Source organism: Pseudomonas sp. SWRI111 (genome assembly GCF_014268555.1).
GTDB lineage: Bacteria > Pseudomonadota > Gammaproteobacteria > Pseudomonadales > Pseudomonadaceae > Aquipseudomonas > Aquipseudomonas hamedanensis.
Map to the genome: position 1 here is coordinate 53,585 of NZ_JABWQQ010000020.1, position 54,779 is coordinate 108,363.

Sequence of the window (54,779 nt, forward strand, 5' to 3'; positions counted from 1 at the left end):
ACCACGTTTTTCCGAGGGGCGTCGCCGGGTCAGCCTGCAAGTCAACGGCAGCCCGCGTGGCAGTGTTGACGCGCAGTTCGATGCCGAAGGCTCGTTGTGTTTCGATCGGTCGTTGCTCGACCAGGCCAACCTGCGGGTTCCAGAACAAGCGTTTCGGTTGAGCACGGGGCAAACCCCGACGGACAACGACTGCTATGACTTCATTGGCGCCTATCCCCAGACCGAAGTGCAATTGCGGCCGAACCGCGAAGAGGTTTCCCTGCTGGTCAGCAGCGACGCACAGCGTCCGGTCGGTGAAGACCTGGGCATCTATCAGGGCGGTGGCACCGCGGGGCTGTTCAACTACGAAGTGCTCGGGCAGAACAACCAGTTTTCTGGCGGAACGAGCAACTACTACGGGGCCAATACCGAACTCGGTTTCAACGCCGGAGACTGGATCGTGCGCAGTCGCCAGGCGTACTCGATGCAGAACGAGGTGAGCAACTTCCAGTCGCTCTATACCTACGCGCAAAAGACCATCGTGCCGTTGAAGTCGACGGTGCAGGCAGGGCAGATCAACATCAGCAACTCGGTATTCCAGGGCGCGGCGATTACCGGTGCGCAGATCATTCCCGAAGCGGCGTTGCAAGGTCGCGGGCTTGGCGGTGCGACCGTAGAGGGCATTGCCCAGAGCGCGGCCCGGGTGGAGGTGCGCCAGGCCGGCGCGCTGATTCACACCAGCCTCGTGCCTGCCGGGCCTTTCAGCCTGCAGAACGTGCAACTGTTGAACGGCCGTACCGACCTGGATGTTCGGGTCATTGAAGCCGACGGCTCGCAGCGCAGCTTTACCATTCCCGCAGCTTCCCTGGCCCAGGTTTCGCTCAGCGAGCCGGGGTACTCGGTGGCTGCCGGTAAGGTGCGAACCTTCGACACCCGCGACATGCAGTCGCCGATGGTGGTGACCGGTACGGGCGGCTGGTTGTTGAACCCGAGCAATAAACTGTCAACGGGGCTCATGCTCAGCGACAACGATTATCGCGGCGCAGCCTGGACGCTGGATTCGAGCCTGACCCCGAGCACCTGGATGAGCGTGCAGAACACCTTTTCCAATGCCGGCGAGGAAGGCAAGAGTGGCACCCAGGCAAGCATCTCGTTGAACACCAGCCTGACCCCGAAAATCAGCGCGGGGGTCAACGCCACCCGGCAAACCGCCGGTTACCGCGAGCTGCTCGACACCACACGTGAACAAACACCGGGGTATGTAGATGGGCTGACGCGGCAGCAGTATGGCGTGTCCCTGGGCTGGAACGATGATGTGCTGGGGGGCTTGGTCGGTAGTTATTCGACCGGGACTACCTTCGATGGGCGCAATACCCGTCATCTGAATGCGTCCTGGGTGAAAACCTTCAAGCACGCGACGGTCAGCTTCAACGTCGAACGTTCCTTGGGCGGCAATCGCGACGACGATGAATTCGGTCGTGGACGACGTCGCTCCTCCAGCGACGACGGCAACGCCATGTATCTGACGGTCAGCGTGCCACTGGGCGGCAAGCGCAATGTGCGGGCCTACGCCAACAAGCGCAACGGTAGCACCCGCTTCGGTACCACCTACGATGACAACAGCAATGATTTTGCCACCTATCGCTTGAGCGCCGAGCGCAACACCGAGCGCAAGGAACAGGACTTCGCCGGCAATGTCAACCTGATGCCGCGGTATGCCCAGGTCAACCTCGGTTACGCGCGTAACGGTGCCGACAGCACCAGCTACAGCGGCCAGTTGCGTGGCGGGGTGGCTGTGCATGAGAGCGGTGTGACCTTGTCGCCCTATGCACTGAGCGACACCTTCGGCGTGGCCAAGGTCGGCGACGTCGGTGGCGTCAAGCTGACCACGCCGAGCGGTCCGGTGTGGACCGACCCGTGGGGCAATGCGGTGATCCCGCAGCTCAATGCCTACCAGAACACGCGGGTGGAAATCGAGACCAAGAGCCTGCCGCGCAACGTCGATATCCAGAATGGTTTCAAGGCAGTTTCGGCCGGCCGTGGCTCGGTGCAGAAACTCGATTTTTCGGTGATCAAATCGCGTCGCGCCTTGTTGCGGGTGACTGATGCCGGTGGAAAACCGATGAGCAAGGGCTTGGCGGTGTTCGATGCCAAGGACAACTTCGTCACCACCGTAGTGGATGACGGCAAGGTGTTCCTGACCAATGGACAGCTGAGCGAGGCGCTGATTATTCACACCTCCGAGAGCAATACCTGCGCGATCCATTTCAGCCTCCCGCAAGAGCAGGATCTGAACGTCTATTTCGAAACAGCCAACGCCACTTGTGCGGCCGGCTGAAGGTCGACCCCTATTGGGGCGAGGAACGTTTATGAACACTTCCATGACCAGCCTGAAGGCATTCGCCCTCGGCGCTCTGTTGATCAGCACCGTTTCAGCCGCCGGCCAAGCGTTGGCAGAGGATTGCCAGATCAGCCTTAGCCAAACGCAGATCGACTACGGGCAAGTCATACCGCCTAATTCTAATGTCGCCCTGAATGCCGGCAACATGCACGACCTGGGCAATCGGCTCATCAGCCTCAACGCTAGTTGCGCGCAACCTGCGAAATTGCTGCTGATGCTGCGCGGCGAGCAACTCGGGGCGGACTTCAAGTTTGCCGGGCACGGGCAAACCCGCGTGGCTTTGAGCAACGCCTTGCTTGACGGGCGCCGCGTCGACCTGGCCCAGATCCAGTCTCCCGGTGCCGCACCCGGCGCCTCCAGCTCAGCGATCAACGTGGTGCCGGGGGACATGATCATTCCGGTCAGCGGTGGCGTGCCGGCGACCGGTTCGGTGCTATCGCTGCAGGTGGAGATCCAGCCTGTAGTACCGGTCAGCGAACTGCGTACCCGCGATGCCAAGACGCTGGAAGCCAATCTTTCATTTCAGGTCAGAAGCTACTGAACCGAGTACAGCCCGCATCTTTCCCTGGCCAGTGAAGGCGAGGGACTGACTCGGTGGTTACAAGCGTAAGGGACAGTCCTGGCGGCTGATCCTTGTTCAAGAAAGGCAAGCATCTGAATGCGCTTTGCAATCTGCCGATTGCGATGTGGGTTCGTGCGTGTTGAAGAAAATAAGGGATGTATTTATGCCTGCTAAAGCGAAGTATGGTCTGGTCAGTATGGTGGGGGGCGTGGCGCTTGAAGTCATGACCATGGGGAGCGCCCATGCTGTTAGCGTGCCGGATCTGGTACTGGATGGCGTGACCGTTGATGTCACCGGGAACAACTTCCCTGGTGTGCGGGACGCGGGGAGCGCATTTGCGATCAGCATCCGCGACAGCGTCATTACTGCCAATGGCCAGTTCAGCCATGGCGTGCTGCTATCGGGTGGCGACAGCTCGGTGCAAGCCAGTGATTCAACGGTGTCGACCCTTGGCGAGGCGAGCCATGGTTTCAACTTCGCCGGTGCGAGCCAGAGTGGGGAACTCAGCCGTGTTGCGGTCAGCACGGCGGGCGACAACGCTTTTGCCTTGAACCTGGGGCAGGGCGCTCAGGTGCGGGCGACCGATGTAAGCCTGACGACCGTGGGGCGCTTTTCCTCGGCGGCCGATCTGTCGGGCGGCAGCGCGCTCAGCGCTCGGGGTGGTCGTTTCAACACCTCTGGCGACAACGCCCATGGTCTCTTCCTGCTCGGCACCGATACCCTTCAGCGCGCATTGGCCAGCCTGACCGACAGCGAGATCCGGACTGCCGGCGACAATGCCATTGCGCTCAACGTTAACCGCAACGCTACGGCGACCCTGGCAGACAGCAGGATCACTACCCTCGGCGCCAATGCTTATGGTGTCTGGGTGCCGAATGCCGATAGTCAGTTGCTGGCAAATAACCTCAGCATCGATACTCAGGGCGATAACGCCATCGGGGTCTTCACCCAGTTGGGCGGCAAGGCCAGCCTCGACGGTGGTAACGTGCACACCCAAGGCAGTCGGGCCTATGCCCTGTATGCCGGTAACGTTTCGTCTATCGAAGCACGCAACCTGTCGCTGCAGGTCGGGGCCGACAGTGTCGGAGCCTTTGCCTCCGACCGTTCGCAGATCTCTCTGGCGCAAATCGACCTGCGTAGCGACCAGACCACCATCGGCCTGGCGTCTTATTCCGGCTCGACCATCGAAGCCGTTGATTCGTCCGTCTCCCTGAGCGGTACCGGGGCACGGGCGGTCCAGGCCAATAACGGCGCCACCGTGCGCCTGGACAATCTTGGCATTCAGGCCGTCGGCACCGACAGTATCGGTCTCCAGTCGTTGGCCAGCGCCGGTGTGAGCAACACTTTCGAGGTGAAGAACAGCCAGCTCGAGGTTGCCAATGGCCGTGCCATCAGCGTCCAGGGCGGCAGCGCGCGGATCGATCTGGTCGGCTCGCGGCTGAGCGCGGACACCCTGTTGGCGGTGGATCAACGCACCCTCGCCGATGGCCGCGTGATCGACAGTGAAGACGTGCTGGTCAAGGCCCGCGAGTCGAACCTGAGCGGCGCGATCCAGGCCAACGCGCGCAACTCGCAACTGTTGCTCAAAGCAAGCTCGAACCTGTCCGGCACGGCCCGGGGCCTGAATGTGCTGACACTCGATCAAAGCAACTGGGACATGACCGGCCATTCGCAGATCGGGCAATTGAACCTCGATCAAGGGCAGGTGCGTTTCAGCGCACCTTCGCACAGTGTCCTGGCGATTGACGGCGACCTCACCGGCAACGGTACCTTCATGATGAACACTGACCTGGCCAGCGAGCAGGGCGATCTGATCACGGTCGGCGGCTCGATCGAGGGCGCCCATACCCTGGTGGTTAAGGACTCCGGCCAGGAGCCGGCGGCGGCCAACGGCAAGTTGATGCTGGTGGACGGTAACGGTGGCGCGGGGCGCTTCAGCCTGTATGGCGGTCATGTGGATGCCGGCGCCTTCCGCTACACGCTGGAGCAGCGGGCGGATGACTGGTACCTGGTGAACGCCGCAGGCATCGCGCCAGTCAATCCGGTTGCTCCGGCCCCGGCGCAACTGTCGGCGGGCGCCAACGCCGCCATCGCCTCGCAGACGGCCGCCGCCACCTTGTGGAGTGCGCAAATGAATACCCTGGTCAAGCGCCTGGGTGAATTGCGCCTGGGCAAGGATGAGGGCGGTGTCTGGACCCGGGCCATCGGCAGTCGCTACAACATCGCCGAGCATTCCAGCCGGGCATTCAGCCAGAACAACACCGGGATCGAGATCGGTGCGGACAAGGCGATTGGCCTGGCCGGTGGCAAGGTTTATGTCGGCGGCATGCTCGGTACCGCGAAGTCCGAGCTGAATTTTGGCGAGGGCGCCTCCGGGGAGATCGAGAGCCGGATGTTGGGCGGCTACGCCACTTACCTCAATGACAACGGTGTGTACGTCGACAGCGTCATCAAGTACAGCCGTTTCGACAATGACCTCAAGCTGCCGACCAACGTGGGCAAAATGGTCAAGGGCTCCTATAGCGCCAATGGCTACGGTGTCGATGTGGAGGTGGGCAAGCACATCAAACTCAAGGACGACTGGTTCGTCGAGCCGCAGGTCGAACTGATGGCGACTCGTACGACGGGCGCGAACTACACCGCCAGCAATGGGCTGCGGGTCAACGCCGGGGCCATGAATTCATTGCAAAGCCGCGTAGGTTCGTTGTTCGGCCGCAGCCTGGAACTGGCCAATGGCATGCAGGCTCAGCCTTATGCCAAGGCGTCCTACATTGCCGAGCATGGCGGTGACAGCCATGTCCGGGTCAACGGCCACAAGCTCAAGTCAGAATTGCCGGGCAACCGCGTCGAGCTTGGTTTTGGCGCAATCCTGCAAGTCAGCGAGCGAAGCAAGGTGTCCCTCGATGCCGAGTTCGCCAAAGGCAACGATATCGAGCAACCGTGGGGTGTGACGCTCGGTTATCGCTATCTCTGGTAGCCCCTCTGTTTCCCTGCTTTGCCCGGCTTTTGCCGGGCTTTTTTTTGTCCGTTTGAGCCAGACCTTTTCTCCTGCTGCAACCCTTGGGAAATTTCATACAAGAACTGAGGCCGTTGCCTCGGTTGTTTGCCCGGTCGCTGACGCAAGATGAGGTACAGCACTTCTCAAGAGTGAGTCCAAATGCCTGTTTCGTCTTTGCGTGTCATCGTCCTTGAAGACCATTCATTCCAGCGCGCCATTGCCGTCAGCATGTTGCAGCAACTGGGCTGTACGGACGTGTTCCAGGCCGCGGATGGCGCAGAGGCGCTGGCGGTGCTGAACGAGGTCGGCCCGGTAGACATCGCCCTGTGTGACCTGCGCATGGACGGCATGGATGGCCTGGAGTTCTTGCAAGCGGTCGGTCATTCGGGACTGGTGGGTTCGGTGATCATCAGCAGCTCGCTGTCGGCGGACCTGCGACGCACCGTGCGGCAGATCATTTCCCTGTTGGACCTGGAGCTGTTGGGCGACATCGGCAAGCCGCTGCACTACGAAACCCTGGAGCGCTTGCTAAAAAAGCACTGCAGTGTGCCGCGTACTGGTGCACCGCCAGAGCCATTGGAGACAGTTCCCGATGAGGCCCAGGTAAGGCAGGCCCTGGCGGCCCACGAGCTGTGCGCGTTCTTTCAGCCGAAATTCATCCTGGAAACCGGAGAGACCACCGGCGTCGAAGTGCTGGCGCGCTGGCGGCATGGATCCGGCAAGGTGTTGTCTCCCGCTTGTTTCCTGCCGGTCCTGGAGCGTCATGGCTTGCTCGATGACTTGCTGTGCCAGCAACTGCACCAAGGGCTCGCACTGCAACAGCAACTGCGGACGCAGGGATATGAACTCAATTTCGCGTTCAATCTGCACGCTGCACAGTTGTCCAGCGGCACCCTCGCTTCCCAGGTCCGCGGGCTGCTTGGCGAGTACGGCGCGCGTGGCGCGAGCCTGACCTTCGAATTGACCGAGGCTGGCATGCTGCAAGCACCGGAAACCAGCCTGGAGTGCCTGTTCCGCCTGCGGATGATGGGTTGCCGGCTGTCGATCGACGATTTCGGCACGGGCTTCTCCTCACTCCAGCGCTTGTTCCAACTGCCCTTCAACGAAATCAAGCTGGATGCCGGGTTCGTCCAGGCGCTGGCGCAGGAGCCGCGCTGCCGTGCGGTGGTCAGCAGTACGCTGGCGCTGGGCGAAACCCTGGGGATGACGGTGGTGGTGGAGGGCATCGAGACCGATGAGCAACGCCAACACTTGCTGAACCTGGGCTGCACCCAGGGGCAGGGATACTGGTGTGCCAAGCCCATGAGCAGCGGCGACTTGCTGCGCTGGCTCGAAGGCCAACAACAGCGGAGCCAGCGCGCATGACCAACAAAGCCAGTACTGTCGCGCCCGTCCGAACATCCGCCATGCAGTGTTCTACAACAGCCCGGTGCCGTTGTTCGAGGTGATGTGGGGCAGCTTGCAGCAACCGGCCTGGTTCTGCCTGGCCGACACGCCGGGCGCTGACTCGTTGAGCACGCTCATGAGCAGCATCGATCCGCCGTCCCAGTGGGCCAGCCTGAAAGCACAGCCAGGGTTGCGCATGATCGCACGAGGCTGGCCTGTCCAGTAGGAGACTTTTCTGATGAATCAGTAGTAATCGCCGCGCATTCCTTTTAGGCAATGCGTTTGTGAATTTCCATTACCTCTCACTTGGGTGAAGAGGGCTTCAAGCACTACATCTGGAGAATTTTATGAGTACTAAACATACACGTCGGCGAGCCATTTTCTGGTTTTCCGTGCTCACCGGAACGGTATTGATCAGTGCCTGTGCCAGCGCACCGGCGCCGGATGAACAGGTCTCCCTGGCCAGGAATGCCCTGAGCCGCGCGGTATCGGCGGGGGCGACGCAGTACGCGCCGGTGCAGATGAAGACCGCACAGGACAAGACGATGCTGATGGATCAAGCGCTCGGCGAGAAGAACTATGGGCAGGCCAAGGGGCTGGCGGAGCAGATCGCGGCGGACTCGGCGCTGGCCGAGCGCATGGCGCGCACCGCGAAGTTGCAGAAAGAGCTGAAAGATGCCCAGACCGGTATCCAGGTCCTCAAGCAGGAAATGCTGCAGGCCCCTGACTCCGGTTTGAAGCCAGCCACCACGCCTTCCAACTGAGGATTTTTCCATGCGTATTTTTGTTCCTGCCGTTTGCGTATTCGCCCTGGTATTGACTGGCTGTGCTGCGACCCCTGAAAACCCGCAACTGGTCGAGGCCCGCAAGCTCTTCTCGGATCTCCAGAGCAAGCCTGAATCGAGCACCCTGGCTGCCCTGGAAACCCAAGATGCCTTTACCACCCTGGGCAAGGCAGACCAGAAATCGATCCAGGACCGTCGCGCTCCTGAGATTGACCAGCTCGCTTACCTGGCCAAACAGAAGATCGCCCTGGCCGAGCAGACCATTCTCGGGCGCAAGGCCGAGGCCAGCCTGGGCACCATCGACGTGCAGCGCACCCAGGTCCAATTGGATGTGCGTACTCAGCAGCTCAAGGCTCTGCAAGCAATGAACGCCAAGCAGACGCCGCGAGGCGAGGTGGTCACCTTTGGCGATGTGCTGTTCGATACCGGCAAGGCCGGTCTCAAGCCAGGCAACCAGCGCAACGTCCAGCAATTGGCTGACTTCCTGATCAACAACCCCGAGCGCAAGGTGCGCATCGAGGGCTTCACCGACAGCGTGGGCAGCGATGCTTTCAACCAGAAGCTGTCCGAGCGTCGCGCTGAAAGCGTGGCTTTCGCCCTGGAACGCCTGGGTATCGACATGAGCCGCATCATGACCCAAGGCTACGGCAAGGAATACCCGGTCGCCGATAACGCGACGGCACAATCACGCCAATTGAACCGTCGGGTCGAAGTGATCATTTCCAACGGTGCGGCGGCTGTCGATAGCCGTAGCTGACAGTACGGCAGACAGAGGACGACCCATCATATGCGAAACCGGGACGTTGTTCGGCCTGATGAGTCAGCAGCAACGCGCCCCGTTGATTGGCACATCGTCGGTGCGATGGCAGGCATCTTCGTCGAGGTCGTCCAGCGCCAGTCGCAGCTTTTTTCAAAGCCGATCCGGCCTATGGACATGGGACTGAACAGGCTTTGGGTATGCCACATCATTAAACCCATTGCCTTCCATTCATATCGCAAGAGAAAGAACAGCATGCACATGTTGAAGACCACCGCGGCGTTGCTGCTTGCAACCTCCGCCGTCCACTCATCACTGGCGACTGCCGCTCCAGTCGAGCAAGAGGGCTACTACGGGGCAGCCCGGGTGATCAGCGCCGATCGAAAAGCCCGCAATATGGACTCCAGTGCCCGTCCCGGCATTGGCTCATTCGTGTCCGGTGACGACAATCAGAAGGACATCACGGGATCTCTCGGGGTCGGTTACCGATTCGGCAATGGTTGGCGCTTGGAGGGGGAGTGGACGCTCCCGCAAAAAGATACCTTTACCAGCGGATCGACCGCCTTTCCCACCAGCCTCAACGAACACCATATCGAATCCACGCGGGTGATGCTCAACGCCTATCGGGATGTGCGCGTTGCCGAGAAAATCTCTGTTTATGGTTCGGCGGGGCTGGGGCTCGCCCGTCTCGAGTCGAAGGGGTGGCAGGGCAACGAGTCGCGCCAATACGGCTCCGCGACCCAGACCAACCTGGCCTGGTCGGTTGGCGCGGGTGTCATCTACGACGTAACGGATCGCCTGGCCCTGGATCTTGGCTATCGCTACATTGACATGGGCGATACAGAAAGTGGCTGGAACAACTTCCCGAATGCGCGAGGCCTGCAGGACGAGAAAATGAAAGCCAACCTGGTATCCCGCGAACTCTCGTTGGGCGCGCACTGGGCCTTCTAACAGGCGAAAGCAAATGAACTTCACCTACTTTTAGCTTCATGGAAACGTCGGCTCTTGATGGACGACGTTTCTGGACTCTCCTGGAGTAGAAAACCGCTGTCGTGCTGATGTTCTGGGTACTCGTCGTGCTGGTCGTCCTTTTGTTCACACTCTCCATCGCCACCCAACCGGTAGTGGTGCACTGACCCAACTCATTCTTCCCTGAGTGGTATGAAGGGGCGATGAGGTTGCTGGACGGCGGTCAGTCAGTGTCTGGTCTCATTATTTCGGATCGTTGATCTTCCCTTCTTGCACTGGATCCTGCGTCGAGCCATTTCTCAAAGTTTCACCGGGGAGTGCTGCTAGCCCTCAGCCATTAGCACATCCGACCTAATTGCCCCTGTCCCGGCTCGCCCTTAAAGTCCTTCCGCCTGGCAGCTTATTGCCAAAATCTCTCCAGCATGAAAATCAAAAAGGGTCGATCTGTAATGAACTCATCAAGGACTATCCCGGTTCTCGTTTTATTCGCAACATTGGCGCTCGCGGTCTCTGGATGCCAGACCGTCAAGCCGGGAGAGAGTGATCTCAAGAATCGAGCGCAGGCCACGATTGGCAAGCCCGTGATAAAAGTTTCAAACATCCGCAATGACTTCAATACAACTTTCTACACGGCTCAAACCGAAGGTGGCGAATACTCGTGCGAACTGCCGAGCGGCCCGATGGTTGCTTTGGGTTCCATGGGAATGGGACTGGGCGCTCAGTGCAACAAGCAATGACCAACTAGCCCCTTCGAAGCTGAAACAGAAAGGCCAATGTCGGTGACATTGGCCTTTTTCATTTATTGAATACCCAGGGTTCCGCCCATGCGCGTGGCAGGCGCCGCAAGAAAGCTTGGCTCAGCATGACAGGCGAAACGATCCAGATGACCGCCAGCGCAATGTAGAGAGCGACATTGTCGACGTGGCTGCGCGATCAGGAGGCAAACTACTGGCCCCCGCCGTTTCGCTTCCTCGGCAAAATCGCCTTTTTTCAGAAGGTTAGGTTGGCTATATGCGGACGATTGTCATCACCGTTGCGACGCTTTCCCTGGCTATTCTTGCCTCGGGAGTGCAGGCAAGAGAATTGAGCAAGAGTCATCGATTTGCCTGCACATGGGGTTCGGATATCGCCGCCGGTGCGCAGCGATCGAAGCTGTCCGGAGTCTCGCTGTACGGTGCGCGCAAGCAGTTGCAGGTGCGCAAGTTTCAGCAACCCTGGATGCGCATGACGGCGATGGGCATCACTGAACAGACGTACAACAGCAGCTCGAAACTCAAACCGGCAGCGGTGAAGCAGACCTATTACGAGCAATGCGTACGCCATGAGTTGGCCCAGCGTTAACGCGGGTTGGCACATTCAGTCTCTTCCTGAACCAGAAGCGGGGTGCGAGTACGCCGATGCCCGGTCACGACTCGTTTGAGCTTTTCAGCCTCGCAGGCCCTGCGATGCGAGCTGCCGGCTGGCTCTGCATCAGGGCGTCAAGCGCCTTGCGGTAATTCTGCCCGCCGAGCGCCATGCTGTTGTTGTGCGTGGCGCCCGGCACCAACAACAGGCGTTTGGGGTGTTGCGCGGCGTTGAACAATTGTTCGCTGAAGCGCGAAGGCACAAACGCATCGGCCATGCCATGCACCACCAGCAATGGCATATGAATGTCGGCGATCTTGTCGATGGAATCGAATTTCTGCGACAGCAGCCAGCGCACGGGAAGTGAGGTGTTGGCGACGGCGGCGGCGACATCGGCCAGGGAAGTGAAGGTCGACTCGATGACCAATCCGCGCACCGGCAAAGGCGTATGGCTGCGGACGGCGTTCTGCCCCAACTCTGCCGCCAGATCGATCGCCACCGCGCCGCCCAGGGAATGGCCGTAAATCAGGCGTTTGTTCGGGTCCGGCTGCAGCAGTTTGAAGCGTTCCCAGGCCACGCGAGCATCTTCGTAGACGCTGCTTTCCGACGGCAGATCGCCTTTGCTCTGGCCGAAGCCGCGATAGTCGATGGCCAGTACCGAATAGCCTGCCGCACGCAGTTGTTCGATACGGAACAATTGCCCGGTGAGGTTCCAGCGTACGCCGTGCAGATAGAGGATCGCCGGGGCGTTCGCCCGTTCTGCCGGCCACCACCAGGCATGAATGTTCTGGCCGGCCTTGAAACTCTTGGGTTGCAGATCGAGTTCCTGAACGCTGCCGGGCAAGCCGCGGTACCAGCCGGCGGTGCCTGGCTCAATGCGAAACAGCAGCTTGCGTTCGGTATGTTCCAGCACGGCACAACTCGTCGGCACGCCAATCACCAGCGCGGCCATGAAGGCGAACGTCAGGCGGCGACGTCTCAAATGAGTCATGAAGGACAGGAACATTAAACGTTTCACCACGGCGCAGACAAAGAACGCTTTTTACCAGATGCCTTGGTCTGCGCGTGATTATTTTCGACCACCGTACACGCGCAACGATTACAAGATGCTGCAATCAATCATGCCACTTGCAGCACGATCTTGCCGATATGGTCGCCGGCCTCCATGCGCGCATGGGCTTGAGCCGCGTCAACGAGAGGGTAAACCTTATCGATGATCGGCAGGCAGCGCCCGGCGGCCAGCACCGGCCAGACCTGCTCGCGCAGTTGATCGGCGATCGCGGCTTTTTCCGCTGCGGTGCGGGCGCGCAGCAGCGAACCGGTGACCACGGCGCGTTTGCCAAGGATCGCCAGCAAATCAATGTCCTTGGCCCGAGCGCCGCCGAGGAACCCGAGCATCACCAGGCGTCCGTCCATCGCCAGCGCGCTGACGTTGCCGTTGAGGTAGGAGCCACCCATGATGTCGAGAATCACATGCACACCTTGATCCGCCGTTTTTGCAGCGATCACGGCGGCAAAATCTTCTTCGCGATAATTGATCGGCTGCCCTCCGAGCTGGCTGATCGCTGCACATTTGTCAGGGCTGCCGGCAGTGGCGAAGGCCTCAATGCCGAACTCGCGGCAGAGCATCAGTGCGGTCGTGCCGATGCCGCTGGTGCCGCCATGAATCAGCGCGCGCTGGCCACGGCTGGCACCGCCGAGGCCGAACAGATTGGCCCAGACGGTAAAGAAGGTTTCCGGAATGGCCGCCGCCTGTACCCAGTCCATCCCATCGGGGATCGCTAAGGTCTGGCCCGCCGGCACCGCGCAATATTCGGCATAGCCACCGCCATTGGTCAGTGCGCAAACCCGGTCACCGACGGCAAAACCACTGACATCGGCACCCAGCGCAACCACCTCGCCAGCCACCTCCAGGCCAGGAATCGGGTCCATGCCAGGCTTCATCGGGTAGAGGCCGGCGCGCTGCAAGGCATCCGGACGGTTGATGCCGGCGGCGTGTACGCGAATCAGTAGCTGCCCTTGAGCAGCGTCAGGCAGCGCTACGCGCCTGGCTTGCAGAACTTCGGGACCGCCGGGTTGGGTAATTTCGATACGGGTCATTTCATTGGGCAGGGACATGTCGATTCCTCTGATAAAGGTCGTGTAGATGGGAGCGCAAGCAACACGCAATGATTCCGTTCAGTTCGCACCGCAGCGCGTTTCGATGGAAGAGGGCAGCCAGCGCAGGGCTTGCTCCAGCAGCAGGGCGACGACGATGGCGCCGCCGGCGATCACGAACAGCAACGCGTGATGGCCGCCGGTGGCATTGAACAGCGCCGAATAGGCGAACCCGGCGAGCGCCTGGAATGTCGCGAACGATACCGTGGCGCGACTCCAGGCAATCTGCTGGCGGTGGTGGGTCGGCACCAGCTCGTGCACTCGGGCCAGCGCCAGGGGCACGATTCCCGGCGGGAACGAACCGAGGATCACGGCGAGCAACGCCAGCGCCAGAAAGGAATCGGCGATCGACAACAGACCGAGGGTAATTGCCTGCACCACCAGCACCACGCGGATACCGATGCGTGCGCCAAGCTGGTCGGCGAGAAAACCGTAACTCACCGGCCCGACGATGGCGCCCAGACCGTACATCACCCAGACCATGGCGCCGACATGAGCACCCGCACCCAACCCACGGGCGACATAATCGACGAGGAACACCATGGCGGGCACCAGACCGGCGGCCATGAACGCGTATTGGGCAAACAGCAGATAAACCCCTGGCGGTGTCGGCTCAGTGGTCGAGTCGGCGTTCGCAGCCATCGGGTGCGCGCTGTCGGCAGGCCATCCGAACCAGCTCAATGCGGTCAGTAGCAGCGCCAAAGCACCCAGGCCCAGCCAGGTCGCCTGCAAACCCAGGCTCAGCAGCGGCGGCACGATGGTTCCCGAACCGGCAATACCCAGGCCGATGCCGAGAAATATCGCACCACTGGCCAGACCTTTGCGTGACGCCGGCACATGGGGCAGCACGGTCGCGGCAACCAGCACCATGATTGCGCCGCCGGCAACGCCCGAGAGCAAGCGCCAGCCGAAAAACCAGCTCACCGACAACGGCCAGGCACAGGCGAAAAACGCTGCCGTAACGGCCAGCATCATCAGGCGCAGGGCATTGCGGTTCCCCCAGCGCTGGGCCAGCGGCCGGCCGAGCAGGGCGCCAATCAAATAGCCGACCAGATTCGCCGCACCGAGATACACGACGTCGCCGGCAGAAAACCACTGCGCTTGAATCAGCGCAGGAATCAAGGGCGTATAGGCGAAGCGCGCCAGACCGATACTGACGAGGCTGGCACAAAGTCCGGCAAAGATCGGCAACCAGATGCCGGAGGTTGATGATGTACGCATGCTAGCGATCTCGTGGAAGGTTTATGGCGTCCAGCATATCGGCTATCGTTGCTGCGATTGCGCAGCGATTAAGCGGCGTACAGATGCAAAATTGCATCATCTGGAGGCGCTATGAATTGGGATGACGCGCGGGTGTTTCTCGCGGTTTGTCGAGAGTCGACGTTGCGCGGAGCGGCGCGGGTTCTGGGCGTGGATCAGGCGACAGTGGGCCGGCGTATCACCGCGCTGGAGAAGTCCCTGAGCGCGACGTTGTTTCTGCGCACGTCGGACGGCTACGCATTGACCGCCCTGGGTGAGGCGGCGCTCAAAAGCGTGCAGAAAATGGAGCATTCGGCGCTTGAACTGGAACGCCAGATCCACGGCCTGGACGACCGCCTGACCGGTAACGTGCGGGTGAGTAGCACCGACTCGCTGGCGATTGACTTCCTGATCCCGGCGATCGCCCGTCTGCACGAGCTGCACCCGGATGTGCAGGTGCAGTTGGATGCCTCCACGCAGATTCTCAGCCTGGCCAAGCGCGAAGCGGACATTGCCGTGCGCAACACGCGACCGGATAACCCGGATCTTATCGCCCGACGGATTGCGCGCTGGCCTGTAGGACTTTTCGCTGCGCAGGCCTATGTCGACCGCCACGGCGAACCGCAACCGGGCACGGCGTTCGAGGGCCATGATCTGGTGGTCTATCAACCGTATCTGCAGAGCAAAAAAGACTTCACGCTGGTGTCCGAACCCTTTAACCGTGGGCGTATCGTCGCCAGTCTCAGTTCCAGTCTGCTGGTTCGCCGCTCGATTGCAGCCGGTTTGGGGATCGGTGAAATTCCGCTGTACATGGGCGAGCGCGACGGTCTGGTCAGGCTCTGGCCGGAGCGTACCCGACCGTTGCCGTATGAAGTGTGGCTGGTCACCCATGCGGATCTGCGCCATACGGCACGGGTTCGCGCGGTGATCGAACAGATCGTCGAGGCGTTTGCGCTGGAAAACCAATAGTCGATTCAGCGTTTTTTCGGGGCTACAACGTCTGACGAAACGGCCTACGTATGAGGCAGAATGTGCCGGCTTGTCGGCCGTGACGTTGGATTCTATTGTGACTGCAGTTCGGTGAGGGCCTCGAACCCGCACTGAAATGATGAGCCAGGAAGGTCTCGGTAGCCGCGAAAGGTGTCGAATTGGAAATCAGGGAAGTCAATCAATATGCAGTCAGGGGCATGTCGGGCACAGGTCGGGATAAGCAAACCATGGGCGCTATAAGTCGTGAAGAATTCGATGCGAAGATAGAAACCATCGAGACGAGGATGGATGGTCGTGTGGCAGAAATGCGCGCCGATATTCGCGGATTCCTGGCTGCTCAGGCGGAGCGGGATAAAACCCAGGAGGAACGAGACAAGCGCTACGACTTGATATGGATGGATGTTCAGAAAAGTACCGATGAATCGCGCGCAGCGATCCGGCAGGCATCGACCGTAAAGGCGAACTATTGGGCAGCCACCACCGTTCACTTTCTCGGCGTGGCCTCCTTGCTGGTTGGCGCGCATTTCGCTAACCAGGCGGCCGTTTTGACGACCATACAGACAACGCTGGCAGCGATTCAGATTGGCAAAGAGGTCGCGACACCCAAACCAGTCGAGCGGCCGTCGGCGGTGCAACCGCAATAAAAAACGGCCTTCAAAGGAAAGCCGTTTTTGCTGGCGACAGAGCGTTGCCTCATGGCATTTCCGGCAACTCCTGAGGGCGCAGGTCAAACACCAGCACTTCGGCATCGACACCGTTGCTCAAAGTGAGCAATTGTTCCTCACGAACCCGCACACCGTCGCCTTCCTGCAATAACTGGCCATTCAACTCTACGCTCCCGCGCGCCACATGGACGTAGGCGTAACGGTTGGCTGGCAGCTCCAGCGTGGCACTTTCCTTGCCGTCGAATAACCCGGCATAGACCCGCGCATCCTGACGAACTTTCAAGGAACCTTGGCTGCCGTCCGGTGAAATGATCAACTGCAGGCGACCGCGTTTTTTCTGCGCGCTGAAATGCTCCTGCTGGTAGCGCGGTTTGGCGCCGGCGACCTCCGGCACGATCCAGATTTGCAGAAAGTGCACCGGCTTGGTGGCCGAGTGGTTGAACTCGCTGTGCGCCACGCCGCTGCCGGCGCTCATCAACTGCACATCGCCGGGGCGGATCACCGAGCCGGTGCCGAGGGTGTCCTTGTGTTCCAGTGCGCCTTCCAGCACGTAGGAAAAAATTTCCATGTCACGGTGCGGGTGTTGCCCAAAACCTTTGCCGGCGGCGACGCGGTCATCATTGATCACCAGCAGGTCGGAGAAACCCTGCTCACGCGGGTTGCGATAACTGGCGAAGGAAAAGGTATGAAACGATTTCAACCAGCCATGATTGGCGAGACCACGGTCGGAGGCTTTGCGAAGAGTCAGCATGATGAAATCTCCTGGCGGGACGTGAATTCGTCCGAGTGAGGAGAAGGTTACTGTTTATCGAAATGCGCAATAAGTAGGTGAAAATTGAAAGACTGTCCTGATCAGGTTGACAGTTTTACGCTATGGTTCACGCATTTTTTTGCGCTGATCACGCCACTGTTGGCCATAATGGCGCGTTTGCAGCCTGCGTATTGACCTTCGAATGTGATGCCTCCCATGAAAACTGTGGCAATGGTGCTGTTCCCTGATTTCCTCATGCTCGACATGGCCGGGCCGCTGGAAGTGTTTTCGGTTGCCAATCGTTACCTCAAGCCAGAATGGCATTATCAACTGACCACCCTCGGCACCGAGCGCGGGCCGTTACGAGCGTCCAACGGGGTGCAGGTGCAAGCGGACCTGCACATTGACGACGCCGAGGCACGTTATGACCTGCTGCTCGTTCCGGGCGGGCCCGGTGCCTACAACGAAAGATTTCCGCCGTTGTTCGCCTGGCTGAAAGGCGCCGTGCCGCGCGCCGAACGGTTTGGTTCAATCTGTACCGGTGCCTTTATCCTCGGTCATGCCGGCTTGATCGACGGTTATCGGGTGACTACCCACTGGAATTACACCGAGCGATTGATCAAGGCTTTTCCGCGGGCCACGGTGGCCACCGATCAGATCTATGTCGAGGACCGCAACCTGATTACCTCGGGCGGCGTCACTGCCGGGATTGATCTGGCGCTGGCCGTGGTCGCCCGCGATCATGGCAAGAAAATCGCCCAGGACGTGGCCAAAGTCTTGTTGGTGGTGATGAAACGCCAAGGCGGGCAGGCACAGTTCAGCCCCTTGATGGCCGCCGTTTCACCGCAGGAAACCGCGATCACGCGAGTGCAGAACTACGTCCTGGAGCATCTGGACGAAGCCTTCACGGTCGAGCGCATGGCAGGGCTGGCGAACATGAGTGCACGGCACTTTGCCCGCCTGTTTATCCGCGACATCAACATGACACCGATGGCGTTTCTGCAGAACGCGCGGGTCGACTGCGCGCGCAACCTGCTGGAAACCAGTGACCTGCCGCTGAAAACCGTGGCCTATAAAAGTGGTTTCGGCAGTGTTCGACACATGCGCTCACTGTTTGCCGAAAAGCTGGGTCTGACCCCGGCACAGTACCGGGAACAGTTCAGCTAGAGCGGTTGTGTCCGTCTGGCGCAGTGGGATGTCCGTGCTGCGCCCGGCGTGGTGGTTGTAGCGTCATCGGAGCATGCCAAGATGACTGCCATGAATACTCACAACGATTTGACCCCGGCGCCGGTGCTGCGTTTTGGCCCGTATGCCTTTCATGTGCGCCAGCGCCTGATTCTTCAGGGCGACCGGCCATTGCGCATGGGCGGGCGTGCGCTGGATATTTTGCAGGTGCTGGTCGAGCGTGCGGGGCAGGTGGTCAGCAAAGAGCAATTGATCGCGCGGGTGTGGCCAACCTCCGTGGTCGAGGAGATCAACCTGCGGGTGCACATCGCAGCGCTGCGGCGTGCACTGGGCGACGGCGGTAATGGTCAGCGTTACATCGCCAACGTCCCGCAACGCGGTTACAGCTTTATCGCCCCGGTGACGTCGGACGAAGGTGAAGCGCCGCTGGCACCTGTCGCCGCGCCAACGCATCAACACAATCTACCGGCACGACTGACGCCAGTCAGCGGGCGCGATGCACTGATCGGTAGTCTGGTTCGTCAAATGCCTGTTTGCCGGTTGATGACGATTACCGGTGCGCCGGGTGTCGGAAAAACTGCCGTGGCATTGCGCGTAGCGGAATTGCTGCTGCAGTACTTTCGCGATGGCGTCTGGTGGGTCGACCTTGCCAACCTCGAGGGGAACGCGCCGCTGCTCGACCACCTGCTGCACAGTCTCGCGACTGACCTTTGCACTCTGAACGGTCGCCACGCCTTGCTGGTGCTGGATAACTGCGACCACGTTCGCGGTGGCTGTGCGGCGCTGGTCGAAACCCTCCTGCAAGCTGCGCCTCGTCTGGCCATCCTGACCACCAGCCGGGAAGCCTTGGGCGTTGAATCAGAGACTGTTCATTGCGTGCCGCTGCTGGCGATTCCCAAGCGCTCGACACTGGAAACCGTTGAAGAAGCCATGGGCTATCCGGCGGTGCAGTTGTTCGTCAGCCGTGCGCGGGCGCGGCAACATGGCTTCAGTTTGCGTAAACAGGATTTGCCCGGCGTACGCGAAATCTGCCGTCAACTGGACGGCCTGCCGCTGGCGATCGAACTTGCGGCGTCGCAGATCGACGCGCTGGGCTTGATCGGGTTACAGGCACAGGTTGAAAACGGTCTGCAGTTGCTTGGCCAAGGCCGGCGCACTGCGGTGCCGCGCCATCAATCGATGGCTGCCGCCATCGATTGGAGCTATCGGTATCTGACGGCATTGGAACAGCGCGTGCTGCTGCGTCTCTCAGTGTTCAGCACGGGGTTTACGTTGGAGGCCGCACTGAGTGTGATCAGTTGCGCGGACCTGGCCGGCTCCAGGCTGACCGCGATAATCGAAGGCCTGGCGCGCAAATCGTTGCTTATTCAGCAACCCATCCGTGCAACGGTGCGCTATTGGATGCTCAATACCGTGCGCCGCTACGCTCGTGATCAGCTTGAGTGCAGCGACGAGAAGCTCGATCTGAAGCAGCGCCATGCGCGCTATCTCAGCCGTACGCGCAGCGCTTCAGGCCGGGCACTCGTCGTGGAGGCTGTCGAGTAGCAGGCGCACCTTGCGTAAGTCCGCAGTGGCATAGCCTTCGGTGAAGCGCTGATAAATCGGGGTCAATAAATCGAGTGCCTCGCGATGGCGGGACTGGCGTTGCCATAAGTGAGCGAGGTCTGTGGCACTGCGTAACTCCCACGCCAGTGCGCCCTGGATTTTGGCAACGCTCAGAGCGTGTTGCAGTGTTTGTTCGGCTTCGCGGGTTTGGGCGGTGTCTGTCAGGGACTCTTCGCGAGCAGGCTCGCTCACACAGACGGAATCTGCGCCCGACATAAGACCCTTGTGGGAGCGAGCCTGCTCGCAAAGGGGCCTTTCGAAACCCTTCAATAATGCAACCGCCCGAGCCCGCAATATCTCTGCCGAGCTCCATCCCGCATCGCCGTTGCGCGCCCGTTCCACCAGTGCGTCATCGACAAAACGCTCATCCAGCGTAACCATGACTTCCCGGATCAAACCGCTGCTTTGCGCTGACACAGGCGTGGCGTTATCAGGGTCGATCACCTGCGCGTAATGCCGGCCCCAATTGTTGAACAACAGCACCGAATGCTTCTGTGACTGTTCCAGCAACAACTGCAACAGGGCACGAGCGTTCTGCCGGTCACCGTTGTAATGCGCAATCAGACAGCTGGCCAGCGCCAGGGTGTAGCAAATCGAGGTGCCATGGTTGATTTGCACGGCAATGTCCAGCGCCTGCCGTGCGGTGCGCCACGCTTGCTCGGGCAAACCTTGCAGCCACAACACCCGCGCGAGCACCGTCAACGAGGCGACGCTCTGGTCGTACTGCACGCCAAAGCCGTGGGTGAAGCGATTGAGGTGGCCGCTGTGCGCCATGCGCTGCAGCACTTGCTCGGCATGCACACGAGCCTGGGGCTGGTCGCCGGCATAATGCAGGGCCAGCACGCGCAAGCGATGTGTGCTCAGTGAAAGCAGCGGTTCGCCATGCACACCAATGCGGTCGAATTGCTCGCTTTGCGCCAACGCCGCGCGGTAGTGCCCGCAACTCAGATTGACCGCCATGTGCCCCGACACCGCACGCAGCTGCCCAGCGAGATCGCCGTGTGTCTCGGCCAACTGGCAGGCGTCGACGAAGGCCTCGATGGTTTGTGGCGTGCCGCCCCAGGTGTGGTAGCTGGCGCTGCCGAGCGCCAGTTTCAACGCGATTTGCAGGCGAGGGCAGGGCTCTGCTGTTTCCTCGAGCAGACTCAGCGCCCGGCGGACATAACGGCTGTAATCGCGCAGCAATGACAACTCCTGCCACAACGGTGCCGAAGCGGCTGCCAGTTGAATGCCCAGCTCATCCGGCCCCGGTCCGTTGAGGCTCCAGTCCAGCGCCGCGCGTAAATCCTCCAGGCCCCGGGCATAGCGCTCCATCCACAACACGGTCGGGGTGTTGTCCCAATCCGCTTGTGCCTGCTGCATCAAGGTCAGGCAGCGTTCGGCGTGGCGCTGGCGGGTTGCGCTGAGCTCGTCGGCCTGTTCAAGTTTTTCCAGAGCGTAATGGCGCGTGGTGTCGAGCAAGCGATAGAAAACATCTTCGTCGCCCACTTCTACGCCAAGCAGAGATTTGGCCACCAGCTGCGTGACAGCGGTGAACACGGCGCCGGGATCGATTTGTTGGCCAATCACCACCGCGGCTGCAGAGGCGAGGGTGAAGCTGCCGCGGAAAATCCCCAGCCGGCGCAGACAGGTTTGCTCGCAGGGGTTGAGCAGGTTGAAACTCCAGTCCATCGTGGCGCGCAAGGTCAAGTGGCGTTCGGCGCTGCTGTGTTGTCCGGCCGACAACGGCGGCAAACCTTCGCGCAACTGCTTGAGCAGGCCGTCCATGCCCAGTTCGCTGACCTGCGCGGCGGCAAGTTCCAGGGCCAGAGGAATACCGTCCAGGCGCTGGCAGATCTCGATCGCTTGCGGCAGTTCGGCGTGGCTCAGTTGAAAGCTTTCCCGGGCTGCCGTCGCTCGCTCGGCAAACAATTGCAGCGCAGCAAAACCCAGCGCCCGGGCCGGATCCATCGGGGTCAACAAGGATGGGCAATCGAGCGATTCCAGGCGCTGCACGAACTCGCCCTCAGCGCGCAGGCTCTCGCGGCTGGTCGCGAGGATATGCACCTTGGGCGCGCCGCGCAGAATCTCCTCGCTGAGCGACGCGACCGCATCGATCAGGTGCTCGCAGTTGTCGATCACCAGCAACATTTGCCGTTCCCGCAGGCCATCGACCAGACAAGCTTGCGCATCGCCGTCCGGTGCGGACAGATCGAGCAGCGTCGCCAGATGCGAGCCGATCAGCCCGGGATCGGCGATGGGCGCCAAATCCACCAGGCGGATGCCGTCGCGATAATGCCCGAGCAATTGTTCCGCCACACGCAGGGCCACCGTAGTTTTGCCGATCCCGCCGGGGCCGACCAGGGTGATGCAGCGTTGGCGCGGCAACTGCGCAATCAAGTGATCGACCACGGCTTGGCGGCCGATCATCCGCGTACGACGCAGCGGCAGGTTGTGTCTGGCGACGGCAACCGCAGGCTTTTGTTCGATGTTATCGAGCAGAATCGGTGCGACAAAGCTGTAGCCGCGCTGCGCCACGGTGACGATGTAGCGCTGCCCGTTCTGCCCGTCGCCGAGGGCCTTGCGCAGCGCCGCCATGTGTACGCGCAGGTTGATGTCTTCGACCACACTGTCCGGCCAGACCCCGGTCATCAATTGCTGTTTGCTGACCACTTCGCCGGCCTGCGCCAGCAAAATCAGGAGGATGTCCATCGCCCGCCGTCCCAGGCGCAAAGGCTGTTGGCCTTCAAGTAGCAATCGTTGCCCGGGATGTATCCGATAGGGGCCAAAAGCGATGGCCTGATTCGGGGGAAAACTCAACAGCGCGCTCCTGCGGTGATGCGGCGGACAGGTCGAACCAGTGCCTGGCGCAAGCGCAGGCCGTCTGATCCGGGGTGTCCGGGCATAATCCTCAGGTTTGAGCATCAGTGCAACGGGTGGCGTAACGGCAGCAGTCAAAACACCGCAGGCTGCGCAGCGTTGCTTTTCAGCTTGCCCATGACCCGACAGCGCCAGGCAAACGGATTGATGCCTTCGCTACGGGTGAACATATGGCAGAAATGCGCCTGATCGCAGAAGCCGCACTCCAGGCTGATCTGGGTCAGGCTCAGGTCGGTGTGCTGGATCAACAGCTTGGCCCGCGCCAGGCGCTGGGTGCGAATCCAGTCCTGTGGCGAGAGGCCGGTGCTGCACTTGAACGCGCGGGAGAAATGGCTGCGTGACAGTGAGCAGGCGCGGGCCAGCTCCGCCACTTCCAGACTCTCGCCCAGGCGATCGAGGATCAGTTGTTTGACGTGGCGTTCGCGCTGCGGACTGAGTCCGCCACTCGCACTTTTATGCGGTTCGCAGGCAGGGGCGAGGGCGACGGTTTGCTGCAAATAAGCCATGGCCAAGGTCCGTGTCGGTGGGGAAGGCACGGTCAGCGCATTCCCTCAGGTCAAAAAAGCAACGCTGCGCAGAGGGCTTCATTGTTGGGCGAGGGCGTAAGGCTGACGAGTTAATCGTTGTTAATTCCATCGCCGAGGCCTGAACTCAGCACATCCCTGCAAGTCTGCGCCCGCCGAGTTGCGGCACGATCACAGCAAGGGTGGCCGCTGTCGGCCAGATCAAGGGGAGATCCAATGAAAGGCATGTTTAACGCAGCGGCGGCCCTGGCGGGCGTTCTGGCCACGTCCAGCGCCATGGCACAGGCGCCGCAGGTCGGCACCCAGGCACCGGGCTATTTCCGCCTGGCCGTGGGCGATTACGAAGTCACCGCGTTGTTCGACGGCTATAACGATTTGTCGCCAAAGCTCTTGCAGGGCATGAGCCAGAGCCAGATTCGCGCGCTGCTGGCGCGTCGTTCGATTGAAACCCCGGGCGTGCAGACTGCGTTCAATGCTTTTCTGGTCAATACCGGCAAGCAACTGATTCTCGTCGACACCGGTGCGGGGCAGTGCATTGGCGCCACGGCGGGGCAGCTTTCGGCCAACATGCAGGCCGCCGGTTACAAGCCTGAGCAGGTCGACACGATTCTGCTGACGCACCTGCACCTCGATCACGTTTGCGGCCTGGTCGATGCGCAAAAGCAGCCGCTGTTTGCCAACGCCACGGTGTACGCCGCCCAGGCCGAGGCCGATTACTGGCTTGATCCGGCGGCGTTGGCCAAGGCGCCGGCGGGTGCCAAAGCGTTCTTCCAGATTGCCCAGGACTCCACGGCACCCTACGTTGCCGCCGGGCGCTTCAAGACGTTCGCTGCGGGGCAGTCGCCGCTGCCGGGGCTGGTCGAGGCGACGCTTGAGGCCGGACACACGCCGGGCAGCACGACCTATCGTTTTACCTCGCAGCAGCAGAGCATCGTGTTCATGGGCGATCTGGTGCACAACCTCGCCGTGCAGTTCCTCCATCCGGAGGTGTCGATCGGTTTTGACGTCAACAGTCAGCAGGCGATCAACAGTCGTCAGGCCGTGTTCAGCGCGGCCGCGACGAGCAAGACGTGGGTGACGGCGGCGCACTTGCCGTTTCCGGGGATTGGTCACATCGCCGCCGAAGGCAAGCACTTCCAATGGGTGCCGGTGGAATATGGCCCTTACAAACGCGCGGCCAAGGTGCCGTTGATCGAGTAAAGTGCACAGCGTCCCGCCTGCATGAAACCGCTGACACCGATAAGGAAACCTCGCCCATGAACCGTAACGATCTGCGCCGCGTCGACATGAACCTGCTGGTGATTTTCGAAGCGCTGATGTTCGAAAAGAACCTGACCCGCGTCGCTGAAAAACTGTTCATGGGCCAGCCTGCGGTGAGTGCGGCGCTGGGGCGGTTACGCGATCTGTTCGATGATCCGTTGCTGCTGCGCAACGGTCGCGGCATGGAACCGACCGCGCGGGCGCTGGCGATTCTCAAGGAGCTGCAACCGGCGATGGACGTGATTTCCGGTGCGGTCAGCCGGGCCAAGGAATTCGAACCGGCGAGCAGTTGCGACGTGTTCCGCATCGGTTTGTCGGATGACGCCGAGTTCGGCCTGTTTCCGCCATTGCTGCGCCAGCTCCAGCAAGAGGCGCCGGGCATCGTCGTGGTGGTGCGCCGCGCCAACTATCTGTTGATGCCGGCGCTGTTGGCCTCGGGGGAAATCTCCGTGGGCGTCAGCTACACCACGGATCTGCCGGCCAATGCCAAGCGCAAAAAGCTGCGCGACATTCCCTGCAAGGTTTTGCGCGGCGACGACCGTCCGGGGCCGCTGACGCTGGACGAATACTGCGAGCGTCCGCATGCGATGGTGTCGTTTTCCGGCGACCTGAGCGGCAATATCGACATGGACCTGGCGAAGATCGGCCGCTGCCGCCGCGTCGTGCTGGGCGTGCCGCAGTTCAGCGGCTTGCGCGCCTTGCTCGCTGGCACCGAAATGATCGCCACCGTGCCGGATTACGCCGCTTGTGCCCTGGTTGAAGGCTGCGCCTTGCGCGCCGAAGACCCACCGTTTCCGATCGATGCCGCGCAATTGTCGATGGCCTGGAGCGGGGTGCATGACAACGATCCGGCGGAGAAATGGCTGCGCTCGCGGATCAGCCAATTCATGGCCGCGCCGCTGGATATCCCGGCGATCTAAGTCCCGCACCGAGTTACTGATCGTTCCCATGCTCTGCGTGGGAATGCCTCAACGGACGCTCCGCGTTCGGCTCTGGAAGGGACGCGGAGCGTCCCGGGCTGCATTCCCACGCGGAGCGTGGGAACGATCAATCCCGGTCCATCGCAGAACTAAGCACACCCATCCAATTTCTCGCGCCGCGGCCTTGGCATGATTCCCCTCAATGACATTCAAAGGGTCGGGTCATGATTGCTTCGAGGGATGAACAGGCGCGCGACGTCGGGTTGCTGTTCCTGCGGGTCAGCGGCGGGTTGTTTCTGTTGTGGGTGCATGGCTTGCCCAAGCTGCTGGACTTCACGGCGCAACTGCAGCTGATCGAAGACCCGTTTCACCTCGGTGCGCACCTCACCCTGATTCTGGCGATCTTCGCCGAAGTCCTCTGTCCGCTGCTGATCGTTGCCGGGGTTCTGGCGCGTCTGGCCTGCTTGCCTATTCTCTTTGTGCTGCTGGTGGCGTTGCTGGTTGTGCATCCGCAATGGAGTGTGGCCGAAGGGCAGTTCGGCTGGCTGCTGTTGATCCTCTTCACCACTGTATTGATCGCCGGGCCCGGACGGCTGGCGATTCCTGTTCGTTTGCCCGGAGTGCTGCGTTATGCCTGAAGTCCTGAATCAACAAGCACCGGGGGCCGATGAGACTGTCACGCTGATCATCAAACACTCGGTCAAGGCCGGTTTCGAGTCGGCCTATGAAGCGTGGTTGCGCAATATCGTGCGCGTGGCCGGCCAGCGCGAAGGGCATCTGGGTGTGGACGTGGTGCGCGGCAAGCGCGGGCGTCTGGATTTTTACACCTGTGTGCTGCGCTTCAGCTCCACCGAAGCGATGCAAGGCTGGCTGCAGTCGTCTGAGCGTCAGGCACTGGTCGCCGAAGCCGCGCCGATGCTGGCGGATGGTGATCAGACCGAAGTCGCGCCGGTCAATGAATTCTGGTTCACCCCTCTGGCCGAAGCCGGCTCGCCACCGCCGCGCTGGAAGCAGGCTGTCGTCACCCTGCTGGTGATTTTGCCGCATACCTTGCTGGTGCCGCTGATCTGGGGCCCGCTGCTCGCGCTGCATCCGCTTCTGTCCAACTACGTGGTCGCGACGTTCCTGATCACCCTGACCATCGTGCTTTCGGTGGTTTATGTAGTGATGCCGCCAGTCACGCGTTTGTTCACCCCATGGCTGGAAGCCAGCCAGGCCCATGAACACCTCGATTCCCAAGAAACCTCGCCGCGTTGAGCGTGAGGTTTGCTGACTTTTACTTTTGCTTGAGGAACTGCGATGAGCGCCGATCTGATTTTATTCAATGGCCAATTTCATACCGTAGATCGCGAAAAACCACTGGCCAGCGCCGTGGCGATCAAGGACGGGCGCTTCGTCGCCGTCGGTAACGATGCCGAGGCCATGGCCCTCAAAGGCAGCGCCACGCAAGTGGTCGACATGAAGGGACGCTGCGTCATTCCCGGCCTCAACGACTCGCACTTGCACCTGATTCGTGGCGGCTTGAACTACAACCTCGAACTGCGCTGGGAAGGCGTGCCGTCGCTGGCCGATGCACTGCGCATGCTCAAGGATCAGGCCGATCGCACACCGACGCCGCAGTGGGTGCGCGTGGTCGGTGGCTGGAACGAATTCCAGTTCGCCGAAAAACGCATGCCAACCCTTGAAGAAATCAACCAGGCCGCGCCGGACACCCCGGTGTTCATCCTGCACCTGTATGACCGCGCCTTGCTCAACCGCGCTGCTTTGCGCGTGGCCGGCTACACCCGCGACACGCCAAACCCGCCGGGCGGTGAGATCGTTCGCGACAGTAACGGCAACCCGACCGGCATGCTGGTTGCGCGGCCGAACGCGATGATTCTCTACTCGACCCTGGCCAAGGGGCCGAAGCTGCCGCTGGAATACCAGGTCAACTCGACCCGCCAGTTCATGCGCGAACTCAATCGCCTCGGCCTGACCAGTGCGATCGATGCCGGCGGTGGTTTCCAGAACTACCCGGACGATTACCAAGTGATCGAGCAACTGGCCAAAGACGACCAGTTGACCGTACGCATCGCCTACAACCTGTTCACCCAAAAACCGAAAGAAGAGCTGACCGATTTCCAGAACTGGACCGGCAGCGTCAAATTGCACCAGGGCGACGACTTCCTGCGCCACAACGGCGCAGGCGAGATGCTGGTGTTCTCCGCCGCCGACTTCGAAGACTTCCTCGAACCGCGCCCGGATCTGCCGCAGACCATGGAACAAGAGCTGGAGCCGGTGGTGCGCCACTTGGTCGAGCAACGCTGGCCGTTCCGTCTGCACGCCACGTACAACGAATCGATCAGCCGCATGCTCGACGTGTTCGAGAAGGTCAACCGTGACATTCCGTTCAACGGTTTGCCATGGTTCTTCGACCACGCTGAAACCATCACCCCGCAAAACATCGAGCGGGTGAAAGCGCTGGGCGGCGGCATCGCGATTCAGGACCGCATGGCGTTCCAGGGCGAATACTTCGTCGATCGTTACGGCAAGCAAGCCGCCGAAGCCACGCCGCCGATCAAGCGCATGCTTGCCGAAGGCGTGCCGGTCGGCGCCGGCACCGACGCCACCCGCGTCTCCAGCTACAACCCGTGGACGTCGCTGTACTGGATGGTCAGCGGCCGCACCGTCGGCGGTCTGGCCCTGTACGAAGAAGGTTTGCCACGCGCCACCGCGCTGGAGTTGTTCACCCACGGCAGCGCCTGGTTCTCCTCGGAGCAGGGCAAGAAAGGCCAGATTCGTGTCGGCCAACTGGCAGATATGGCGGCGCTGAGCGCGGACTTCTTCAGCGTTGAGGAAGAAGCGATCAAGTGGATCGAATCGGTCATGACTGTGGTGGGCGGCAAGATCGTTTACGCCGCGGGTGACTTCGAAGACCTCGGCCCGCGCTCGATTCCGGTACTGCCGGATTGGTCGCCGGTGGTCAAGGTCCCGGGTCACTGGCGCCCGAACTCGCCGCTGCAGGCGCAGGTTCACCAGTGCAGCGGGCCGTGCGCCGTGCACACCCACAGCCATGAAAAGGCGCGGATGTCGAACGCGCCGGTCAGCGACTTCGCTGGTTTCTGGGGCGCGTTCGGCTGTTCCTGCTTCGCATTCTGAGTTTGAAAAAAGCGTCGGCCAGCGGGGTCGGCGCTTCCCGCAACAACCATCCCTCCAGGAGTTTTGCCATGAGCGTTCCTTACAAGCGTTTGAACAAAGATGATGCCGTCGTACTGCTGGTCGATCACCAGACCGGTCTGATCTCGCTGGTGCAGGATTTCTCGCCGAACGAGTTCAAGAACAACGTGCTGGCACTGGGCGACATCGCCAAGTTCTTCAAGCTGCCAACCATTCTGACCACCAGCTTCGATGCCGGTCCCAACGGCCCGATCGTGCCTGAGCTGCTCGAGCAATTCCCGGACGCACCGTTCATTCAGCGTCCAGGCCAGATCAATGCCTGGGACAACGAAGACTTCGTCAAAGCGATCAAGGCCACCGGCCGCAAGCAACTGATCATCGCTGGCGTAGTGACTGATGTCTGCGTGGCATTCCCGACCCTGTCGGCGATTGCTGAAGGCTTCGAAGTGTTTGTGGTGACTGACTCGTCGGGCACGTTCAACACTACCGTGCAGCAAGCAGCTTGGGCGCGGATGTCGGCTGCCGGTGCACATTTGATGAACTGGTTCGCCGTGGCGTGCGAGCTGCAGGGCGACTGGCGCAACGACATGGAAGGTCTGGCGCATCTGCTGTCCGAGCGTCTGCCTAACTATCGCAACCTGATCAACAGCTATACCAAGTTCACTGCCAAGTAAGAAGATCAAAAGATCGCAGCCTTCGGCAGCTCCTACATGGGAACGCGTTTTCCCTGTAGGAGCTGCCGATGGCTGCGATCTTTTGCTTTCAACGCTTCTGCAACCACCCCAAAAAACCACCTTTCTTCACCGCCACCGGTTTGGCCATCAACGCGAGGCGACTGTTCTGCTGACGCACCGCCTGCAGTTTGTTCAAGGCCCGGCCGACTTCGCTGCGCTTGTCCATGCACTCACGGGTCAACTGTTTGTCGAGGCGATAGATGATGCTCGACGTCAGCGCCGTGAACGTCGCCTGCGACGGTGTATCGGCAAGAATGCTTTGCTCACCCATGACTTCGCTCGGGCCCATGCGCCCGGCCTCGGTCTGGTCATTACCGTCCGGCACCGTCGCGCTGACCACACCCGTGGCAATCACGAACAGGCTATCCGGCACCTCGTCCAGACCCAGCACCACCTGGCCCGCCGTGTACTGCTGCGCAACCATCGATTCGGCGAGGCGATCGCGTTCTTCACTGCTCAACGAACGGAAAATCTTCACTTCATCCAGCAACGCGCGGGCGCGGCTCGACGGTTCGATGACACCGTCGGGATGCCGCGAAATCCCCGCTGCTTCGAGATGACGGTGGGCGAGGTCGAACAGCTGATTGCGCACTTCGCTTTTCTTGCCCAGCTCGGCGATAAAACCGCTGGCAACGTACTCGGACATGGTTTCGCCGGCTTCTTTGAGCACTGCTTTCGGCGCGGGGCTGAGCAACAGCGAACTGCTGCCCTGCAAGGTCCGATCAAGCGCATCGAGCACCCGACGCGGACGGATATGGTTCGGCACCTGGATGCTGATCGACACACCGTGCATGTTGCTCGGCCGGCTGAGGTTGACGATCTTCGCCTTGGCCGCCACCGAGTTCGGTACCACGGCCATGGTCCCGGCGCTGGTCAGCAGGTGGGTGGCGCGCCAATCGATATCGAAGACCTTGCCTTCGACGCCATCGATCATCACCAGATCGTCTACCTGATAGGGCTTGGTGGTGTTGAGGACGATGCCGGAAAACACATCGGCCAAGGTGCTTTGCAGCGCCAGGCCGACAACGATCGCGACCACCCCGGACGTTGCCAGCAGCCCTTTGACCGGCAGTTCCAGCACGTAGCCGGCCGCCGCGACAATCGCGACCAGAAACACCAGCGCGCCGATGACATCCTGCAGCAAGCGACCGCTGTGACCGATGCGGCGCATCAACGCCAGGCCGATCACTTCGGTCAGCACCCTTGCGGCGTACAGCCACCAGAGAATCCCCAACGCCGTCGCGCCCAGTTGTGCCACGCGATCATCGGCGAACAGCGGTGCCTGCAACGGGCTGACACCGGCGTTGATCACCAGCGCGCTGAATGCCAGAAACAACACCAGACGTACGCCGACTCGCGGTGCGCGATGGGAGAAAGGCGAGAAATGCCAGAGTGCGGCGTCGAGCAGCAACAGCATGGCGCTCCAGGACAGCAGGTGGGTGAGGAAAAAGGACATGACAATCTCCGGCGTTACATAAGTATTGGCGAAGGGCATTTGTGGCGAGGGAGCTTGCTCCCGCCGGGTTGCGCAGCAGCCCCAAAATCGTCCATGCCGCGAAGATTTTGTGAGTGCTGCGCCCTCAAGCGCGAGCAAGCTCTCTCGCCACAGGGCGTCGCCTCAGTTCAGATGAGTCTTCAGTTCCGCCGCCGCCTGACGAACCGCCGCTTTCACTTCGGGAATCTGGCTCAGCGGATTGAGCAGGCCAAAGTCATGAATCATCCCGTTGTAGCGCACCGAGGTCACCGGTACGCCAGCGGCATCCAGATGCCGCGCGTAGCCTTCGCCTTCGTCACGCAGCACGTCGAACTCGGCGGTCTGCACCAGCGCGGCGGGCAGGCCCTTGAGCTGTTCGGTAGTGGCGTTGAGTGGCGAGGCATGGATCTGCGCACGCTCGGCCGGGTGGGTGGTGTAGCTGTCCCAGAACCACCGCATCATGCCCATGGTGAGGAAGTGACCCTCGGCAAATTGCTGGTACGAGCCGTCATCGAATTGCGCGTTGGTCACCGGCCACATCAACAGCTGGAAACGCAGCGCCGGGGCTTTCTGCTCCTTGGCCATCAACGCCACCACCGCCGCCATGTTGCCGCCGACGCTGTTGCCGGCTACCGCCAGACGCTTTCCGTCGACACCGATCTCCTTGCCGTGCTCGGCCACCCATTTTGTCGCGGCGTAAGCCTGGTTGATCGCGGTCGGGTACTGCGCTTCCGGCGACGGCGTGTAATCGACATACACCGCAACAGCGCCCGAGCCGACCACCAGATCACGAATCAAACGCTGGTGCGTCGGGAAGTCCCCCAGCACCCAGCCGCCGCCATGGAAAAACATGAACACCGGCAATTCGCCTTTGACCTTGGCCGGGCGCACCACTTTCAGATTGATCGTCTGGCCATCAACCTTGATCGCCTTGTCGCTGACTTCCACGCCGGAGAGATCAACCTTCACCGAAGCCTGCGCACCGGTCAGCACTGCACGGGCGTCTTTCGGGCTCAGTTGCTCCAGCGGACGACCGCCGCCGGCGGCGAGGGCATCAAGGAACGCTTGAGTGTTGTGTTCCACGCCAGGGCTGCCGGCGGCAAAGGCGCTGCTGACGGACAGAGCGAGGACGGACGCGGCGAGGGTTTTCTTGATGTTCATGCTCAATTCCATTTTTAGATGTGATGCAGGAACTGCCGAAGGCTGCGATCTGATCGTTCCCACGCTCTGCGTGGGAATGCAGCCGGGGACGCTCCGCGTCCCAACGATCAGATGGCAGCCTTCGGCAGCGCCTACGTGTTCAGGGTTGTTTTCAAACCGTGAGCACAGATTAATGGGCTGCTGAGAAGCGAAAAAGCGGCTATAAAGCGTTTAACTGTCCACCAGAGAGCGACAATGAACCCGTTCGAAGACATGCGTATTTTTTGCCAGGTCATGGACTCCGGCAGTTTCACCGCCGCTGCCGACCAGTTGGGTCTGTCCAAGCAATTCGTCAGCCGCCGCTTGATGCAACTGGAAGAACGCCTCGGGGTGCGTTTATTGAATCGCTCGACACGTCGTCTCGACGTCACGCCGCTGGGGCAGAGCTATTACGAATCGGCGCTGCGTTTGCTTGGCGAGGTGGAACAGGTCGAGCAGGGCATCGCCGGCGAGACCGCCGAGCCACGCGGGACAATTCGCCTGAGCGCGCCGCTGTCGTTTGCCGTCGCGCACCTGGGTTGCCTGTTGCCGCTGTTTCTGCAGCGTTACCGCGAGGTCACCGTCGAGGTGGACCTGAGCGACCGACCGGTCGACCTGCTTGGCGAGGGCTACGACCTGGCCCTGCGCATCGGTGTACTGGAAGACTCGACGCTGATCGCTCGGCGCCTCGCCAGCATCGAGCGGGTCTATTGCGCCAGCCCGGCGTACCTCGCCGAACGCGGTACACCGCTCAAGCCTGAAGACTTGCACAGCCACGACTGCCTGCCATACGGCCATGGGCGCTCGGTGCAATGGCGCTTTAACGAAGGGCCGGGCAAACCGGTGCTGGTCAACGTCACCGGACGCATGCGCGTGAACAATGGCGAACTGCTGCGGGACGCGGCGGTGCAGGGGATGGGGATTACCTATCTGCCGACGTTCATCGTCGGCGCGGCGCTGAAAGACGGACGGCTGGTGCCGGTGCTGGATGATCTACGCCCGGAACCGCTGACCCTGTCGGCGGTTTATCCGCAGCATCGTCAGGCCTCAAGGCCGGTGCAGGCGCTGGTGGAGTTTCTGCGTGAACGGCTTAATCAGAGCCATGTGAATCTTTGATCGTGCGGCTTCTCAGGCAAGCGGTGTGTTATCGAACGAGCGAACATCACACCGTTTTTTCCAGCGACGCCGTTATGGATATTCCTGTCGAGTATGCAAAACGCTCAGAATCTCGATTCGGTCCGTCACCTCATAAATCACCACGTAATTAGGATGTACAACGATTTCCCGAGTGCCGGGAGATCGACCTTTACTGTAGAGACGGGGATGAACAGAGAGTGAGGTTGTGGATTCTTCAATGGATTTCGAGAGACTCACTGCGGCTGCAAAGTTTCTCTCGCCAATGTATCTGAGGATGTTCGACAGATCGGCCTTGGCTTCGGGCCGCCATTTAATCTGCATCGGCCTTTTTTCGCATGGACTCGATCAACGCATGCATTTGCGCCATCACTTCGTCATGCGCGAAGCTCGGACGTGGGTCATCTCTTGACGCCTGCACTTTGGCTCGCAGCCAGCGATCATGACTGGCAGCCTGCTCTTCGCTTTCAAACTCTGAATCAGCGGGGAAGATTTTGCTGTCCATAGTGCCTCCGGGATCAATGCCTGGCAGTCTATTCGGTAGAGGGATTGCTGTCGTCGTTGTCTGGATGAATTGCATCTTGGTCGAGCTCCATGAATATCTGTAGTTCGACAAATCCTAGTCTGAGCGCTTCCGACGGCCAACCGACGGGAGATGTAGGAAAACGGTTGGGGTTTCCCGTGTGCCTTCCTTTTTCTGTAGGACTCGCTGTTTCGCGCCGTGTGGCGGACTTACAACATTGCAACAACCGCCACCCCGCGTCTGTTCTAGACTCATGCTGCTCAATCACCCGCTGTCCGCAATATCGAGGAGTCAACTGACATGGCCACGGCAACGAAACCCCGATCCGTGACCGCCCATGTACCGGTGCAACTGGCCGAGAAGGTCGATCTGATAGCCGAACGTCTGGAACGCTCGCACAGCTGTATTGTGAAGCAGGCATCGAGCGCCTGGATTGATCAAGAGGAAGAGCGCAGCCGTTTGACGCATGAAGCCTTGGCTGACGTGGACGCCGGGCGCGTCATTGATCATCAATCAGTGCAGATATGGGTCGACAGCTTGAGTTGCGATACGCCTCGCAAGACACCACTTTGAAATGGAGGCGAAGTGGGCGAGAAGGACTTTCCGATCTGAGCACGTAGCCGATCGCGCGAAGGAACTCTTCGCTGTCTCCGTCTGCTAGCACCTGAGACAGGTATTCGCTGATGGCTTCGTCACTGTCCAGCAGCGCGACCATGTCGAAATTCGTCAAAGTCTGGCTCATGGTTAAACCTCCTTTGCCATTTTTTGTGCGCGTCGGATGTCTGCGCTTTGTGAGGATTTGTCGCCTCCGATGCTGTGCTTGACTGTATCCAAGTGGATACGGATAAACAGTCGGCCAAGTCTTTACTGGATGTTGGAAGTGTCGTCAGTGGCTGTAGGCAAGAAGCCAATCGATTGTGAGAGTTGCGGTGCAGCTACTGGCCTCATCGCGAGCAGGCTCACTCCTACAATGGATAGGTGTAAGGCGACTATCCAGTGTGGGAGCGAGCCTGCTCGCGATGACGGCCTCACGACCGCCAGACTTCCAGAGGACGAATCAAGCCTGCGCCGCCGCCGTCGCTACCGGTCTTTCCGGCTTGCGCAGCGCCTCCAGCCTTGAATCGCTGTAGCGTGTTTCGCGGAAGAAGCGCCAGTGCCCGAACAGGTCGTAAACGTGGGTAATCCGCCCTTGCTCCTGATAGCCCAGGCGCATGTGCATCTTCAAGGCCTGCACATTGGCGTTGTCGCAGATATCCACCACTTTTTTGAACCCCCGGGCGTCCATGACTTGCCAAAGTGCGGTCTGTGCGTCGACGGTCAAGGTGCTGCCGAAATAGGGCCGGGCAATTTCGGCACCGAACTGGAAGTATTCACCGGGCTTGACCGGGAACGTGCAGCGGTAAAAGTGGCGGTCGAAATAGTCGCGAGTGCTGGCCCAGACGAACCCGACGGTGTGACCGTCCTGGTCCAGGTACATGTGCCCGGTATGCCCTTCAGCGGCGAGTTCGGCCATGGTCTGCACGCGGTCACCAAAGTACTTGCTGAATGCCTTGGCGTTTTCCTCGGTGATGTCGACTCTGCGCAAACCTTCACAGGGGCGCAGTTTGTTGGGGGCAATCGGCGTGACCAGATCGCGCTCCATCCAGAGCAATTCACGGTGAGCGAATACGTAGCGTTTCCACAGCGCGCCAACGGTGCGGCGCAGACCTTTTTGTTTGATGCGCAGAAGCAGTTCTTCGATGACGTTCATGATGCTCTCCGAGGCCCTAGCCCAGGTGTGGTGGATGATGTTGCCGGTTGAGTTTCGGATGTATGTGCCGCCGCCGGGTTGCCGGCACGCTGTGCGCGCCTTTTTTGCAGGACCGGTTTGACGCAGTGCCAAAGACGCAGTCCAAGGCCCAGCAGCAAGCCACTGGGGCGCCATGAGTAGAAGCTCCAGCGCCATTGTTCGATCTGGCCGGTCATGCGCTCGTGCAGTTGATGGCTGGAATTATCCAGGCTGACCCGCGACGCATCGATCCAGCGCCATTGCTCGTCCAGGCCCCAGCGAATCCACTCCTCCAGCAGCACCCGACCGCTGCCCAGATCAGCATGCTGCGGCAGGAACGCAAGGTTGTAGTCGTAGAGTCGACCCTGCTCGAGCAGGCCCAGCCGATAGCTGATGCAGCGATCGTCCAGCTCCAGCGTCACGACCCGCACCAGGCCTTGAGCGGCGAGGGCGGTGAAAGCGCTAGCCATCCACTGACGGCTGCGTTCGGTGGCGAAAATCCCGACGCCCTCGTCACCTTTCCAACTGACCGACTCGACTTCCTGCAGCGCCTGTAGAACCGTCGGCATCGAAAGCGCATCGGGGGTGATTCGCCGTACCTGGGCGCCGCACGCGGCAATCCGTTTACGCGCCCGACGCAGTTTGTAGCGCGGATCGCCGCAAACTTCCTGATGGTCGGCTTCGCTGATCAGATGCACCGGCACCCTGCAACTCAGGCGCCGTTCAGCAGTGGAGCTACGCGCTATCCACTCGGTGAGGGCACTCTCTTCACCGGCAGGTTCCGACAGTTCATTGAGTTGCAGCAGCGCATGGGGCAGGCGCTGGCGGATCAACACCAGCGCAGCACGCATATCCTCGCCACCGAGCAGCGACAGCAGGGCCAAGCGATCGGCCAGCGGATAACCCAAGTGATGCAAGACCCGAAATGGCAGGCCAGCGAAGCGTTCGCGGCTGGACACCAGGGGCAGGCACAGGCGCAATTCGCCTGCTTCCCAACCGAGCAGAATGTGCAGACGCTGATCCTCGCCCAAGACCTGCTCTGCCGCGCACATCCAGCCAAGGTTGTTGAACGGCGTGTGGTCGGTCACGCGCAGGCGCAACGCTTCGTACGCGGTTGCCGGAAAGTCGGCGGTGCACAGGGACGTGCGCCATTCGAATCGCTTCGCCATAGGTTCAGGTCGCCGTGGCTGTGACAGGTGGACGGGAGGGTTTACGCAGCGCTTCGAGGCGTGAACCGCTGTAGCGGGTTTCGCGATAGAAGCGCCAGCGACCGAACAGCGTGTAGATATTCATGATCCGCTGTTGTTCGGTATAGCCCATGCGCAGGTGCAGCTTGAGCGCCGGGATGTTGCTCGAGTCACAGACATCGACCACTGTGCTGCAACCCTGAGCGGCCATGGCTTTCCACAATTGCAATTGCAGGTCCACCGACAACTCTGTGCCCCAGTAGGCGCGGGCCAGTTCGCCACCGAATTCGAAAAACTCGCCGGGTTTTACCGGGAACCGGCAGCCGTAGTAATGCCGATCAAAATAGTCGCGCGGCGTGCCCCAGATAAACGCCACGGCATCACCGTGGTCGTCGACATGCATATGCCCGGTATGCCCGTCATCGGCCAGCTCGGCCATGACGCCGACGCGGTCGCCGAAGTAACGAGTGAAGGCGCTGGCGTTGTCTGCAGTGATCTTCATCACACGCAGTGGCGGGTAAGGTTTGAGGCTGTGCGGCGGCACCGGGCTGACCAGGTCGCGCTGCATCCACAGCAGTTCCTGATGGGCAAAAAGGTACATTCTGCGGATCTTCGCCAAGGTCGCTCGCAGACCTTTTCGACGGATATGTCCGCGCAGTTTTTGCAAAACTTCCATGGTTCTTTCTCCTGATGAGGGTGCCACGCACAGCAACCGGTTCGCGGGGCAGAACAGCGCAGGCCGGTTCATGAAGCGCTCCAGCCCAGGGCAAACAGGGTTTGTCCTGGCAATTGGAAACGCACGCGGCCGTTTTCGCAGGCAAACGGTACGTCGCGGCTGCGATTGTCGGCGCCGAAGAAACGCAGGGCGCCGTGGTTAAGCGGGCACTGGGCGCCGCTCAGATCAACGCGCTGCAGGCGTGTGCCTTTGTTCACCCCGAGCAACGTGCGCTGCTCGCCGCCGGCCATCGCCAGCACATCCACTTCGAAAGCGTCGTTATCCAGTTGCAGCACTTGCGGCAGCCAGTGCCGAGCGATGAATTGCTGGGCAAGGCCCACCGGTTTCAGCTCGAAGCGATCGCCGTCCAATACGCGCACCATGCCCTTGGCATACGGCGGCTCATCGGCTGCCTGAAACCAATTGAGCATGGTCAACAAGCCGTCCTGAGAAGCATTGATGACGACCGAGGCCCACCACAGCGCGGCGTAATGGGTTTCCTGATCGTAGGGGCTAAGGCTGGAGCCGCTGGACAGGTTGGTCTGGTCCAGCAGCAAGGCCTTGCGCGGTTGACCCTGACTGTCGAGACCGACCAGCTCGGCGGCACGGCGCACGCTGTCGCGGTAGACCCGGGTCGCGAGCACGTCGCGCACCATCCATTCGTGCCAGGCCAATGCGTCGACCTGATCGGCGGATTCGTTGAGCAGCTGCCGGGCCCAGTCGATCCCGCGTTTGCCCGCCGCGTTGCGGGTGAACGGCCCGTTGACCAAGCGTGAGCTGGCAGGCATGGCGATACGCACGCCGGCCTTGGCATTGGCCGGATCGCTGCGGACTTGGCGGGCCATGCTGAGAAAAATCGTTCGATAGTCTTCGAAGCTGGAATAGTTGAGGTTCGGCTCGTCGGCAAAGCCGATGTAATGCGTGCCCTGGCCACCCAATGCGCGAGTGCTGGCGAGCCAGGCTTCAAGGCCGTTGCTGCTTTGTACATCGGCGCGCAAATCGGCCCGACGCCCGGTGCCGGCGAGCAGCGTGATGTCCTGGCGGATGCCAAAGCGAGTCTGATAGAGCTTGCGAACCGGGTCTTCGAAACGGGCATTTTTCGAAGTGACGTCAACGTAGCTGTAATAACTCGCCGCACTCGGTTTCAAGGCATCCAGTGCAGCATGACTGGTCGCGGGCGGCATGAGATTGGGCAGGGCAATGCCCAGATCCGGCGTGCGACCGAGAACTTTATCGTGCAGGGCCAGTCGGGTCTGGCCCGGGTCTTCGCGCAACGGCTGCAAATGCTGCGGATTCTGCGCAAACAGATTGGCCGTGCCGTCGAGCCAGAACGCCGCTTTGCCGCTGCCCAGCAGGCGCAACCGCCACGTCTGTTCGCGGTCGCTGACCGGCAAGGCCACTTGATCGAATTGCCAATAGGCACGGTGGGGCTTGAGGGCCAGCGACAGCTGTTGTCCATCGTCCACGCGCTGTGCTTGCAGTGCGTTGACGCCGCCATGGTATTTGCCGTTCAGTACCGCGTGTTCGCCCGGTGCCACTTTGAAAAACAGCTCATCGCCATTGCGGGTTTCGACACTGAAATGCACTTTGGCCGGACTGAACAGCGCCACGGTCTGATCGTCATGCTCGACGCGGTAACTGCGGAAACTGTAGCCGGGAATCTCCAGGCGATAACTGGCAGCCCCCGGCACCAAAGGCCAGCGCTGCGAACCGCGGGTTTCACTGGCTTTGATCGACCGTTCGCCCTGCAAACGGCCCTGACCGTCGAGCAGATAGATATGCTCTTCATTGGCGTCAGCCTGCCACGCCGGAACCCAGCGCACGGTGACTGTATCCGGGCGATCGGCTTGCAGATACAGGCTGCCGTCGCGGATGTCGCCCCACTGCATGGGCGCCGCGAAGGCGTGCAGCGTCATGCCGAGTCCGAGCAGCAAGGCCAGGCGCTTCATGCGGCTTTCCTGCGGTGCAGCATCAGCCACATCGGAGCGATGTCAACGGGAAGGATGAACAACGTGTGCCAGAACGGCACGCCGCTCAGTCTGCAATAAAGCACCAGCATCGCCAGGGTCACTGCCAGATAGGCAATCGAAGACGCCGCCGCTGCGCCGACGATGCCGTGGCTCGGGATGAGCAGCAGGTTCAGCCCCAGATTGAGCAACGCGCCCACGCCCATCATCAGCGAGACGGTCGCCGGGCGATTCTTGCCGATCAGGTCCAGGCGCAGAATGCTTGCGTAGCACAGGCCCAGCAGCCCCGGCAGCAATGCCAGCAGCGCCGGATACGCCGGTTGGTAGGCGACGCCGAACAGAGTGACAATCAGCCATTCGCCGATCAGCGCCATGGTGACGCAGGCGCCGAGCATCACTGTGGCGGTCAGGCGCAGCGCCAGCGGAGTGACCTTGTCCATGCCTTTGTCCTGTTGCAGCAGGCGCTTCATCAGCGGTGTGGTGACCGCTTCCGGAACGATCAGCAGCAGTTCGGCGGCGGCGCTGGCCATGGCGTAATGGCCGAGCGCGGTGCTGCCCAGCAGGGCGCCGATAAACAAATAGTCGGAGCGCAGAATGACCTGTTGAAACAGCAGGTCCGGATGGCTGCGCGCGCTGAATCGCAGCAGCTCGTTCTGGCTGGCGCGGTCCCATTGCAGTTGCAGCGGTTGTGCGCGTTTGAGCCACATCCACCCCACCAGCACCACCAGGCTGATACCGGCCAGCCAACTGATCAGTGCGGCTTCGAGTGCCGCCTCTTTCCACATCCAGAACAGCGCAACAAACAGCAGCAACGGCGCCAGCGATTCGATCAGACGCAAGACATTGAACGCGACCACGCCGCCCGACGCGTTGTGCAAGGTCAGCAGGCCGCTTTTGAGAACCGTCAGCGGTACTGCCAGCAGCAACAGCCACGCCAGCAGACCGAGCTGCATCGTGACATCGAGTTCACTGCCAAATTCACGCGCCAGCGCGACCACCAGCAATGTCAGCAGCCCGGCCAGCAGACAGCCAAACACCAACACCTGAGCGAGCAACAAACCCATCGGCCGCTGATTGGCCGCTTGATAACCGACCGCCGAATTCAAGCCGCCGCTGGTGGCCGCACTGATCAGATCCGGCAGGGTGCTGAGCAGGGCGAACAACCCGCGTTCGCTCGGGCCGAGAATCCGCGCCAGCAACACATTGCGCAGCAGGCGCAGGGCGATCATTGCCAGTTTGGTGCCCATGCTCAGCGCCAGATGCCTGAGGTAGCTGCCGCGACTCATGGCCGTGCCCCGCGAAAGATCCGTAACGACAGCAGCTCCGGATTGCGCGCGGTGCGTTGGCTGACGCCGAAGCGCGGCAGGTTCAGAGGGTCGCCGGCGCCGCGATAAAGTCCGGTGGTCGTGCCAAGGGCAAACGGGTAATCGTGGTTGGCGACCTGCTCGCGGACCCGTTGATCGTTATCGCCGTTGGGGTAGCAATACACCGGCAAGGGACGATTGCAGCCGTTGTGCAAGGCATCGCGGCTACGGCTGATTTCTTCGTGCAGACGCACGTCATCCAGTCCGGTGAGGATCGCATGACTGGCGCCGTGTGGGCCGAAACGCACCAGACCGGAGGCTTCCATGGCGCGCACCTGATGCCAGTCCAGCGCTTGCGGCAACGACTCCGGCGGACACTCATCGGTCAAACGTTCAAGTTCCTGCGGGTCGAGGCTTTTTAACCCTTGCAGATAATGCAGCAACGCCAGGCTGCGCCGGTCGACGTCGATATCGTCGAGCAGTACCGGCAGCGGGTGACCGGTGATGCGCAGGTATTCGATCAGGTGCATCCGGGCCTTGTCGCCATGACTGCCCCACAGCGTTTCGCCAACGCTTTCCCACCAGAAGCGCTGCCGGCTGCCAATAAAATCAGTAGAGAGAAAAACGCTCGCCGGCACTTGGTGTTTTTGCAGCAGCGGATAGGCGTGCACCGCGTTGTCCCGCCAGCCGTCATCAAAGGTCAGCGCCACTTGCGGGCGTTCGGTGCGCAGGGCGTTGGGCTGGAGCAGTTCCATCAGTGGCACGCAATCGAAATGCTTGCGCAGCCACATCAGCAGGTGTTCGAACGCCTGCGGGCCGACGCACAGCTCATTGCGGTGCGGCAGGTTGGCGGCGCGGTCATTGGCCAGCACGCGGTGCAGCATCAGGATCACGCCTGCGCCGTGCAACTGGTTGCGCCCCACGGATGAGTTGAGATAGAGCCAACCGCTGGTGCGTTTTATCAGCTGTTTGATCGCCATGGCATGCGTCCTCTCAACGATTCTGGTCGGGATTCCATTGTGCGTACCGCTGCCCGCGCAGGAACTGCCACAGGCCCGCGCTCATGCCCGCCAGTGTCACCAGCAGGAATGCCGCGAGGCGAAACGGTTTGGGCAAACGGTGTTGCGAATCCAGCAGGCCGGCGATGGCAATCGAGTAACCGGTCAATTGCCCGATAAGGCTCAAGCGATAAAAACCGTGCTCGTTCCACAGCCAGAAATTGCTCAACAGCAGCGGCAGCAGGAGTATCGGCGCCAGTCGACGGATCAGTTTGTGGCTGATCAACGCGATCGAATACAGGCCGTGCTTGAACGGATTGAGCAGTTCACTGCGTTGCGCCAGGCTCTGCAGGCCACCAACCGTGACCCGCTGGCGGCGACGCCACTGCTTGTCCGCTTCGTCGACGCCCTGGTCGATCACCTGGGCCTGGGGCACGTAGACGATGCGTTTGTGCGCCACCGGCGCGCAGGTACTGATAAAGAAATCGTCGTTGACCTCGGCCGGCACGTTCTGGAACAACTCGCGGCGCAAGGCGAGCAGGGCGCCATCGGCGGAGACCATGCAGCCGGTGCGATTCTCGACCCGGCGCAACCAGCCTTCGTAATGCCGATAGAGGCTGTCGCCGATGCTCAGGCCGCCACCGGTGACCGGGATCACCATGTGCCCGGCGCAGGCCCCGACCTGCGGATCGCTCAACGGCGCGAGCAAGTGGCCGAGAGTGTCGCGCGACCATTGGTTGTCGGCATCGGTGAAGACCAGAATGTCCCCGGTGCTCACAGCGACGCCGGCATTCAGCGTGGCGGCTTTGCCCTGGCGCGGCAGGTCGAGCACGGTAATGCGCGGGTCGACGATCTTGTGCGCGCAGGCCACGGTGTCATCGGTCGAACCGTCACTGGCAAGAATGATCTGCAGCGCGGCCGCTTGATAATCCTGGGCGAGCAACGTGCGCAACTTGTGCTCGATGTGCCGAGCCTCGTTGTGCGCGGCGATGACGATGCTGACGTTCAGTGGCGGCGCCGGGTCATGTCGCCAGGCCGGGAACAACGGCGCCAGCAAGGTCAGCAGCAGCGGATAGCCGATGTAGGCATACATCGGCAGCAGCAGGCACAGGCAAAAAATGAGTTCAGCCACGGGCAGGCCTCCTGGCGTTCCAATGACACAGACCGAGCATCAATGCCGCGCTGGCCAGGCGCAGACGCACCCAGTGCAGGCCCCACAGTTGCAGCGTCAGGCTGACGTTATGCTGGCGAATGCTTTGCCGCACGCTGAGCAACAGACTCGGCAGCAGGCCCAGCATCAGCAGCATCAATGCCTGATGGGCGTAGCCCGTGAGCAACGCAAGGATGGCCAGCGCATCGAGCAACCACACCAGCACTGACAGCAGCGGAAAACGCAGCAGACGCAGGCTCATGCCGTGGGTGCGCAGCAATTGCAGGTGACTGCCCTGACGCCACAGTTCCTTGCCGACCCATTCGCGCCAAGTCATTTCATAACCCCAGTGCAGGGCGATGCTTCGGTTGACCGACAGCAGGCGCGCGCCGTGTCTGTGCAGGCGCAGGGTGTATTCCTTGTCCTCACCGGTGCGCAGGGTTTCGTTGAAACCACCGACCTCGTCGAACCAGCACCTGCGCATCAACAGGTTGGCGCTGGGCAGCCATTGCACGCTACGGCTGACGTTGCGCGATGGCCGCAGGTTGCGTCGCTGCCAGGCGCTGGCGTACCACGGGGCGGCAGCCGGGGTGTGCAGGTCGAGGCCGAACACATCGCCCTGAGCCTCCCTCTCAAGCGCGAACAAAGCGAGCAGCCAGTCCTCGGGCATTTCGATATCGGCATCGATGAAGGCCAGCCATTCGTGGCTGGCAATCGCTGCGCCGCGATTGCGCAAGGCGCCGATCAGCAGGTCGGGCAGCACCAGCACCCGAGCGCCGAATGCGCGGGCAATCTGTGGTCCGTCGTCCGTGGACCCGTTGTCGACGACGATCAATTCACAGTCCATGTCGGCGGCGTTCGCGGCTTTGCGAGCGGCCAGCAGGGTGCGGCCGATGTGCCGCGCCTCGTTGTACATCGGAATGACAATGCTGATCTGGCTCATGCCCTGGCCTCCGTCAGCGCTGCCTGCTCGGCTTTCAGGCGCAGCACCCAGGTCAGCGCAAGCATGATCCACAGGTACTTCAGGTTCGGCGCGCTGAGGAACATCAGGAACAGCGTCAATGAGAGAAAACTCATTCCTAGATGGGTAATCAAATCCGCCTGCTGCCATTCGCGCCGCTGCAACCACGCGCTTCGTGCGCGGATCAGGTTGAAGAAGCCCTGTCCAAGCAGGCCAACAAACAGCAGCCCGGCGGGAATACCCAGTTCGCTGAAAATCTCCAGATAGGTGTTATGGGCCCGGCGATACAGATCGCCGATCTTGCGGTTGGCCGAAAACGCCTTGGCATAACCGGTGGTTGCGTAGTGCAAAGGGAAGGTGCCGGGGCCGGAGCCGAGCAGCGGATGTTCACGGATGATCTGGCTGCCGACGACAATGTACGAGGCGCGACGGCCGAGGGAGGCGTCCTGGGCCTTGGCGCCGGCGCTCAAGATACTCAGCGACTGAATGCGGGCCAGATAACCGGCCGGCATTGCGTAGATCGCCAGGGGAAGGATGATCGCCGCACCGAGCATGGCGAAGCCGAAATGCCGGGGGCGGATGTGGGTGAGCTGCTGACGGTAATGCCAGACACCGATGGCCAGACTCAAGGCCAGTACCACCAGCCCTGAGCGCGACTCGGTTTTGGTCATGCCGCCGAGCAACAACAGACAGCAGGCCGCCCAAAACAAACGGTGCAGCAGGTTCGGGCTGCGAATCACCAGCAGCAGGCCCAGCGGCACGGCGAAGGCGATCAGCAGGGCAAAGGCGTTGGGGTCTTCGAGCAGGCCGGCGGCGCGGCCCTTGTCCTGGAATCGGCTGGAAAACATCGCCATCGCGCAGGTCGCGCTGACGCTGAGAGTGACCAGTCGGGCGAACAGATCCAGATTCAATTCACGACCGACCAGCAGGGTGATCACGAACAGGATCAGGCCCACGCTCAGCTCACGCAGATGCGTTTGCGACATGCCCAGGTTGTCGCTGGCGAGCAGGCTCAGCAGGTACAGGGCCATGAAGCCGATCAGGTAGCGCCACAGATTGCTGCGCAGACGCTGCGATGGAATCTGGTGCAGTGCCAGTTGCAGCGCCAGAATCAGGGCCAGCGAAACACCGATCAATTTGCTCCCGGAAAACGCAGTGTCTTTGAAGAACCCTTCAAACGGCACCAGTGCGGCAATGCCCAACAGGCCCCACGACGGTTTGCGATAGAGCACCGTGAAACCCAGCAGCCCCAGCACCGCCCCCGGGGCCAGGAACGGATAAGGACTGACCAGCAAAGCCAGACAGACCAGTGCCAGCAGACTGACGATCGAGAGCGGGAAAATCATGCGCGTGCCTCCCGTGCCGTGTGGATGTACAGCTGCGACCAGCGTTCGGCCAAAGCCTTGAGGTCGTAGCGCTCCTGTTGTGTGCGTCTGGCGTTGTCGCGCAACTGCGCAGCCAGCTTCGGTTCGGCCAGCAAGGTGTCGAGCTGGCGGGCGAGGGCGGTGGTGTCGTTCGGCGCCGCGAGCAGGCCGTTGTGGCGGTCCTGCAAGACGTCGGGAATGCCGCCGACCGCGAACGCCACCACCGGCACGCCGGCCTGCATCGCTTCGAGCAAAATCATCGGTGTGCCCTCGGTGCGCGAGCTGATCACCAGCGCATCAAGTTGCTGCCACCAGCCTTGCATCGCGGTCTGATAGCCGGGCAAGCGAATCCGTTCTTGTAAGCCGGCAGCGTCGATGCGCGCCTGCAACGCCTCACGTTCCGGGCCGTCACCGAGCATCACCGCGTCCAGTTGCGGGTGCTGGTGACACAGGGCAATCAGCGCATCGAGAAACAGATCCGGGCCTTTTTCGCTGCTCAACCGACCGACGTAACCGGCCAGCCAGCGTTGCCGGTCTGCCGCCGGCTGGAAGGCCGGCACTGTTGGCAAACCGTTGGGAATGACCTGCAACTTCTCCGCCCGCACGCTGGCCTCAAGGTGCAGCGTGGCAATGCTTTGCGCCACGCAGACCACTCGCTTGACCGACGCCGTGCGGCACAGTTGCAGGCTCAACCAGGTGTAAAACTTCTGCTTGCGACTGCGCGGAGTGAAACCGTGCTGGGTGATTACCAGCGGCAGGCGCAACAGCGTTGCGCCGATCCAGCCAAACAACAGCCCTTTGAAGTTGTGCGTGTTGAGCAACGGCCGATCACCACGGCGCTGATACAAATGCCGCAGCAGTCGACCGAACCCGGCACAGCCGCGAGCGTCCACCCCGGCGTTGCGAAAGCGCTCGATCAATTCTGCCGGGGCGTCGAGAAACAGCACTTGGTGCTGCCCCGACGTCGCCAGGCAATGATCCAGCAACATCCGCTCGGCCCCATAGAAGCCGCCGCTGCTGAGCAAATGAATGATCGGCAGCGCGACGCACGGGTTGGACGCCGCGTTCAATTGCGCACCCAGTGGACCAGGCGTGGCATGGTCCAGTGCTTGTGCGGATTGCCGATCTGCGGCGTTTCTTCGTTGATCACCAACAGTACCGGCAGGCCCAGTTCATGGCTGATTTGCGCCGGATGTTTGAAGCGGTGATCGAAGAACTCACGCACATAAACGAAGGCAATCGCCAGCAACAGTCCAGTGAACAGCCCGAACGGAATGATCAGCAGCGGTTTGGGAAAAGCCGCGGCGGTCGGTTCAAACGGTGGACTCAGTACACGAGCATTGGACAAGTCATTATCCAGCGCGCGTGTCGTGCTGCTTTCAGCGAAGCGTTGTGCATAGGTCGAAAAGGCTGCGTGCAACGCGCCGATTTCAGTGTCCATCTGGCGCAGCTTGCTCTGGGTTTGCTGCAATTGATGGATGCGATTCTTGAACTCGGCAATGCGCGCGGTTTTCTGCTCGATGACCTGGCTGACCACCGACAGGTCGATCGTGCGTTCCTGGATGCGGTTATTGACCACCTTGAGGAACTGCTGGCGTGTGCGCGCGATTTGCTCGCGGGCCAGCAACATCGGTTCGCTGCCGGGCTGGAATACCGCCAGATCGTTCATGTAGCGGCTGACCTGCGTGGTCAGTTGTTCGCCCATCTGGCGGATCTCGCGGTCCTCGAACGCGATGTTGTCCACCGTAGTCGTGAAGGTAAACGGAAAGGTGTAGTCATTGAGTTTGTTGGTGTTGGCGGCGGCCAGGCTGGATTTCAGGTAATCGAGCCAGCGCTGGCTTTGCAGCAAGCGATCGCGATACAGATTGAGTGCCTGCTCTTCGGTGTTGATCGCATTGAGGCGAAAGGTGATTTCCTCTTTCGGATCGGACGAACCGACGCTTTCCAAGAGGCTCAGCCGCGCGCCCTCCAGACCATCGAGTCGCACCTGATATTGATGCTTCTTGGTCTCGTAGAACGAGTGTGGCAGCTCGATCGATTGCAACGCCTGACGATCGACCAGATAGTTTTGCAGCAATGCGGCGACGAACGCCGTGCCTTGAACAGGATCAGGGAAGCTGTAGACGATCGAGATGACATTGGAACCCGGCAGGGTTTCGATCTTCAGATTGTCGATGGCGTCCTGGGTCAAGCCGTCCAGTGCCGTGTCGCGCACCGGATCGGTTTCCATGCCCAGCGCGTCACGCAGCGGATTGATCACATATTCGCGCAGTGGCGTGCTGACGTAACGCTTGAACGGTTCGCCGGCCAGCTTGCTGAGCAACCCCGGTGGCGGGTTGTACTGACCGTTGTCACGCAGTTCGCTGACGGTCTGGCGAATCAGCGCCGGCGAACGGAGGATATTGCTTTCGGTTTCCATGTCCGCCAGCGATGGCGGAATGAACGTGGCGTTGTCCTGGGTCAGCGAGGTCGTCGCATCGCCCTGAGAGAGTTTTTTCGACTGCACGATCACCTGCGCAGTGATATCGAAGCTCTGTTTGAGCAGCAACGGCAGGAGCAGGGCGATCACTGCAAAGGTCAGGAAGATGCGCTTCACCGTTTGCTTGTTGGCGAAGAAAATCCTGAAGAACTCATGCAGGTAATTTTCTTTTGGGTTCATGTCGTTCACCTGAGAGTCAGTTGTCACTGCCTTTGTTGTCGACGCGGTAGCCGAAGCTGAAACCGACGCCCTGGAACAGCACCACATCGGCCAATTGCCGGGCGAGTTCGCCGGCGCTGGCAAGTTTGGTTTTTGGCACGTAGAGCATGTCGTCCGGCTGCAGATAGGCGATCTGTGGCGCCTCGCCGGACAAGGCTTTTTCGACGTCGTAGTTCATTGCCTGCACCTGATTGCCGTTGCGCCGCATGATCACCACCGAATCGAGGCGCGCCTTGACGTTGGTGCCGCGCGCCAGCGTCAGCGCCTCAAGCACCGACACTGGTCGGCGGATCGGGTACGAACCTGGTTGAGCGACTTCGCCGAGCACATAGATCTCGTTGCCGGCGGTGGACTTGAGCAGCACGTCCACGGTCATCCGTCCCGGCAGTTGCGCGTATCGCTGATTGAGGAAGGTTTCCAGTTGATTGACGGTCATGCCTTGCAGCGGCACGGCGCCGATTTCCGGAAAACTCGCGTAGCCGTCGGTTCCCACAGTGATTTCGCGGCTCATGCCGGTGGCCGGGTGGTTCAACGCGCTTTTGAGGTTCTGCTCGTTGCTCAGCGGGCTGAGAATCTGCACCGAGAGCTGATTGCGATTGGGCTGGAACAGCTGCTTGCGCTGATAGGCGCGCTGGATTTCCTGACGGGCCTCTTCGCTGGTCAGGCCGGCGATTTTTACTGAGGTGTTGGCGCCCGGCAGTTCGATGGTGCCGTCGGGCAGCACCAGTTGCGTGCCGTTGAGCTGGCTGGCGGCGGTGAAATTCAGGCCGATCTGGTCGCCCGACTGCACGCGGTAAGCGTCCGAGCCGCTGGTGCTGATATGGAAAATCACATCCAGCACGTCTTTCGGGCGCAGGGTCTGTTCGACCTTCGGCATGTCAGTCGCCTGGGCGTTGGCCGGTGCGGCGGTGAGGATATTCACCGGCATGTTGCGGGTCTCGGAAGTGCTGGAGCAGCCTGCAAGCGGCAGCAACAGCAGGACAAGCATTCTGGCGTTCATGGCGTCATCCTTTGCGTTTGCTTACAGGTTTTTGTAAAGCCATTTGGGCATGTAGTACTTGCGCCGGTTGAACACGCTGCCGACCACTTTTGCGCCGGCCTGAGTCAGGCGTTGCACGGCGGCCTGGGCGACTTCCCAACGGGTATCTTCGGCGCGCACGACAAACACCACGCCGTCGACCTGAGTGCTGATGACCAGCGTGTCGGCGGCGGAGTACACCGCGTCGCCGTCGATCACCACGAAGCGGTAGCGGCTGCCCAATTGGTCGAGCAGCGGGCTCAGGCGTTCGGCCGTCAGGTGCTCCAGGGTGCGGATCGGCCGGCCGTTGGGCAGCACGTGAAAGGGCAGGCTCGACACCTGCACCACGCAGTCCTGCAACAGCGGCGGGTTGTCCGGGTTGAACAACAGGTCGCGCAGGCCGCGCTCCTTGCCGAGGTTCATCTGCTGGGTGAGGTTGTTGGCCGACTGGCTGGCGTCGACCAGCAGCACCTGGCCGCTGCTCATTTGTGCCAGTTGACTGGCCAAGGCCAGGGCGCTGGTGGTGGTGCCCGCGCCGGGATTGGCAGCGGTCAGGAACAGGATCCGCAGATCGAGGTCCAGCACGGTCGAGGTCAGGTTCGATTCGCTGGGGCTGGCGATGCTCAGGCTGTTATTGGTTGAACCGTCCATTAGCTTGCTCCGTGGCCGCTGAATACTTTGAAGGGGGTTTTCAACAGAATCTTCAGATCAAGCAGAAGGCTCTGCTCGGCGATGTAGCTGAGGTCCAACTCAACGCGCTGGTCGAAGTCGATGTTGCTGCGCCCGGAGATCTGCCACAGGCCGGTCATGCCGGGGTAGATCGCCAGACGCGCGAGATGATTGTCCTTGTAGCGGTAGGCGTTGAACGAGGTCGGGCGAGGGCCGACCAGACGCATGTCACCGGTGACCACGTTGATCAGGTTGGGCAGCTCATCGAGGCTGGTGCGCCGTAGAAAATGGCCGATGCCGGTGATGCGCGGGTCCTTGTCGATCTTGAAATCGATGGCGTCCGCCCCGTGTTTATTCAGGTGGCGCAGCGATTCCTTGAGTTCTTCGGCGTTGCAGACCATGGTGCGGAACTTGAACATGCCGAACTTGCGGCCGCGATAGCCGGTGCGTTTCTGCACAAACAGCACCGGCCCCGGGCTGGTGTGCTTGATGATCAATGCCAGGCCCAGCAGCAGCGGCGAGGACAGCAGCAGAATCACCAGCGCGCCGAGGCAGGCCACCACCCGATTGGTCCGCGACAGTTGCCATGGACGGCCGCCATCGCGGCCGCTTAACCAGCCGCGACCCTGGCGATGAATCGCTGCGTCGAGGCGCATGCGATGTTCGGGGTCGACTCGCTTGTCGCGGCGCATCTCTTGGATCGGTACACCTTTCTCATGTCCAGTCATGGCGTCCTCCGCATTCATTCAGCCGCAAGCGGCGCGCGGGCAGTGGGGTAGTAGTCGCGGAACCAGGCGATGAAACGACCCAGCCCCTCATCCAGTTCAATCCGGGGCTGGAATCCGGTGGCCTGGGCCAGGTCGCTGGCCTCGGCGCAGGTGTTGAGCACGTCGCCCGGTTGCAGCGGCAGCAGCTCGACAATGGCTTTCTGAGCGAGATGTTTTTCCATCAGCGCGAGGTAGGTTTTCAGCGCGACCGGCTGCTGTCCGCCAATGTTGAACAGGCGCCACGGCGCCATGCTGCTGGCCGGGTCGGGCTGCTCGCGATCCCATTGCGGATTGGCTTGCGGTGCCTGATCGATGAGGCGCGCGATGCTTTCGATGATGTCGTCGATGTAGGTGAAATCGCGCTGGTGCTCGCCGTAATTGAACAGCTTCAGCGGCTCGCCTTCGCTGATCGCCCGGGCGAACTGGATTGGCGACATGTCGGGCCGGCCCCATGGCCCGTACACGGTGAAGAAGCGCAGGCCGGTGCAGGGAATGCCGAAAAGATAGCTGTAGCTGTGCGCCATCAGCTCATTGGCTTTCTTGGTCGCGGCGTACAGCGACAGCGGATGGTTGACGCCATCCTTTACCGAATAGGGCGTGTGTTGGTTGGCGCCGTACACCGAACTCGACGAGGCGTAGATCAGGTGTTCGACCGGGTGATGCCGGCAGCTCTCAAGGATGTTCAGAAAACCGTTGAGGTTGCTGTCCAGATACGCCCGTGGATTGTCCAGCGAATAACGCACCCCGGCCTGCGCGGCCAGATGGATCACCACTTGTGGTTGTTCGCGGGCAAACAGTGCGTCGATGGCTGTCGCGTGGGCGAGATCAACCGTGGCGAGCTGGAAGTCGCCCACCTGTTCGCGCACCCATTGCACCCGGTCGTGCTTGAGCTGCGGGTCGTAGTAGTGGTTGAAATTATCCAGGCCGACCACTGAATGCCCGTCGCGTAGCAAGCGCAGGACGCAATGGGCGCCAATAAAACCGGCTGCACCGGTCACCAGAATCTTCATGGCCGCACTCCTTCTGGAGCGATGTGACGCAGGCCGATGCCGCTGTAGTGCAGACCGGCGGCCGCCACTTGTTCCGGGTTGTAGAGGTTGCGACCGTCGATGATCACCTTGGAACGGAGCTTCTCGGCGAGCAGTGCGAAATCCACCACGCGAAAATTTTTCCATTCGGTGCAGATCACCAGCGCGTCGGCATCTTCGAGGGTGTCATCGCGGGTCGCGCACAGATGCAAGTCGTTGCGATAGCCATAGAGGCGCCGGCATTCGGACATCGCTTCCGGATCGTAGGCTTGCACGCTGGCACCTTCGGCCCACAACGCATCCATCAGATACCGGCTGGGGGCTTCGCGCATGTCATCGGTGTTGGGTTTGAAGGCCAGGCCCCAGACCGCGATGGATTTGCCGGCCAGGCCTTGCGGGAACTGCGCTTGCAGCTTGCTGAAGAGAATGTGCCGCTGACGGTCATTGACGTCGGTGACGCTGCGCAGCAGTTTCAGCGGCATGCCGTTGTGTTCGGCGGTGTGCAGCAGCGCGCGCAGATCCTTGGGAAAGCACGAGCCACCGAAGCCGCAGCCCGGATAGATGAAGTGATAGCCGATGCGCGGGTCGGAGCCGATGCCTTTGCGCACCGCTTCGATGTCGGCGCCCAGCAGTTCGGTGAGGTTGGCCAGCTCGTTCATGAAGCTGATGCGGGTGGCGAGCATCGCGTTGGCGGCGTACTTGGTCAGCTCGGCGCTGCGGTTGTCCATGAACATCAGTTTTTCGCGGTTGCGGCAGAACGGCGCGTACAGCTCGCTCAGCTGCTCGCGGGCTTCATCGTCACGGGTACCGATAATGATCCGGTCCGGGCGCATGCAGTCGGCAAGGGCGCTGCCTTCCTTGAGAAATTCCGGGTTCGAGACGACGCGCACCTGCAGCCCGGTTTTGCCGCGTTGCAGCAATTCGCTGTTGGCGGCGGCCAGGACTTGGTCGGCAGTACCCACCGGCACGGTGGATTTGATGATCAGCGTGCGATCGGCCTCCATCAGGCCGGCAATCTGCCGGGCCACGTTGAGCACATGGCTGAGGTCGGCAGAGCCATCTTCGTCCGCCGGGGTGCCGACGGCGATGAAAATCAGCTCGGCGTGGGCCACTGCATCGCTGGCCTGGGTACTGAACAACAGACGTCCGGCCTTGATGTTTTCTTCAAGCGTTGCCGACAGCCCCGGCTCACTGATAGGCGGCACTGCTTGTTGCAGTTGTTTGATTTTGTTCGGATCAATATCAATGCATAAAACCCGATGGCCGACATCGGCAAGTGCGGCGGCTTGTATAAGTCCGACATAGCCTGTGCCAAATACGCTCACGTCCATCTGCGCACCTCAATAAAGCCAGAAAAGTTAACTACGGAATGAGATTGTTAAAGGGGTATAGCGCAGGGTTTGAAAAGCATGTCAGCAAAATGACATGTTGCACCGGTATAACACTTAAGCGTTTTTTGGCGATTGGCTATCAAGTCATTGCTGCGATTGAGTTTGTTGTTTTTTTGCAGATTTGTTCAGATTTCATCTAAGCGACAAACGGTCGAAACCCGCGTAATTGAAGGCTTTCAGCGCGGCTGGTGTGTCATTTTTGAGTCATGGTTTTTTTGACGGTTTATCCGGCTATCAGTCAATTCTTGCGATTTAATGGCCGGGTGCTAGTGTCAGCTTCTGACTGACAAACCTTTGACTTCCCGCCTTTTCGCACCGCCGGTATCGACATGTTCAGATATGCCAAGGAACTGCTTTTAGTTATCTATCTGTTGCTTTATTCCGACTATTACCTGGATCGGTTAAATGCTATCGGGTGGGGTTTTAATGTACTTTTTTTTGGCGCGATGTTTTTGGCGCTTATCGTCGCGCTCTACCTGACTGCCTATATACGACAGGCGCTCGTTCGACATGCATTCGCATTAACCCTGTTTGCTTCGGCGGTTTTCTTTGATGTTTATACACGGGTCACCGCGGATTACCTGAGGTACAGCGATTTTGTCTCGCTGGTCTATTCCGGTGGTTTTATTCAGGAAGCGGCGTACCAGTACCGGGGCGCGATCCTGCACGCCGTGCTCAATGGCTTGCTGTTGCTGTTTGGCATCGGGCTCAAGCCGCGGCGAGCGCTGGCCCTCCCCAACGTGTTGCGGGTCGCGGCGCCCGTTGTCGCTGTGTTGGCGCTCAGCGGGTTGCTGTTTCTACGCGCGGGTGAAGGCGCGCGCGGGCTGCCGGTCATGTACACGCCGCTGGCCTATCTGAACCTGTTCGCCTACGAGGCGCTGCATAACACGGTCGGCCCCCGGGAACCGGTGACGCTCGCGCGGACCGCGCCAGCCGTCGGCCACGACATCGTGCTGATCATCGACGAAAGCGTCTCTGGCAATTACCTGGACATCAACGCGCCGTTCGGCGTGCACAGCAACCTCAAGCAGGCGCCGGTCGGCGTCGAAATCTTCAACTATGGATACGCGGCGTCCATTGCCAATTGCAGCGCCGACACCAATGTCACCTTGCGCTACGGCGGCACCCGTGCCGACTACATGCGCATCAACAGCACGCTGCCGTCGATCTGGCAGTACGCGAAAAAGGCCGGTTTGCGCACGGTGTACATCGACGCCCAGCGCACCGGGGGCAACCTGCAGAACCTGATGACCCAGAGCGAAAAAAACGACATCGATGAGTTCGTGCAATTCGACCAGACCCGCGTGCGCGACCGCGACATGGCGGCTGCTGCCAAGCTGATCGCGTTGCTCAAGGACGACCGTCCCGAGCTGGTGGTGATCAACAAGGTCGGTGCGCATTTTCCGGTGCATGACAAATACCCGGACGCCTTCATGGCCTATCGGCCGACGCTGCCACGCGGGCAGTTCAGTGAAGTCGCCGACACCGGCGAACGCACCGGTTTCAACGGTCAGCCGGACGACTGGGTGCTGTATCGCAACGCCTACAAAAACACGTTGCTGTGGAATGTCGGCGAGTTCTTCGCCCGGGTGTTTGCCGAGGGCACGCTGGACAATGCGCTGCTGATCTACACCTCCGACCATGGCCAGGATCTGCATGAGCGCGGCAACCCTGGCCTCAACACCCATTGCGGAGGTGATCCGGTGGAGGAGGAAGGGCTGGTGCCGCTGGTGGTGATTCAGGGCCGCGGATTACAGGCGCCGGACTGGTCGGCGCATTTGGCGGCGAACAAGAACCGCTCCAGCCACTACAACATTTTCCCGACGCTGCTGCAGTTGATGGGCTACGACCTGGCGAATATCGAGGCGGTGTATGGCAAACCGCTGAGCGTGCCGACGGCGGATGAATTCACCTTCAACTACCGGTTCAACGCGCGGTTGGGCGCCAGGCCTGAGTGGAAACATATTGATCTTGGAAGCATTGTCACGCCGCCGCGGGCGCCGGCGAGTGTGGCGGTTGGTCAGTAAGGTTCTGCGTTGAGGCGACAGGCCTCTTCGCTGGCAAGCCAGCTCCCACATTGTCCGCTGCTGACACAAAAATTTGTGGACAACCGCAGTCCCTGTGGGAGCTGGCTTGCCAGCGAAAGGGCCATTACTGACACCGCCAATTTGGCGGCGAACCAGAACCGCTCCAGCCACTACAACATTTTCCCGACGCTGCTGCAGTTGATGGGCTACGACCTGGCGAATATCGAGGCG

The 54,779-nt window shown here is 60.9% G+C and carries 48 protein-coding genes and 1 pseudogene (1 of these 49 cut by a window edge); 22 read left to right on the plus strand and 27 right to left on the minus strand.

Features of this window, described 5'->3' with window-relative positions; genetic code table 11:
- The 9 genes from HU755_RS21300 to HU755_RS21340 form a co-directional block, all read left to right on the plus strand.
- A protein-coding gene (locus HU755_RS21300; protein ID WP_186636184.1) for a fimbrial biogenesis usher protein crosses the window boundary here: on the plus strand, window positions 1-2,317 show its 3' portion. It extends 221 nt beyond the left edge of the window; the window shows 2,317 of its 2,538 coding nt (coding positions 222-2,538); its start codon lies beyond the left edge, outside the window; its stop codon occupies window positions 2,315-2,317.
- 31 nt (window positions 2,318-2,348) lie between these two features.
- Window positions 2,349-2,921 carry a hypothetical protein gene (locus HU755_RS21305; RefSeq protein ID WP_186636187.1) on the plus strand — a complete coding sequence of 191 codons (573 nt, stop codon included), beginning with the start codon at window positions 2,349-2,351 and terminating at the stop codon, window positions 2,919-2,921.
- Window positions 2,922-3,105: 184 nt separating this feature from the next.
- Window positions 3,106-5,919 carry an autotransporter outer membrane beta-barrel domain-containing protein gene (locus tag HU755_RS21310; protein WP_186636190.1) on the plus strand — a complete coding sequence of 938 codons (2,814 nt, stop codon included), beginning with the start codon at window positions 3,106-3,108 and terminating at the stop codon, window positions 5,917-5,919.
- A gap of 180 nt (window positions 5,920-6,099) precedes the next feature.
- Window positions 6,100-7,305 (plus strand): EAL domain-containing protein, encoded by a 1,206-nt coding sequence (locus HU755_RS21315; protein ID WP_186636193.1) that lies wholly within the window; start codon window positions 6,100-6,102, stop codon window positions 7,303-7,305.
- Window positions 7,306-7,673: 368 nt separating this feature from the next.
- Complete coding sequence (locus tag HU755_RS21320) at window positions 7,674-8,090, plus strand: DUF4398 domain-containing protein (RefSeq protein ID WP_186636196.1); 417 nt, start codon at window positions 7,674-7,676, stop codon at window positions 8,088-8,090.
- 10 nt (window positions 8,091-8,100) lie between these two features.
- A complete protein-coding gene (locus tag HU755_RS21325) occupies window positions 8,101-8,868 on the plus strand; it encodes an OmpA family protein (protein WP_186636198.1) in 768 nt (255 codons plus the stop codon).
- Window positions 8,869-8,973: 105 nt separating this feature from the next.
- Window positions 8,974-9,819 (plus strand): outer membrane protein, encoded by an 846-nt coding sequence (locus HU755_RS21330; protein ID WP_238350023.1) that lies wholly within the window; start codon window positions 8,974-8,976, stop codon window positions 9,817-9,819.
- A gap of 467 nt (window positions 9,820-10,286) precedes the next feature.
- Window positions 10,287-10,574 (plus strand): hypothetical protein, encoded by a 288-nt coding sequence (locus tag HU755_RS21335; RefSeq protein WP_186636286.1) that lies wholly within the window; start codon window positions 10,287-10,289, stop codon window positions 10,572-10,574.
- Between the two features lie 274 nt (window positions 10,575-10,848).
- The gene (locus HU755_RS21340; RefSeq protein WP_186552268.1) at window positions 10,849-11,178 is read left to right on the plus strand and encodes a hypothetical protein; all 330 of its coding nucleotides are present in this window, start codon (window positions 10,849-10,851) and stop codon (window positions 11,176-11,178) included.
- 64 nt (window positions 11,179-11,242) lie between these two features.
- Here the strand turns inward: HU755_RS21340 and HU755_RS21345 are convergent, their stop codons facing one another.
- The 3 genes from HU755_RS21345 to HU755_RS21355 all read right to left on the minus strand — a co-directional run bounded on the left by HU755_RS21345 (window position 11,243) and on the right by HU755_RS21355 (window position 14,559).
- Window positions 11,243-12,187 carry an alpha/beta hydrolase gene (locus HU755_RS21345; protein WP_186636200.1) on the minus strand — a complete coding sequence of 315 codons (945 nt, stop codon included), beginning with the start codon at window positions 12,185-12,187 and terminating at the stop codon, window positions 11,243-11,245.
- Window positions 12,188-12,300: 113 nt separating this feature from the next.
- A complete protein-coding gene (locus HU755_RS21350; RefSeq protein WP_186636203.1) occupies window positions 12,301-13,299 on the minus strand; it encodes an NAD(P)H-quinone oxidoreductase in 999 nt (332 codons plus the stop codon).
- Between the two features lie 60 nt (window positions 13,300-13,359).
- Window positions 13,360-14,559 (minus strand): YbfB/YjiJ family MFS transporter, encoded by a 1,200-nt coding sequence (locus HU755_RS21355; RefSeq protein ID WP_186636205.1) that lies wholly within the window; start codon window positions 14,557-14,559, stop codon window positions 13,360-13,362.
- 111 nt (window positions 14,560-14,670) lie between these two features.
- Here HU755_RS21355 and HU755_RS21360 point away from each other — a divergent pair, with 111 nt between their 5' ends.
- Window positions 14,671-15,546 (plus strand): LysR family transcriptional regulator, encoded by an 876-nt coding sequence (locus HU755_RS21360; RefSeq protein ID WP_186636207.1) that lies wholly within the window; start codon window positions 14,671-14,673, stop codon window positions 15,544-15,546.
- A gap of 179 nt (window positions 15,547-15,725) precedes the next feature.
- Window positions 15,726-16,211, plus strand: coding sequence for a hypothetical protein (locus HU755_RS21365; RefSeq protein WP_225922815.1), 486 nt, complete (start codon window positions 15,726-15,728; stop codon window positions 16,209-16,211).
- 49 nt (window positions 16,212-16,260) lie between these two features.
- On the opposite strand, the gene HU755_RS21370 is transcribed toward HU755_RS21365, so the two are convergent.
- Window positions 16,261-16,983: a pirin family protein gene (locus HU755_RS21370; protein ID WP_186636209.1), complete on the minus strand. Its 723-nt coding sequence runs from the start codon at window positions 16,981-16,983 to the stop codon at window positions 16,261-16,263.
- A 216-nt stretch (window positions 16,984-17,199) separates the two neighbouring features.
- Between HU755_RS21370 and HU755_RS21375 the strand changes: the two genes are divergently transcribed.
- Both HU755_RS21375 and HU755_RS21380 read left to right on the plus strand, forming a co-directional pair.
- On the plus strand, window positions 17,200-18,150 hold the full coding sequence (locus tag HU755_RS21375) for a GlxA family transcriptional regulator (protein WP_186636212.1): 951 nt from the start codon (window positions 17,200-17,202) through the stop codon (window positions 18,148-18,150).
- Between the two features lie 90 nt (window positions 18,151-18,240).
- Window positions 18,241-19,713: a winged helix-turn-helix domain-containing protein gene (locus HU755_RS21380; protein WP_186636216.1), complete on the plus strand. Its 1,473-nt coding sequence runs from the start codon at window positions 18,241-18,243 to the stop codon at window positions 19,711-19,713.
- Here the strand turns inward: HU755_RS21380 and HU755_RS21385 are convergent.
- Together HU755_RS21385 and HU755_RS21390 are read right to left on the minus strand one after the other, a co-directional pair.
- Entirely contained in the window at window positions 19,678-22,572 is a 2,895-nt protein-coding gene (locus HU755_RS21385) for a winged helix-turn-helix domain-containing protein (protein WP_186636219.1), read from the minus strand. The two genes, HU755_RS21380 and HU755_RS21385, sit on opposite strands and share 36 nt — an antisense overlap.
- 134 nt (window positions 22,573-22,706) lie before the next feature.
- Window positions 22,707-23,138 carry a helix-turn-helix domain-containing protein gene (locus HU755_RS21390; RefSeq protein ID WP_186552277.1) on the minus strand — a complete coding sequence of 144 codons (432 nt, stop codon included), beginning with the start codon at window positions 23,136-23,138 and terminating at the stop codon, window positions 22,707-22,709.
- A 243-nt stretch (window positions 23,139-23,381) separates the two neighbouring features.
- Here HU755_RS21390 and HU755_RS21395 point away from each other — a divergent pair, with 243 nt between their 5' ends.
- The 6 genes from HU755_RS21395 to ycaC all read left to right on the plus strand — a co-directional run bounded on the left by HU755_RS21395 (window position 23,382) and on the right by ycaC (window position 29,166).
- The gene (locus tag HU755_RS21395) at window positions 23,382-24,356 is read left to right on the plus strand and encodes an MBL fold metallo-hydrolase (RefSeq protein WP_238350026.1); all 975 of its coding nucleotides are present in this window, start codon (window positions 23,382-23,384) and stop codon (window positions 24,354-24,356) included.
- A gap of 56 nt (window positions 24,357-24,412) precedes the next feature.
- Window positions 24,413-25,336 (plus strand): LysR family transcriptional regulator, encoded by a 924-nt coding sequence (locus tag HU755_RS21400; protein WP_186636226.1) that lies wholly within the window; start codon window positions 24,413-24,415, stop codon window positions 25,334-25,336.
- Window positions 25,337-25,560: 224 nt separating this feature from the next.
- A complete protein-coding gene (locus HU755_RS21405) occupies window positions 25,561-25,974 on the plus strand; it encodes a DoxX family protein (RefSeq protein WP_186552589.1) in 414 nt (137 codons plus the stop codon).
- A complete protein-coding gene (locus HU755_RS21410; RefSeq protein ID WP_186636229.1) occupies window positions 25,967-26,593 on the plus strand; it encodes an antibiotic biosynthesis monooxygenase in 627 nt (208 codons plus the stop codon). The genes HU755_RS21405 and HU755_RS21410 overlap by 8 nt, the downstream gene beginning before the upstream one ends.
- A gap of 42 nt (window positions 26,594-26,635) precedes the next feature.
- Window positions 26,636-28,474 carry an amidohydrolase gene (locus tag HU755_RS21415; RefSeq protein ID WP_186552587.1) on the plus strand — a complete coding sequence of 613 codons (1,839 nt, stop codon included), beginning with the start codon at window positions 26,636-26,638 and terminating at the stop codon, window positions 28,472-28,474.
- A 68-nt stretch (window positions 28,475-28,542) separates the two neighbouring features.
- A complete protein-coding gene (gene ycaC / locus HU755_RS21420; protein WP_016774080.1) occupies window positions 28,543-29,166 on the plus strand; it encodes an isochorismate family cysteine hydrolase YcaC in 624 nt (207 codons plus the stop codon).
- Window positions 29,167-29,254: 88 nt separating this feature from the next.
- Here the strand turns inward: ycaC and HU755_RS21425 are convergent, their stop codons facing one another.
- Window positions 29,255-30,682: a mechanosensitive ion channel family protein gene (locus tag HU755_RS21425; protein WP_186636232.1), complete on the minus strand. Its 1,428-nt coding sequence runs from the start codon at window positions 30,680-30,682 to the stop codon at window positions 29,255-29,257.
- A gap of 162 nt (window positions 30,683-30,844) precedes the next feature.
- On the minus strand, window positions 30,845-31,861 hold the full coding sequence (locus HU755_RS21430; RefSeq protein WP_186636235.1) for an alpha/beta hydrolase: 1,017 nt from the start codon (window positions 31,859-31,861) through the stop codon (window positions 30,845-30,847).
- Window positions 31,862-32,095: 234 nt separating this feature from the next.
- Here HU755_RS21430 and HU755_RS21435 point away from each other — a divergent pair, with 234 nt between their 5' ends.
- Complete coding sequence (locus tag HU755_RS21435) at window positions 32,096-32,995, plus strand: LysR family transcriptional regulator (RefSeq protein ID WP_186552585.1); 900 nt, start codon at window positions 32,096-32,098, stop codon at window positions 32,993-32,995.
- Between the two features lie 72 nt (window positions 32,996-33,067).
- Here HU755_RS21435 and HU755_RS21440 read toward each other — a convergent pair whose 3' ends face one another.
- Together HU755_RS21440 and HU755_RS21445 are read right to left on the minus strand one after the other, a co-directional pair.
- Window positions 33,068-33,337: a type II toxin-antitoxin system RelE/ParE family toxin gene (locus HU755_RS21440; protein ID WP_186636238.1), complete on the minus strand. Its 270-nt coding sequence runs from the start codon at window positions 33,335-33,337 to the stop codon at window positions 33,068-33,070.
- Window positions 33,327-33,518, minus strand: coding sequence for an antitoxin (locus HU755_RS21445; protein WP_186552583.1), 192 nt, complete (start codon window positions 33,516-33,518; stop codon window positions 33,327-33,329). The genes HU755_RS21440 and HU755_RS21445 overlap by 11 nt, the downstream gene beginning before the upstream one ends.
- 318 nt (window positions 33,519-33,836) lie before the next feature.
- Here HU755_RS21445 and HU755_RS21450 point away from each other — a divergent pair, with 318 nt between their 5' ends.
- Window positions 33,837-34,109: a CopG family ribbon-helix-helix protein gene (locus HU755_RS21450; RefSeq protein WP_186623204.1), complete on the plus strand. Its 273-nt coding sequence runs from the start codon at window positions 33,837-33,839 to the stop codon at window positions 34,107-34,109.
- 31 nt (window positions 34,110-34,140) lie between these two features.
- Here HU755_RS21450 and HU755_RS27560 read toward each other — a convergent pair.
- The 17 genes and pseudogenes from HU755_RS27560 to HU755_RS21530 form a co-directional block, all read right to left on the minus strand.
- Window positions 34,141-34,278, minus strand: a pseudogene (locus tag HU755_RS27560) (DNA-binding protein); the annotation flags it as partial.
- Between the two features lie 315 nt (window positions 34,279-34,593).
- Window positions 34,594-35,286, minus strand: coding sequence for an N-acetyltransferase (locus tag HU755_RS21455; protein ID WP_186636241.1), 693 nt, complete (start codon window positions 35,284-35,286; stop codon window positions 34,594-34,596).
- Complete coding sequence (locus HU755_RS21460; RefSeq protein WP_186636244.1) at window positions 35,283-36,473, minus strand: GNAT family N-acetyltransferase; 1,191 nt, start codon at window positions 36,471-36,473, stop codon at window positions 35,283-35,285. Before HU755_RS21460 ends, HU755_RS21455 begins: the two co-directional genes overlap by 4 nt.
- 4 nt (window positions 36,474-36,477) lie before the next feature.
- On the minus strand, window positions 36,478-37,167 hold the full coding sequence (locus HU755_RS21465) for a GNAT family N-acetyltransferase (RefSeq protein ID WP_186636247.1): 690 nt from the start codon (window positions 37,165-37,167) through the stop codon (window positions 36,478-36,480).
- Window positions 37,168-37,235: 68 nt separating this feature from the next.
- Window positions 37,236-39,155 carry a hypothetical protein gene (locus HU755_RS21470; RefSeq protein WP_186636250.1) on the minus strand — a complete coding sequence of 640 codons (1,920 nt, stop codon included), beginning with the start codon at window positions 39,153-39,155 and terminating at the stop codon, window positions 37,236-37,238.
- Entirely contained in the window at window positions 39,152-40,459 is a 1,308-nt protein-coding gene (locus HU755_RS21475; RefSeq protein WP_186636253.1) for an oligosaccharide flippase family protein, read from the minus strand. The genes HU755_RS21470 and HU755_RS21475 overlap by 4 nt, the downstream gene beginning before the upstream one ends.
- Window positions 40,456-41,457 carry a polysaccharide deacetylase family protein gene (locus HU755_RS21480; protein WP_186636256.1) on the minus strand — a complete coding sequence of 334 codons (1,002 nt, stop codon included), beginning with the start codon at window positions 41,455-41,457 and terminating at the stop codon, window positions 40,456-40,458. Before HU755_RS21480 ends, HU755_RS21475 begins: the two co-directional genes overlap by 4 nt.
- A 13-nt stretch (window positions 41,458-41,470) precedes the next feature.
- A complete protein-coding gene (locus HU755_RS21485; RefSeq protein ID WP_186636259.1) occupies window positions 41,471-42,607 on the minus strand; it encodes a glycosyltransferase in 1,137 nt (378 codons plus the stop codon).
- Complete coding sequence (locus HU755_RS21490) at window positions 42,600-43,568, minus strand: glycosyltransferase (protein ID WP_186636262.1); 969 nt, start codon at window positions 43,566-43,568, stop codon at window positions 42,600-42,602. The genes HU755_RS21485 and HU755_RS21490 overlap by 8 nt, the downstream gene beginning before the upstream one ends.
- Window positions 43,565-44,932: an O-antigen ligase gene (locus tag HU755_RS21495; RefSeq protein ID WP_186636265.1), complete on the minus strand. Its 1,368-nt coding sequence runs from the start codon at window positions 44,930-44,932 to the stop codon at window positions 43,565-43,567. Before HU755_RS21495 ends, HU755_RS21490 begins: the two co-directional genes overlap by 4 nt.
- Window positions 44,929-46,020 (minus strand): glycosyltransferase family 4 protein, encoded by a 1,092-nt coding sequence (locus HU755_RS21500; protein WP_186636268.1) that lies wholly within the window; start codon window positions 46,018-46,020, stop codon window positions 44,929-44,931. The genes HU755_RS21495 and HU755_RS21500 overlap by 4 nt, the downstream gene beginning before the upstream one ends.
- Entirely contained in the window at window positions 46,017-47,609 is a 1,593-nt protein-coding gene (locus HU755_RS21505; protein WP_186636271.1) for a lipopolysaccharide biosynthesis protein, read from the minus strand. Before HU755_RS21505 ends, HU755_RS21500 begins: the two co-directional genes overlap by 4 nt.
- Before the next feature lie 16 nt (window positions 47,610-47,625).
- Complete coding sequence (locus HU755_RS21510) at window positions 47,626-48,648, minus strand: polysaccharide biosynthesis/export family protein (protein ID WP_186551982.1); 1,023 nt, start codon at window positions 48,646-48,648, stop codon at window positions 47,626-47,628.
- 21 nt (window positions 48,649-48,669) lie between these two features.
- Complete coding sequence (locus HU755_RS21515) at window positions 48,670-49,317, minus strand: CpsD/CapB family tyrosine-protein kinase (protein ID WP_186551981.1); 648 nt, start codon at window positions 49,315-49,317, stop codon at window positions 48,670-48,672.
- The gene (locus tag HU755_RS21520) at window positions 49,317-50,063 is read right to left on the minus strand and encodes a sugar transferase (RefSeq protein ID WP_186551980.1); all 747 of its coding nucleotides are present in this window, start codon (window positions 50,061-50,063) and stop codon (window positions 49,317-49,319) included. The genes HU755_RS21515 and HU755_RS21520 overlap by 1 nt, the downstream gene beginning before the upstream one ends.
- Window positions 50,064-50,077: 14 nt before the next feature.
- Window positions 50,078-51,112, minus strand: coding sequence for an NAD-dependent epimerase (locus HU755_RS21525; RefSeq protein ID WP_186623171.1), 1,035 nt, complete (start codon window positions 51,110-51,112; stop codon window positions 50,078-50,080).
- On the minus strand, window positions 51,109-52,461 hold the full coding sequence (locus HU755_RS21530) for a UDP-glucose/GDP-mannose dehydrogenase family protein (protein WP_186551978.1): 1,353 nt from the start codon (window positions 52,459-52,461) through the stop codon (window positions 51,109-51,111). Before HU755_RS21530 ends, HU755_RS21525 begins: the two co-directional genes overlap by 4 nt.
- Before the next feature lie 389 nt (window positions 52,462-52,850).
- On the opposite strand from HU755_RS21530, the gene HU755_RS21535 reads away from it, so the two are divergent.
- Window positions 52,851-54,548 carry a sulfatase-like hydrolase/transferase gene (locus HU755_RS21535; protein WP_186636274.1) on the plus strand — a complete coding sequence of 566 codons (1,698 nt, stop codon included), beginning with the start codon at window positions 52,851-52,853 and terminating at the stop codon, window positions 54,546-54,548.
- Window positions 54,549-54,779 lie beyond the last annotated feature (231 nt).

Bases quoted from the DNA above. Each gene is read 5' to 3' on its own strand.
- HU755_RS21305 (WP_186636187.1), top strand. From the start codon at position 2,349: ATGAACACTTCCATGACCAGCCTGAAGGCATTCGCCCTCGGCGCTCTG.
- HU755_RS21310 (WP_186636190.1), top strand. From the start codon at position 3,106: ATGCCTGCTAAAGCGAAGTATGGTCTGGTCAGTATGGTGGGGGGCGTG.
- HU755_RS21315 (WP_186636193.1), top strand. From the start codon at position 6,100: ATGCCTGTTTCGTCTTTGCGTGTCATCGTCCTTGAAGACCATTCATTC.
- HU755_RS21320 (WP_186636196.1), top strand. From the start codon at position 7,674: ATGAGTACTAAACATACACGTCGGCGAGCCATTTTCTGGTTTTCCGTG.
- HU755_RS21325 (WP_186636198.1), top strand. From the start codon at position 8,101: ATGCGTATTTTTGTTCCTGCCGTTTGCGTATTCGCCCTGGTATTGACT.
- HU755_RS21330 (WP_238350023.1), top strand. From the start codon at position 8,974: ATGGCAGGCATCTTCGTCGAGGTCGTCCAGCGCCAGTCGCAGCTTTTT.
- HU755_RS21335 (WP_186636286.1), top strand. From the start codon at position 10,287: ATGAACTCATCAAGGACTATCCCGGTTCTCGTTTTATTCGCAACATTG.
- HU755_RS21340 (WP_186552268.1), top strand. From the start codon at position 10,849: ATGCGGACGATTGTCATCACCGTTGCGACGCTTTCCCTGGCTATTCTT.
- HU755_RS21345 (WP_186636200.1), bottom strand. From the start codon at position 12,187: ATGTTCCTGTCCTTCATGACTCATTTGAGACGTCGCCGCCTGACGTTC.
- HU755_RS21350 (WP_186636203.1), bottom strand. From the start codon at position 13,299: ATGTCCCTGCCCAATGAAATGACCCGTATCGAAATTACCCAACCCGGC.
- HU755_RS21355 (WP_186636205.1), bottom strand. From the start codon at position 14,559: ATGCGTACATCATCAACCTCCGGCATCTGGTTGCCGATCTTTGCCGGA.
- HU755_RS21360 (WP_186636207.1), top strand. From the start codon at position 14,671: ATGAATTGGGATGACGCGCGGGTGTTTCTCGCGGTTTGTCGAGAGTCG.
- HU755_RS21370 (WP_186636209.1), bottom strand. From the start codon at position 16,983: ATGCTGACTCTTCGCAAAGCCTCCGACCGTGGTCTCGCCAATCATGGC.
- HU755_RS21375 (WP_186636212.1), top strand. From the start codon at position 17,200: ATGAAAACTGTGGCAATGGTGCTGTTCCCTGATTTCCTCATGCTCGAC.
- HU755_RS21380 (WP_186636216.1), top strand. From the start codon at position 18,241: ATGAATACTCACAACGATTTGACCCCGGCGCCGGTGCTGCGTTTTGGC.
- HU755_RS21390 (WP_186552277.1), bottom strand. From the start codon at position 23,138: ATGGCTTATTTGCAGCAAACCGTCGCCCTCGCCCCTGCCTGCGAACCG.
- HU755_RS21395 (WP_238350026.1), top strand. From the start codon at position 23,382: ATGTTTAACGCAGCGGCGGCCCTGGCGGGCGTTCTGGCCACGTCCAGC.
- HU755_RS21400 (WP_186636226.1), top strand. From the start codon at position 24,413: ATGAACCGTAACGATCTGCGCCGCGTCGACATGAACCTGCTGGTGATT.
- HU755_RS21405 (WP_186552589.1), top strand. From the start codon at position 25,561: ATGATTGCTTCGAGGGATGAACAGGCGCGCGACGTCGGGTTGCTGTTC.
- HU755_RS21410 (WP_186636229.1), top strand. From the start codon at position 25,967: ATGCCTGAAGTCCTGAATCAACAAGCACCGGGGGCCGATGAGACTGTC.
- HU755_RS21415 (WP_186552587.1), top strand. From the start codon at position 26,636: ATGAGCGCCGATCTGATTTTATTCAATGGCCAATTTCATACCGTAGAT.
- ycaC (WP_016774080.1), top strand. From the start codon at position 28,543: ATGAGCGTTCCTTACAAGCGTTTGAACAAAGATGATGCCGTCGTACTG.
- HU755_RS21425 (WP_186636232.1), bottom strand. From the start codon at position 30,682: ATGTCCTTTTTCCTCACCCACCTGCTGTCCTGGAGCGCCATGCTGTTG.
- HU755_RS21430 (WP_186636235.1), bottom strand. From the start codon at position 31,861: ATGAACATCAAGAAAACCCTCGCCGCGTCCGTCCTCGCTCTGTCCGTC.
- HU755_RS21435 (WP_186552585.1), top strand. From the start codon at position 32,096: ATGAACCCGTTCGAAGACATGCGTATTTTTTGCCAGGTCATGGACTCC.
- HU755_RS21440 (WP_186636238.1), bottom strand. From the start codon at position 33,337: ATGCAGATTAAATGGCGGCCCGAAGCCAAGGCCGATCTGTCGAACATC.
- HU755_RS21445 (WP_186552583.1), bottom strand. From the start codon at position 33,518: ATGGACAGCAAAATCTTCCCCGCTGATTCAGAGTTTGAAAGCGAAGAG.
- HU755_RS21450 (WP_186623204.1), top strand. From the start codon at position 33,837: ATGGCCACGGCAACGAAACCCCGATCCGTGACCGCCCATGTACCGGTG.
- HU755_RS21455 (WP_186636241.1), bottom strand. From the start codon at position 35,286: ATGAACGTCATCGAAGAACTGCTTCTGCGCATCAAACAAAAAGGTCTG.
- HU755_RS21460 (WP_186636244.1), bottom strand. From the start codon at position 36,473: ATGGCGAAGCGATTCGAATGGCGCACGTCCCTGTGCACCGCCGACTTT.
- HU755_RS21465 (WP_186636247.1), bottom strand. From the start codon at position 37,167: ATGGAAGTTTTGCAAAAACTGCGCGGACATATCCGTCGAAAAGGTCTG.
- HU755_RS21470 (WP_186636250.1), bottom strand. From the start codon at position 39,155: ATGAAGCGCCTGGCCTTGCTGCTCGGACTCGGCATGACGCTGCACGCC.
- HU755_RS21475 (WP_186636253.1), bottom strand. From the start codon at position 40,459: ATGAGTCGCGGCAGCTACCTCAGGCATCTGGCGCTGAGCATGGGCACC.
- HU755_RS21480 (WP_186636256.1), bottom strand. From the start codon at position 41,457: ATGGCGATCAAACAGCTGATAAAACGCACCAGCGGTTGGCTCTATCTC.
- HU755_RS21490 (WP_186636262.1), bottom strand. From the start codon at position 43,568: ATGAGCCAGATCAGCATTGTCATTCCGATGTACAACGAGGCGCGGCAC.
- HU755_RS21495 (WP_186636265.1), bottom strand. From the start codon at position 44,932: ATGATTTTCCCGCTCTCGATCGTCAGTCTGCTGGCACTGGTCTGTCTG.
- HU755_RS21505 (WP_186636271.1), bottom strand. From the start codon at position 47,609: ATGAACCCAAAAGAAAATTACCTGCATGAGTTCTTCAGGATTTTCTTC.
- HU755_RS21510 (WP_186551982.1), bottom strand. From the start codon at position 48,648: ATGAACGCCAGAATGCTTGTCCTGCTGTTGCTGCCGCTTGCAGGCTGC.
- HU755_RS21515 (WP_186551981.1), bottom strand. From the start codon at position 49,317: ATGGACGGTTCAACCAATAACAGCCTGAGCATCGCCAGCCCCAGCGAA.
- HU755_RS21520 (WP_186551980.1), bottom strand. From the start codon at position 50,063: ATGACTGGACATGAGAAAGGTGTACCGATCCAAGAGATGCGCCGCGAC.
- HU755_RS21525 (WP_186623171.1), bottom strand. From the start codon at position 51,112: ATGAAGATTCTGGTGACCGGTGCAGCCGGTTTTATTGGCGCCCATTGC.
- HU755_RS21530 (WP_186551978.1), bottom strand. From the start codon at position 52,461: ATGGACGTGAGCGTATTTGGCACAGGCTATGTCGGACTTATACAAGCC.
- HU755_RS21535 (WP_186636274.1), top strand. From the start codon at position 52,851: ATGTTCAGATATGCCAAGGAACTGCTTTTAGTTATCTATCTGTTGCTT.